The sequence below is a fragment of the Cryomorphaceae bacterium 1068 genome (assembly GCA_027214385.1).
In the GTDB taxonomy this organism is placed as follows: Bacteria; Bacteroidota; Bacteroidia; order Flavobacteriales_D; family Cryomorphaceae; genus JAKVAV01.
This window is the reverse complement of the sequence record JAPVXR010000009.1, coordinates 1-56,760: the sequence shown is the minus strand read 5'-3', so window position 1 is coordinate 56,760 and position 56,760 is coordinate 1. Positions and strand designations below refer to the sequence as shown.

At 41.6% G+C, this 56,760-nt stretch carries 64 protein-coding genes (1 of these 64 only partly in view); 12 read left to right on the top strand and 52 right to left on the bottom strand.

What is annotated here, in order from left to right; genetic code table 11:
* The 3 genes in view from O3Q51_11945 to O3Q51_11935 are tightly spaced (each overlapping or abutting the next) and all read right to left on the bottom strand, a layout consistent with a single transcriptional unit that may run on beyond the window.
* Positions 1-1,013, bottom strand: partial view of a TolC family protein gene (locus O3Q51_11945; GenBank protein ID MCZ4409526.1) — the 5' portion only. Its footprint begins 448 nt before the window's first position; 1,013 of the gene's 1,461 nt are visible here — the first part of the coding sequence; it begins with the start codon at positions 1,011-1,013; its stop codon lies off the left edge, out of view.
* Entirely contained in the window at positions 1,006-2,352 is a 1,347-nt protein-coding gene (locus O3Q51_11940) for an ABC transporter permease (protein MCZ4409525.1), read from the bottom strand. The genes O3Q51_11945 and O3Q51_11940 overlap by 8 nt, the downstream gene beginning before the upstream one ends.
* A complete protein-coding gene (locus tag O3Q51_11935) occupies positions 2,349-3,719 on the bottom strand; it encodes an efflux RND transporter periplasmic adaptor subunit (GenBank protein MCZ4409524.1) in 1,371 nt (456 codons plus the stop codon). Before O3Q51_11935 ends, O3Q51_11940 begins: the two co-directional genes overlap by 4 nt.
* Positions 3,720-3,836: 117 nt before the next feature.
* On the opposite strand from O3Q51_11935, the gene O3Q51_11930 reads away from it, so the two are divergent.
* Entirely contained in the window at positions 3,837-4,541 is a 705-nt protein-coding gene (locus O3Q51_11930; protein MCZ4409523.1) for a hypothetical protein, read from the top strand.
* A gap of 30 nt (positions 4,542-4,571) precedes the next feature.
* Here the strand turns inward: O3Q51_11930 and O3Q51_11925 are convergent, their stop codons facing one another.
* From O3Q51_11925 to O3Q51_11910, 4 genes are all read right to left on the bottom strand, one after another.
* A complete protein-coding gene (locus O3Q51_11925; GenBank protein ID MCZ4409522.1) occupies positions 4,572-4,730 on the bottom strand; it encodes a hypothetical protein in 159 nt (52 codons plus the stop codon).
* Positions 4,731-4,785: 55 nt separating this feature from the next.
* Positions 4,786-5,526, bottom strand: coding sequence for a C40 family peptidase (locus O3Q51_11920; GenBank protein MCZ4409521.1), 741 nt, complete (start codon positions 5,524-5,526; stop codon positions 4,786-4,788).
* A gap of 302 nt (positions 5,527-5,828) precedes the next feature.
* Positions 5,829-6,239, bottom strand: a complete 411-nt coding sequence (locus O3Q51_11915) for a hypothetical protein (protein ID MCZ4409520.1) — start codon at positions 6,237-6,239, stop codon at positions 5,829-5,831.
* 55 nt (positions 6,240-6,294) lie between these two features.
* Positions 6,295-6,747 (bottom strand): hypothetical protein, encoded by a 453-nt coding sequence (locus tag O3Q51_11910; protein MCZ4409519.1) that lies wholly within the window; start codon positions 6,745-6,747, stop codon positions 6,295-6,297.
* Here O3Q51_11910 and O3Q51_11905 point away from each other — a divergent pair.
* Positions 6,742-7,224, top strand: coding sequence for a YkgJ family cysteine cluster protein (locus tag O3Q51_11905; GenBank protein MCZ4409518.1), 483 nt, complete (start codon positions 6,742-6,744; stop codon positions 7,222-7,224). The genes O3Q51_11910 and O3Q51_11905 overlap by 6 nt on opposite strands.
* Here O3Q51_11905 and O3Q51_11900 read toward each other — a convergent pair whose 3' ends face one another.
* Entirely contained in the window at positions 7,225-7,608 is a 384-nt protein-coding gene (locus O3Q51_11900) for a nuclear transport factor 2 family protein (GenBank protein MCZ4409517.1), read from the bottom strand.
* An 87-nt stretch (positions 7,609-7,695) separates the two neighbouring features.
* Here O3Q51_11900 and O3Q51_11895 point away from each other — a divergent pair, with 87 nt between their 5' ends.
* The 4 genes from O3Q51_11895 (at position 7,696) to O3Q51_11880 (ending at position 10,097) form a co-directional block, all read left to right on the top strand.
* Positions 7,696-8,103, top strand: coding sequence for a hypothetical protein (locus O3Q51_11895; protein ID MCZ4409516.1), 408 nt, complete (start codon positions 7,696-7,698; stop codon positions 8,101-8,103).
* 70 nt (positions 8,104-8,173) lie between these two features.
* Positions 8,174-8,416, top strand: a complete 243-nt coding sequence (locus O3Q51_11890) for a hypothetical protein (GenBank protein MCZ4409515.1) — start codon at positions 8,174-8,176, stop codon at positions 8,414-8,416.
* Positions 8,417-8,579: 163 nt separating this feature from the next.
* The gene (locus tag O3Q51_11885; GenBank protein ID MCZ4409514.1) at positions 8,580-9,026 is read left to right on the top strand and encodes a KTSC domain-containing protein; all 447 of its coding nucleotides are present in this window, start codon (positions 8,580-8,582) and stop codon (positions 9,024-9,026) included.
* Between the two features lie 246 nt (positions 9,027-9,272).
* Entirely contained in the window at positions 9,273-10,097 is an 825-nt protein-coding gene (locus O3Q51_11880; GenBank protein ID MCZ4409513.1) for a mechanosensitive ion channel, read from the top strand.
* A gap of 69 nt (positions 10,098-10,166) precedes the next feature.
* Here the strand turns inward: O3Q51_11880 and O3Q51_11875 are convergent, their stop codons facing one another.
* Positions 10,167-10,565 (bottom strand): hypothetical protein, encoded by a 399-nt coding sequence (locus O3Q51_11875; protein MCZ4409512.1) that lies wholly within the window; start codon positions 10,563-10,565, stop codon positions 10,167-10,169.
* Between the two features lie 511 nt (positions 10,566-11,076).
* Positions 11,077-11,613: a hypothetical protein gene (locus O3Q51_11870; GenBank protein MCZ4409511.1), complete on the bottom strand. Its 537-nt coding sequence runs from the start codon at positions 11,611-11,613 to the stop codon at positions 11,077-11,079.
* Between the two features lie 93 nt (positions 11,614-11,706).
* Between O3Q51_11870 and O3Q51_11865 the strand changes: the two genes are divergently transcribed.
* Positions 11,707-13,920: a DUF5916 domain-containing protein gene (locus O3Q51_11865; GenBank protein MCZ4409510.1), complete on the top strand. Its 2,214-nt coding sequence runs from the start codon at positions 11,707-11,709 to the stop codon at positions 13,918-13,920.
* Between the two features lie 36 nt (positions 13,921-13,956).
* Here the strand turns inward: O3Q51_11865 and O3Q51_11860 are convergent, their stop codons facing one another.
* The 4 genes from O3Q51_11860 to O3Q51_11845 form a co-directional block, all read right to left on the bottom strand.
* Positions 13,957-14,874, bottom strand: a complete 918-nt coding sequence (locus tag O3Q51_11860) for a hypothetical protein (protein MCZ4409509.1) — start codon at positions 14,872-14,874, stop codon at positions 13,957-13,959.
* Positions 14,871-15,890 (bottom strand): c-type cytochrome, encoded by a 1,020-nt coding sequence (locus tag O3Q51_11855; protein MCZ4409508.1) that lies wholly within the window; start codon positions 15,888-15,890, stop codon positions 14,871-14,873. The genes O3Q51_11860 and O3Q51_11855 overlap by 4 nt, the downstream gene beginning before the upstream one ends.
* A 9-nt stretch (positions 15,891-15,899) precedes the next feature.
* Positions 15,900-16,682, bottom strand: coding sequence for a hypothetical protein (locus O3Q51_11850; protein ID MCZ4409507.1), 783 nt, complete (start codon positions 16,680-16,682; stop codon positions 15,900-15,902).
* A 79-nt stretch (positions 16,683-16,761) separates the two neighbouring features.
* Positions 16,762-17,130, bottom strand: a complete 369-nt coding sequence (locus O3Q51_11845) for a hypothetical protein (protein MCZ4409506.1) — start codon at positions 17,128-17,130, stop codon at positions 16,762-16,764.
* Between the two features lie 141 nt (positions 17,131-17,271).
* On the opposite strand from O3Q51_11845, the gene O3Q51_11840 reads away from it, so the two are divergent.
* A complete protein-coding gene (locus O3Q51_11840) occupies positions 17,272-18,204 on the top strand; it encodes an alpha/beta fold hydrolase (GenBank protein MCZ4409505.1) in 933 nt (310 codons plus the stop codon).
* On the opposite strand, the gene O3Q51_11835 is transcribed toward O3Q51_11840, so the two are convergent.
* The 13 genes from O3Q51_11835 to O3Q51_11775 form a co-directional block, all read right to left on the bottom strand.
* On the bottom strand, positions 18,190-18,543 hold the full coding sequence (locus O3Q51_11835; protein MCZ4409504.1) for a hypothetical protein: 354 nt from the start codon (positions 18,541-18,543) through the stop codon (positions 18,190-18,192). The two genes, O3Q51_11840 and O3Q51_11835, sit on opposite strands and share 15 nt — an antisense overlap.
* Before the next feature lie 246 nt (positions 18,544-18,789).
* The gene (locus tag O3Q51_11830) at positions 18,790-18,981 is read right to left on the bottom strand and encodes a cold shock domain-containing protein (GenBank protein ID MCZ4409503.1); all 192 of its coding nucleotides are present in this window, start codon (positions 18,979-18,981) and stop codon (positions 18,790-18,792) included.
* A 127-nt stretch (positions 18,982-19,108) separates the two neighbouring features.
* Entirely contained in the window at positions 19,109-19,729 is a 621-nt protein-coding gene (locus O3Q51_11825; GenBank protein MCZ4409502.1) for a hypothetical protein, read from the bottom strand.
* A gap of 46 nt (positions 19,730-19,775) precedes the next feature.
* Positions 19,776-20,369, bottom strand: a complete 594-nt coding sequence (locus O3Q51_11820; GenBank protein ID MCZ4409501.1) for a hypothetical protein — start codon at positions 20,367-20,369, stop codon at positions 19,776-19,778.
* Between the two features lie 25 nt (positions 20,370-20,394).
* Positions 20,395-20,730 (bottom strand): n-acetylglutamate synthase, encoded by a 336-nt coding sequence (locus O3Q51_11815; protein ID MCZ4409500.1) that lies wholly within the window; start codon positions 20,728-20,730, stop codon positions 20,395-20,397.
* A 210-nt stretch (positions 20,731-20,940) separates the two neighbouring features.
* Entirely contained in the window at positions 20,941-21,315 is a 375-nt protein-coding gene (locus O3Q51_11810) for a T9SS type A sorting domain-containing protein (GenBank protein ID MCZ4409499.1), read from the bottom strand.
* A 183-nt stretch (positions 21,316-21,498) separates the two neighbouring features.
* On the bottom strand, positions 21,499-22,029 hold the full coding sequence (locus O3Q51_11805; protein MCZ4409498.1) for a dihydrofolate reductase family protein: 531 nt from the start codon (positions 22,027-22,029) through the stop codon (positions 21,499-21,501).
* A 112-nt stretch (positions 22,030-22,141) separates the two neighbouring features.
* Positions 22,142-23,371, bottom strand: coding sequence for a DUF3999 family protein (locus O3Q51_11800; GenBank protein MCZ4409497.1), 1,230 nt, complete (start codon positions 23,369-23,371; stop codon positions 22,142-22,144).
* Entirely contained in the window at positions 23,355-25,718 is a 2,364-nt protein-coding gene (locus O3Q51_11795) for a DUF2339 domain-containing protein (GenBank protein ID MCZ4409496.1), read from the bottom strand. Before O3Q51_11795 ends, O3Q51_11800 begins: the two co-directional genes overlap by 17 nt.
* 207 nt (positions 25,719-25,925) lie before the next feature.
* Positions 25,926-26,402 carry a PA2169 family four-helix-bundle protein gene (locus O3Q51_11790; GenBank protein MCZ4409495.1) on the bottom strand — a complete coding sequence of 159 codons (477 nt, stop codon included), beginning with the start codon at positions 26,400-26,402 and terminating at the stop codon, positions 25,926-25,928.
* Between the two features lie 266 nt (positions 26,403-26,668).
* Entirely contained in the window at positions 26,669-27,382 is a 714-nt protein-coding gene (locus tag O3Q51_11785) for a L,D-transpeptidase family protein (protein ID MCZ4409494.1), read from the bottom strand.
* A gap of 37 nt (positions 27,383-27,419) precedes the next feature.
* Positions 27,420-28,385, bottom strand: coding sequence for a hypothetical protein (locus O3Q51_11780; GenBank protein ID MCZ4409493.1), 966 nt, complete (start codon positions 28,383-28,385; stop codon positions 27,420-27,422).
* Entirely contained in the window at positions 28,382-28,843 is a 462-nt protein-coding gene (locus O3Q51_11775; GenBank protein ID MCZ4409492.1) for a hypothetical protein, read from the bottom strand. The genes O3Q51_11780 and O3Q51_11775 overlap by 4 nt, the downstream gene beginning before the upstream one ends.
* A 108-nt stretch (positions 28,844-28,951) precedes the next feature.
* Here O3Q51_11775 and O3Q51_11770 point away from each other — a divergent pair, with 108 nt between their 5' ends.
* The 3 genes from O3Q51_11770 (at position 28,952) to O3Q51_11760 (ending at position 31,122) form a co-directional block, all read left to right on the top strand.
* Positions 28,952-29,467, top strand: coding sequence for a DUF1572 family protein (locus O3Q51_11770; GenBank protein MCZ4409491.1), 516 nt, complete (start codon positions 28,952-28,954; stop codon positions 29,465-29,467).
* Between the two features lie 388 nt (positions 29,468-29,855).
* Positions 29,856-30,125, top strand: coding sequence for a UBP-type zinc finger domain-containing protein (locus O3Q51_11765; protein ID MCZ4409490.1), 270 nt, complete (start codon positions 29,856-29,858; stop codon positions 30,123-30,125).
* 61 nt (positions 30,126-30,186) lie between these two features.
* Positions 30,187-31,122, top strand: coding sequence for a bestrophin family ion channel (locus O3Q51_11760; protein ID MCZ4409489.1), 936 nt, complete (start codon positions 30,187-30,189; stop codon positions 31,120-31,122).
* Between the two features lie 60 nt (positions 31,123-31,182).
* Here the strand turns inward: O3Q51_11760 and O3Q51_11755 are convergent, their stop codons facing one another.
* Complete coding sequence (locus O3Q51_11755) at positions 31,183-33,132, bottom strand: tetratricopeptide repeat protein (protein ID MCZ4409488.1); 1,950 nt, start codon at positions 33,130-33,132, stop codon at positions 31,183-31,185.
* A gap of 101 nt (positions 33,133-33,233) precedes the next feature.
* Positions 33,234-37,937: an MBG domain-containing protein gene (locus O3Q51_11750; protein MCZ4409487.1), complete on the bottom strand. Its 4,704-nt coding sequence runs from the start codon at positions 37,935-37,937 to the stop codon at positions 33,234-33,236.
* Positions 37,938-38,156: 219 nt separating this feature from the next.
* Here O3Q51_11750 and O3Q51_11745 point away from each other — a divergent pair, with 219 nt between their 5' ends.
* Entirely contained in the window at positions 38,157-38,675 is a 519-nt protein-coding gene (locus tag O3Q51_11745; protein ID MCZ4409486.1) for a fasciclin domain-containing protein, read from the top strand.
* Positions 38,676-38,806: 131 nt separating this feature from the next.
* On the opposite strand, the gene O3Q51_11740 is transcribed toward O3Q51_11745, so the two are convergent.
* The 23 genes from O3Q51_11740 to O3Q51_11630 form a co-directional block, all read right to left on the bottom strand.
* On the bottom strand, positions 38,807-39,220 hold the full coding sequence (locus O3Q51_11740; protein ID MCZ4409485.1) for a hypothetical protein: 414 nt from the start codon (positions 39,218-39,220) through the stop codon (positions 38,807-38,809).
* Between the two features lie 82 nt (positions 39,221-39,302).
* The gene (locus O3Q51_11735; GenBank protein MCZ4409484.1) at positions 39,303-40,067 is read right to left on the bottom strand and encodes a prolyl oligopeptidase family serine peptidase; all 765 of its coding nucleotides are present in this window, start codon (positions 40,065-40,067) and stop codon (positions 39,303-39,305) included.
* A gap of 4 nt (positions 40,068-40,071) precedes the next feature.
* Positions 40,072-40,626 (bottom strand): thioredoxin family protein, encoded by a 555-nt coding sequence (locus O3Q51_11730; GenBank protein ID MCZ4409483.1) that lies wholly within the window; start codon positions 40,624-40,626, stop codon positions 40,072-40,074.
* A gap of 60 nt (positions 40,627-40,686) precedes the next feature.
* Positions 40,687-42,333 carry a hypothetical protein gene (locus tag O3Q51_11725; GenBank protein MCZ4409482.1) on the bottom strand — a complete coding sequence of 549 codons (1,647 nt, stop codon included), beginning with the start codon at positions 42,331-42,333 and terminating at the stop codon, positions 40,687-40,689.
* A gap of 73 nt (positions 42,334-42,406) precedes the next feature.
* Positions 42,407-42,817, bottom strand: coding sequence for a hypothetical protein (locus O3Q51_11720; GenBank protein ID MCZ4409481.1), 411 nt, complete (start codon positions 42,815-42,817; stop codon positions 42,407-42,409).
* A gap of 104 nt (positions 42,818-42,921) precedes the next feature.
* Positions 42,922-43,638 (bottom strand): glycosyltransferase family 2 protein, encoded by a 717-nt coding sequence (locus tag O3Q51_11715; protein MCZ4409480.1) that lies wholly within the window; start codon positions 43,636-43,638, stop codon positions 42,922-42,924.
* A gap of 357 nt (positions 43,639-43,995) precedes the next feature.
* On the bottom strand, positions 43,996-45,549 hold the full coding sequence (locus O3Q51_11710; GenBank protein MCZ4409479.1) for a glycoside hydrolase family 30 protein: 1,554 nt from the start codon (positions 45,547-45,549) through the stop codon (positions 43,996-43,998).
* A 134-nt stretch (positions 45,550-45,683) separates the two neighbouring features.
* A complete protein-coding gene (locus tag O3Q51_11705; GenBank protein ID MCZ4409478.1) occupies positions 45,684-46,874 on the bottom strand; it encodes an MFS transporter in 1,191 nt (396 codons plus the stop codon).
* 86 nt (positions 46,875-46,960) lie between these two features.
* On the bottom strand, positions 46,961-47,380 hold the full coding sequence (locus tag O3Q51_11700) for a hypothetical protein (protein MCZ4409477.1): 420 nt from the start codon (positions 47,378-47,380) through the stop codon (positions 46,961-46,963).
* An 87-nt stretch (positions 47,381-47,467) separates the two neighbouring features.
* The gene (locus tag O3Q51_11695; GenBank protein MCZ4409476.1) at positions 47,468-48,361 is read right to left on the bottom strand and encodes a tetratricopeptide repeat protein; all 894 of its coding nucleotides are present in this window, start codon (positions 48,359-48,361) and stop codon (positions 47,468-47,470) included.
* 73 nt (positions 48,362-48,434) lie between these two features.
* Complete coding sequence (locus O3Q51_11690) at positions 48,435-48,818, bottom strand: hypothetical protein (GenBank protein ID MCZ4409475.1); 384 nt, start codon at positions 48,816-48,818, stop codon at positions 48,435-48,437.
* 70 nt (positions 48,819-48,888) lie between these two features.
* Positions 48,889-49,461, bottom strand: coding sequence for a hypothetical protein (locus O3Q51_11685; GenBank protein ID MCZ4409474.1), 573 nt, complete (start codon positions 49,459-49,461; stop codon positions 48,889-48,891).
* A 71-nt stretch (positions 49,462-49,532) separates the two neighbouring features.
* On the bottom strand, positions 49,533-50,009 hold the full coding sequence (locus O3Q51_11680) for a hypothetical protein (GenBank protein MCZ4409473.1): 477 nt from the start codon (positions 50,007-50,009) through the stop codon (positions 49,533-49,535).
* 208 nt (positions 50,010-50,217) lie between these two features.
* On the bottom strand, positions 50,218-50,889 hold the full coding sequence (locus tag O3Q51_11675) for a hypothetical protein (GenBank protein MCZ4409472.1): 672 nt from the start codon (positions 50,887-50,889) through the stop codon (positions 50,218-50,220).
* Positions 50,890-50,975: 86 nt separating this feature from the next.
* Positions 50,976-51,593 (bottom strand): DUF4386 domain-containing protein, encoded by a 618-nt coding sequence (locus O3Q51_11670; GenBank protein MCZ4409471.1) that lies wholly within the window; start codon positions 51,591-51,593, stop codon positions 50,976-50,978.
* Positions 51,594-51,745: 152 nt separating this feature from the next.
* On the bottom strand, positions 51,746-52,612 hold the full coding sequence (locus O3Q51_11665) for an alpha/beta hydrolase (protein ID MCZ4409470.1): 867 nt from the start codon (positions 52,610-52,612) through the stop codon (positions 51,746-51,748).
* A gap of 27 nt (positions 52,613-52,639) precedes the next feature.
* Positions 52,640-53,578: an NAD(P)-dependent alcohol dehydrogenase gene (locus O3Q51_11660; protein MCZ4409469.1), complete on the bottom strand. Its 939-nt coding sequence runs from the start codon at positions 53,576-53,578 to the stop codon at positions 52,640-52,642.
* Positions 53,579-53,630: 52 nt separating this feature from the next.
* The gene (locus tag O3Q51_11655) at positions 53,631-54,278 is read right to left on the bottom strand and encodes a hypothetical protein (protein ID MCZ4409468.1); all 648 of its coding nucleotides are present in this window, start codon (positions 54,276-54,278) and stop codon (positions 53,631-53,633) included.
* Positions 54,279-54,400: 122 nt separating this feature from the next.
* The gene (locus O3Q51_11650) at positions 54,401-54,529 is read right to left on the bottom strand and encodes a hypothetical protein (GenBank protein MCZ4409467.1); all 129 of its coding nucleotides are present in this window, start codon (positions 54,527-54,529) and stop codon (positions 54,401-54,403) included.
* Between the two features lie 39 nt (positions 54,530-54,568).
* Positions 54,569-54,925 carry a hypothetical protein gene (locus O3Q51_11645; GenBank protein ID MCZ4409466.1) on the bottom strand — a complete coding sequence of 119 codons (357 nt, stop codon included), beginning with the start codon at positions 54,923-54,925 and terminating at the stop codon, positions 54,569-54,571.
* A 109-nt stretch (positions 54,926-55,034) separates the two neighbouring features.
* On the bottom strand, positions 55,035-55,487 hold the full coding sequence (locus O3Q51_11640) for a hypothetical protein (GenBank protein MCZ4409465.1): 453 nt from the start codon (positions 55,485-55,487) through the stop codon (positions 55,035-55,037).
* A 73-nt stretch (positions 55,488-55,560) separates the two neighbouring features.
* Positions 55,561-56,040 carry an RDD family protein gene (locus O3Q51_11635; protein MCZ4409464.1) on the bottom strand — a complete coding sequence of 160 codons (480 nt, stop codon included), beginning with the start codon at positions 56,038-56,040 and terminating at the stop codon, positions 55,561-55,563.
* A 94-nt stretch (positions 56,041-56,134) separates the two neighbouring features.
* Positions 56,135-56,530: a hypothetical protein gene (locus O3Q51_11630; protein MCZ4409463.1), complete on the bottom strand. Its 396-nt coding sequence runs from the start codon at positions 56,528-56,530 to the stop codon at positions 56,135-56,137.
* Positions 56,531-56,760: the final 230 nt, after the last annotated feature.

The following is a 56,760-nucleotide window of genomic DNA, read 5'->3' as shown; positions in this document are numbered from 1 at the left end:
TCGTCTAACATGCTGGAGGCACTATTCAAACCGTATGAGGCAGACAAATTAACTTGAAACCGCTGCGCCCTCGCCTGAGCTACTTCGCGACTAGCCTCAATACGTTGTCTCTCAAAAGCAATGTAATCTGAGCGATTCATTTTGGCATAAACCAAGGCGTCTTGCAAAGAGATTTCAAATTCAGGTATTCCATCGGGAATATTCAAGAAGATCGTGTCCGCATTATTTAGGCCGAGATAAGATCTAAGTTGCAGACTTGAAGTCTCCAGATCCAACAATGCTTGCGATACATCTTGCTGAGATCGAAGCAGCTGCAATTCCACTTGCAGTAACTTATCCTTACTTGTGGTTCCGATATTGTAGCGGCCTTGCTCGATTTTATAGATGGTGTCGTTGTTGAGCAGGTTAAATTGAGCAATTTCATAGTTGATTTGCGCACTCAAGTAGTCAAAAAATCTACCAGAGGCTTCTCGGGAGATAAATTCCATTTCTTCAACATAGCCTCTTTGGCTTTCTTCGTAGCGAAGCGGTTCAGTACGTTTGTCCCATTTTAGATCGTTGAAACCAAAAATCGGTTGATCCAATTGGATATTGACCATTGTAGTATTGAATCTTGTCAAGTCTTGGTTGAGGTCATTGAAGTAATTCATACTCGAATTGACCGAGACATTACCGCCCGTAAGGGCAATGGGCTGGTTCAAGCCTAAATTGAGACTGGAGTTAAGCTGCTCTCTGTCTTGAAAGACAATGGTACCGTCGTCTAATCGGTTGCTTAGGAAGTCGCGGTTGTATCCGGGAATGTTTCCTCTAAGTGCAAGTTGTGGATTGTAATTTGACTTATAAAGCCGGTATTGCCAGTATCGATTTTCCAATCTGGTTTCAGCTTGTTTCGAGGATGGCGATTGACCTCTGGCCAAAAGAATAACATCGGTAAGACTGTAAGTATCCATTATTTGCGCCTGAGAGAAAGTGGCACTTACTAGAAAGAGACCGACCAATACATATTTATTCATAGCGCAATGAGTTGATAGGGTTTTGCATAGCTGCGCGACGGGCGGGGGCAATTCCAAAAACCAAACCTACACCTGCTGCAACACCAAAAGAAATAAGAATAGAGCTGAATGATATAACTGTATTTATGTCTGCTAATTCAGATACGAGAAAAGCCATGGTGACACCAAGTACCACTCCGATCAACCCCCCTGAAATACTAATGAGTACAGACTCAAACATAAATTGATGGATGATATCCTGCTTCTTTGCACCGAGTGCCAATCGAAGTCCGATTTCTTTAATCCGTTCCAATACGGACGCCAACATGATATTCATAATGCCAATCCCACCTACGAGCAGTGAAATCCCTGCAATCGCGCCGAGCACGTAATTGAAAAGTTCGTTGTTCCTTTTTTGCTGTTTTAAAAGAAGCTCGGGAATCTCAATTTGATAGTCAATTACATTGAAATGTTTTCGTTCCAAAAGGCGGCTGATAACATCTGCGATAGGGGAAAGGAGTTCAGTCTTTTCAACTTGGACCACCATGCGATCAATTTGATGGTAGTTTTTGGCCGAACTACTTTGATTGCTTTCACCTTCTTCTCCATTACCAGAAGCATTGGCTTGCTCAATCATCGCTTTGGTAACCATATCACGATTTTCATAGCGGATAAGCACTGTTTCCAGAGGGGTGTAAACATCCATATTGTAATCGCGAATCCCCAGACTACTCACACTGCTTTCGCTAATGAGTCTTTGCTCTAAGACTCCAATCACCTCAAGCCATCTCGGTCCAACTTTGAGTTTTTTTCCAATGGCATTCTCAGTAGGGAAAAATCTATTCTTAATTGATTTTCCGATGATGCAAACAGGTGCGCCAACTTCAACTTGAAATTCATTGAACATTTCGCCCTCAGAAACGTCAAAATTGAAAATCTCGAAATATACCGGCTCTACACCTACGAGCTTTGCAGATCGTCTTATTCCATTGCTGATTATATATGTCTCTAAAACTATTTCGGGACTTATTTTCTTCACGCTAGGAATAATCTCTTTGATAGACTTCGCATCAACAAGCCTTAAACCAGGAGAAAACTTCTCTTTTTCCTTCCCTCCAACATTTTCATCGAGATTCTCCTCTTTCTGCTCAATCACAGGCTCTATTACGATGTTGTTAACACCTACGAGTTTCATCTGCTCGTTAATCTCGGCTTGAGTTCCGTTTCCGATTGCCAGCATAGAAATTACCGCCGCTACCCCAAAAATGATTCCTAACGCGGTTAGTAAACTTCTGGTTTGGTTGCTGATCAGCGCCTCCAGCGCTATGCGAAAGTTCGCTTTGAGTCTTTCGTCGATCATTTACCTGATGGTCTTTTACCTCCCTTACCACGTTTGCCACCTCTGCCTTCCTTTTGGTCTTTGGCTGTAATCTCTTCTTCCTCTATTGTTTTCTTTTTCTCGTTTCTCTTGCCGTCCATTTCAGCGATTAAATTCACTTTGTCGTCATCCATATCGGGAATTCGATTCAAGAACACCTGATCTCCTTCGTTCAAGCCAGCCAAAATTACGACCTCATTCGTGTTCGTAGCACCTACCATCACTTCCTGTTTTTCAACGCTCAACCCTGACTTTTTAAATACATAGGTTATTGAGTCATCTTGATTGAACAATCCTTCAATAGGAATATGAAGCACTTCTTCTTGAGTATCTGTGATGATTTGATTACTGGTGGTCATAGAGGGTTTCAGTAAATCATCACGCTCATTCAGAACAATGTTAACTTGAAAAATCTTTGCGTCAGAATTGGGGCGCTGCTCTCCTACATTAGCCACCTTGATCACATCTCCACTTAGTTTCTTTTCAGGGAAAGCATCCAACCCGAGCTCTACCTGTTGACCTTCTTTTACTTTTCTGATATCGACTTCATTCACGTAAGTGATGGAAATCATAGTACTCAAGTCGGGTAGGGTAGCTACCACCGGATCCCAAGCACTGATTTGAGATCCTTTTCCAACGGATTGACCGTTCCAATCTTTCTTATAGATCAACATTCCATCTTCAGGAGCTGTGATGGTGAAAGACTGCATCAGTGCCATCATGCCGTCTAGGTTCCGCTGCTCCTTTTGTTTATTAAGGGTCACCTCCTGCATTTTGGCAATGTTCTGTTCTCGTTTGATCTTGTAATTTTCTTTGGCTTGTTCGTAGGCACGCTTGGCTTTTGTTAAATCGATTTCGGCTTGCCTAATGGTAGCGGGCGGTTCATACTGACTTTGATCCAATTTGAGCTGCATTTCGTCTACGGCATAATTCAAGTTGATCAACTCATCTCTTGATTTTCGCATCTCCAAAGTGGTGTCCAGTTTTGTCTGGATAAATTGTGATTCAATTTTTTCCATCTCTAACTGACTGTCTTTAATTTTATTGGTCAGTTCTGTTGGGTCGAGCTGGGCGACATAATCACCTTTTCTTACGAATGTACCTTCGTCGATAATATCCTGAATCGTCATGTTCCAAATACGATAGTTTCTCGTTCCCTGAGGTCCTAGAATTTGAACTGAATTTTTTGCCTCAAGCTCCCCTGTGGTTGTTATGTCCACTACGAATTTTCCTTTTTTCGCGGTAGCCATAACTCCAGTCGATTCAGAATCTGACGCGGAGGTAAGAAAGTAAATGAGAGCAATGACTGCCACTGCCCCTAATGCAATCGGGAGAATCTTATTTTTCATGATGATGCGAATATAGCTTCTTCCTTTGATGGGAAACCTATGTATGACATAACATAGGCAGTTAAGTATTGTTAACCATTCGGCACAATACTTGGGAGTCTTACAAAAACAACAGCTATGCTCCGCCGCTTATTCTTTTTATTTACTGCCATTATACTCATGGCTTCCTGCACGAATTACCAGTATGTTTACCTTAGTTCTGATTTGCCAAAAACCACTGATTCAGAACATTATTACGTGTCTGACTCACTTATTTATGTTGACTTTGATTTTAATGGAAATCGATTTCCCGTTAAACTGTATTTCCTGAACGAGAGTGAAATCCCCGTCTATTTTGATCTCACGGAGACTCTCTTCTTTGAAAATGGTTCACTTGTTCAAAGCGCATACAGATTAGCAGACGGAGCATTGGAAGAGAGGGTTCTTATCCCTGCAGGAAAAGGAGCCGCATTTCAATTTAGACCTTACCGCACGGAGCTAATGCCGGTAGTCAAGGCACAATCAGATTATATTGAGATAAGTGACGGGGTGAAAAAGGAATCAGCCCTTGGGAAGGAGTTAGAGTCAGTAGGCAGAGAATTTGAAATTCAAATCACATACCGTTTCGGCGAAAATGAAGAAGCCAAGACTTCCTTGAGTGCTAAATTTAAGGAGGACCACATCTATTTCACCACACGAGAACCTGCAAATTTCCCTGGGGGTAGTTCTCCTTATTGCTATTACTTAGCAAAAGAGAGCGAGAGCGGACAAATCGCAACTAGTCTTTTATTCGAAGTCGCCTCGGCTTCTCTTTATTACCTCATGTTGGAAAGCCTGGAATAGGGGATAACGACAGGTTAGTCGTCAAGACGATTATTTCTTTTTTCTGATCCAGAAAAACAGGATGATGGCTGCCAATAGCAATACGATGGGAATGAGATAAGCAGGGTTTTCCCATAGATAGATCGATTGGTCTCCTTGCCCGGGATCAATATGGGTGGGCGTTTGAGCACTAAGTAATATTGGAATCATTCTTTTCGGTCTAAAGTACAGTCCAAAAGGTACTAACTATTTTGGATGTATTTTACTACTGAATAACGCGCTTAACTATTCTTAGCCTGTGACTGTATGATTCAGTTTCGCTATTGTAGATTCCTTCGTGGTCAATTCGGTCGATTCTTACCGATCCACTTGCATGAATAATGTGCTCGCCATCCAACATGAGCCCGACGTGAGTGATGCGTCCTTCTTCGTTATCAAAGTAGGCCAAATCTCCTGCCCGAGCAGTTTCTACAAAATCTACAGTTTCTCCAACCTCTGCTTGCTGGTAGGCATCTCGAGGCAGTTGAATTCCACAGCAAGAGTAAACGACTTGGACAAACCCCGAGCAGTCGATACCGAGAATAGACTTACCTCCCCAGAGATATGGGGCTCCCAACAATTGATTGGCGTATAGAATGGGATCTTTTTTTATGGGATCATTTGGACCGTCAAATGAGAATTTCCGTTTACCTATTGAAAACATGCCATGGTTTACTTTGGATCCTGCCGGTAAAAACCATGTTTGATTTTCGCTGACTAGTGGAGCAATTGTGGATCGGATGGTCTGGCCCAAATTCAACTTTTCTGAAATAGCTGAGTGTTGCTTCCGATCTATCCAGCATTCATATTGATCGGCTTCGTTTCGAATCAATATCCACTTTTTTTGCTCTTCCAGAACTTGATAAACTTCACCAAAAAGAAGCTGTGTGATCATTTCACTCTTGTCGCTTGGCTCTCGTCGTCCAGGAGCCAGCGGTATAGCAATGCACCCTAATTGTTCGTTCATGTCAATGTTGTTCTGATTGGTTTTCAGCTCCTTGCTTCCTGTTCTTCGAGTACTCAGACCCGAATACAAAAACTAAACAGGAAACGGTAACTGTAGAAAGTACTGTGCTCTTGATATCCTTCCAGGTAAAACTGTCGATTTGGAACCACGCATAGATAACAATGCCAATAAGCACGATACTAATTCCAAGCATAATTTCATAAATGTACTTCACGAGCGAAAGATAAGGAGCGAGGGTAAAGAATACTTAATATCAGTACATTTTATACCACTTCTGAAAAGCAAAGTGCTATGAATTGACTCTACGGATTGAGGAGAAGACCATATGGGAATTGATCTTCTTGTTTACGTTTTGTGCCAGACCAAGTTCCTGAGAAGTCACCTTCTTCATCCGACCAAGAACCTGATAGATCTGTTTCTGTCAGAAACGCTTCATAGATCGCTACTCTTCCAAAAACAGTGGCACTCATTACTAATTCACCTTCTTCATTTACAGACCCCACGAAAACAAATGATTGATCACCTTCATTGCCTGAAGGGTAGGCTACACCTTCTGAAACACCATTATCTTGGATCCGTATTTTCCAGGTTCCTTCTTCGTCCCCTATGTAAGCCCCTTCCCAAATTCCCTCGTATTTCGCCAGTTTGTCTTCTTCACATGAAGTGAATACAAAGCAAGCAAACAGCAGAATAGATAAGTTGCGAAAAGACATAGCCGGTAATTTTGAATAGGTAAAGTTACTACAATGACAGCTCGAATGCCATTTTTCATTCTTCACCCGACTTGATAACCTTGATTACTTTACCCTTGTTTTCATCATATGTACACGTGAATTCTATTCCCGCCTGAATAGTTAGGGCAATCTTTTCTTTATCGGTACTTATATCAGAGAGTCTCACGTAATCCTCTATTCCGTAAAAGAATAGATCGGTATCATTTGATATTACTGCTTCTTTGCCAAATTGAGTCAACTTTATCTCCGAAGTGACATAATTAGTTTTCACTATTGCCAATACTTCTTCGTGATGGTCGAAAGACACCGCTTTAAGATGGGGTTGAATCTTCGGATGATCCAAACAAGATTGAAATGCCTTTTGAAGAAAGAAGGTATTCTGTGCCTTTAGTTTTCCGGAAATAATCAAAAGGATCAGTACTACGAGTATTGAGAATGTCTTAACTGGCGAGAACTTAACTTTGGTTATACCTTTGTTTTTATGCATTATCAGGAGATTTTAGAGGACGGTAGCAACAAAAAGAAGGCCAACAAAAAGCTGGTTCAAAAGCTGAAGCAGAAGAATCCGAGGCAGCTGGATTCCGAAGCGCATACCGCCCATGATGAAGTTTTTGAAGAGATTGATTGCCTGAAATGTGCAAATTGCTGTAAGACAACCAGTCCAGGCATGAAAGAGCGGGATGTGGAGCGCCTTGCCAAGCACCTCCGAATGCGCCCGTCAACTGTGATCGAGACATATATGTTTCTCGATTCGGATGGGGATTATGTTTTCAAGTCGGCACCTTGTCCCTTTTTGGGAAGCGATAATTATTGCTCGGTATATGAAAGCCGTCCTACCGCTTGTCGAGAATATCCTCATACCAATCGCAAGCGCTTTCAGCAGATTCTCAATCTCTCTTTGAAAAATACGGAAGTATGTCCCGCCGTAGTGCGGGTTTTTGACAAGCTTCGTGAAAAGCATTGATTACCTGGGAAACCAGCAACGGACTATCAAGCCATTCTCCACCTCATAAATTGCCATGATTTTTAGTGGCTTATCCCGACCGGTGATCCATTCATGGTCAAACACAAAGTTGCCTTGAGTCATCCTTCCAATCAAGGTGGACTTGTTGTTTGGATTAGCTCTGAACATTTCCCCATACCGCCTTTTGATTTCTTGACGACCTGAGATAGTTGGAACCGTATCGCCGAGGTTCATGTACAGTTTTGCGTCCTCTGCAAATACTGCTGCGAAGGATTCAATATCCTGACTGTTGTATGCGTCTAGCTGCGCTTGAACAACTTCAACAGGATTTTGAGCGAATAAGGTAGAAGCTGAAAAACAAAAAATGAAAAGGAGCTTTTTCATAAGGTTTTTTGCGAAAGGTAATTGAATATGATCAGTACGTAAATAGGTTACGACTCCGGATTTGACATTGCTCCAAAATCAAACGAAATGATAGATCTTGGATATTCGCTTTACCGCAAAAACTATTTCTTCCAACAGTTTCTTGTTCACCAATTATTGATCAATCCTAAGGTGAAAGGTTACCCGCCCATCTTTCTGATTTGTCGTGATAGGTTGGGGGAGAAGCGCTGTGAGTTCATTATTGGACTTACGTTTGAGCAATTCAATCAAATATTGATGGTGGCCGTAGATAATAAAGAGCGTAACTCAATAGCTGAGAAGATGGGTGATTTCTTAATGTCGACCAAAAAGTTCGCAGAGATCTCGATTCCTAAACTATTGGGGAAACCGCTCACACTTCAAGGACTTGATTTCAGTACTCGCATCAGGAAATTTCAAGTAGAACCAGGTCGAGAAGATCGAGCACTTTACTACTTCCAACTACTTGAAATATAAGTTTTTTCTGCAACGTAAATAGATTACGTCCTGCACCTTGACCTTTGGATCATCACAAAAAACAAACACCATGAAAAATTTATCTGATGCTTACCGATACATCAACTCTTTTCCTCGCCCCGGAGGATTGAATACCAACTCCTGGAATGCTCTCAAAAGACTGGCTTACCACGCTTGGGAATGTCACTTTTCGCAAAGCCGATTCCGTCATAATATCAACTTCCTTTGCAAAGAATTCTACCTGATGATTCGCACGCCTGACGGTCAATTTATTGTACCCGAAGAAAAGTTCTCTTACGACCCATCACTTTAAGAGGAAAGTGCACCAATACGGCCAAGTTCTTCTGTTTTGACAGTGAGGTGGTTGCGTAAACTACAGGCTCGTCAAATTAGCTGCTTTCACGAATTCCCTATTTAATCTGCATCAATCCAAATAATAGGAATAGCTTCGCGGACTATTTTGAAATCGGACGGGCATGAAGCGCATCAATGAATACAAGAAACTCTTTCAGATAGAAGGAGATTTGGAGTTGAAGGAACTTAAAAAGACGTACAGGAATCTCGTTAAAGAGTGGCATCCTGATAAATTTCAAGATGAAGCGAAAAAGGAAGAGGCCGGGCTTAAAAGTCAAGTTATCATAGACGGGTACCACTTTTTGGTGAGTATTGCTCCTGCAACAAAAGAAGCGCAGCTTGCTGAGTACACGAATACGATTACCAATTCTCGCATTGCCGATTTCAAGCACAAAGGATTGCTATTAGAAATTAGCTTCACGGACGGTACCGCATATGAGTACTTTGGCGTGAAGGGCAACGTGTTCCAGAAGTTCGTAAACAGTGACAAGCAGCACCGATTTGCCAAACGAAGCATTTTCCATTCGTACTTATATCGCAGAGTGAAGCGCGAACCGATCCTGGTGTAAATATAATAGCCGCTTTTCGCAAGAGCCTTCTATTTGGATCATTTCGTGTTTCCCGCTCGTTAATCAGAATTGGAAAGAAAGAGTCATAAGTTATCGTTACCGAGATCAATCAACCTGGATAGCATATGAGGAATAACTTAAGGCGCCCAATAACATGCTCAAGGTGAAAGCAATGTATTTCTCAAAATACAAGAGGCAATTTTGATTGCGATGATTACCTTCGCCGAAAATTTCAAAACAAAGAACATGGATTTATCAAGTTTAGAACCTTACATGGATCAGTTGACAGAATTGATCGTCACCTATGGAGGTACAGTGTTGTTGGCAATTATATTTCTAATTGTTGGCTTATGGGTGATCAAGAGAATTGTGAAAGTACTCGGTAAAACGATGAGCAAACGAGAGGTAGATGAATCACTTCAGCCTTTTCTAAAGTCGCTGGTAGGCGCACTTCTTAAGGTTATGTTGATCATCTCGGTAGTCAGTATGTTGGGAGTTCAAATGACATCATTTGTTGCCGTACTTGGAGCCGCTGGTTTAGCAGTTGGTTTGGCGCTTCAAGGGAGTTTGGCAAATTTTGCGGGCGGAGTATTGATTTTGCTTTTGAAGCCTTTTAAAGTAGGAGACTTTATCGATACCGGAAGCCACTCAGGTACTGTTCGCGAAATTCAAATTTTCTACACATACATCACGACTCCTACAAATCAGGAAATCATTGTTCCCAACGGAGATTTGAGTAACAATGCCGTGAAGAACTTCTCTTTTCACGATACACGTAGAATAGATTTCACTTTTGGAATCGGATACGATGATAATATCGACCAAGCGAAAGAAATCTTGATGAAGCTCATTACAGCCGAAGATAAAGTGCTGAAAGATCCTGCACCGATAGTTTTTATTGAGAATCTTAACGATAGCTCTGTTGATTTCCGCGTAAGAGCGTGGTCTCAAAGTTCTGACTACTGGGATATTGTAAACTCAATGTCAGAGAAGGTGAAGAAATCATTTGACTCTGCAGGTGTAAGTATTCCTTTCCCTCAGAGAGATATTCACGTCTACAACGAGAAATAAGTTTTACAATCAAAACAATTGCAAAAAAAATGCGCCCGATCTGAGCGCATTTTTTTTAACCAATATTTTTTAGAGTCTTCTAAGGTAAAGCTCTGCGTCGGAGTAACCGGTACGCATCTTAATTTTCCCGTCATCAATCTCATCAATATAATGAACAGGGTTTTTCTTTTTCTCTTCATCAACTATTTCGAACCTGTTGTCTCTGGTCCACTTGATTTCTGCTGAGCTGATCAGAGCATTGCTTTGGTAAACTTTCAGAGAGTCCTGACTCAACACCCAAACAGGATTTTTATCGGATTCTGTATTTAAAGCTTCCATATCTTCAGAAACCATAGCACTATTCTGTTCATCACGTTCCGTTACTGTAGACCAATCTAATGTCCAGCTTCCAAGATAATCCTGAGCTGAGCAAAAATGAGGTAAAGAGACAAGGACAAAAAGTGAAAAGAGGGTAAAATTCTTTTTCATACGGCTGTGAGCATTCTTGTGAGACCGCTTCTAATGTAACGGGATATTTTATCACACGCCAAAATATTCGACGAATCAGCAGTGTATTCCGATGAAAGAACCATGGTGTTTGATAAACACAATGCAAATGAAGATTTACTCGCCTATTACTTTTTCAGTCCACTTCCTTAAAGGCCTCCTCACTTCAGTTAAAATCCGCCTTTGGCATATTCAGAAAGGCTGAAAGTGGAAGTTTTATTGCTATTGTCTAGAATCCGGTCGAGTAATCGTCCTGATTTATCGTAGACCAATATTTTCATCCTCTGCCATTCTGAAGACCATTTACGCTTAGTGTCAATGCTCGTTGAGCAGCTTCATCTGTAAAGGCCTAAAAAAATTCTTCAGGAGAGTAGGGTACCCCTTGGTTTTCAGGACAATCAATTCTAAGGCGATAAGATTAGCGACAATCAGAATCAATAAGAGGATTCTTAAAATCAATATTGGGGATTCTAAAACTTTTTTACTGTCTTAACTACATTGTTTGCCGAATGGCCATGATTCTGTTTTCTACGAATGCCTTTTCTGCTTCGCTCAAACCAATATTCACTATTGTATTTTCACTGAAGTTTCCATCCAATTCATTTCCCAAAATTATAACATATGAATACTCAAGGGCGGGCATGACGAAAACGACGTCTCCTTTTAAATAGCTCAATAGGCGATCACCTTTACTCAGATTGAGTAACTCCTCTTTCAGGTCCAGGTCACTGTAATTTTTTCTCACTAATCCTTCAAAAGCAGTAGCTGCCACCTCACCTTCAGGATGATTGATCAGTAGAATCAGTTCATCCTCGGAAGCAATTGATAGTAGAGCTTCTCGATTGGCGTATGCCACTGAAGGTTCATTGGATCGACCAATTGATTGAGTACCGATATAGTCTGTCTCCACAAGGAGTTTGACCAACTCGGTCAACTCTGGACTCAGCTCAGCGTAACTGAAAGTTGATACATCTTTTCCAGACTTACAAGAAAACAGCAGAAAGAGGAATAAGATATAGAAGGCCTTCATAAACGGGAATTTTTCAAGAACTGCAAAGGTGAGAAAAACAGAAAGATTAATTTCAAGCCAAGAGATTCAAGTTCAGTTCATTCCCTTTTGAACGTGATTTTTTGGTCTGTCCTTTACGCACTCTTAGGTATCTTCGCGGCCATGTTTGGAAGAGCCACCCTTCTTTTCATATGTACTATCGTGCTGTCAAAGCTAGCCGTTTCGCAAGGCGTAACGGGCAGTTCTGTCAATGCATTACCTACTGCTGCGAGCATTGAGCTGGACGGAAAACTCGATGAAGCCGTTTGGCAAAATGCGGAAAAGGTTGATCAATTTACCCAGCGTGAGTTGATCCTGGGACAGCCGGCAACCGAAAGAACCGAGGTGGCCATTCTATATGATGAGCACAATCTCTATATCGGCGTTTGGGCATATGACTCTGAGCCTGATAAGATTGTCGCGAAGGAACTCCGTCGCGACTTTGACTACAATCTGGATGACAACTTTATCATCATCATTGACACCTACCTTGACAAGAGAAATGGCTTCATGTTTGTCACTAACCCCAATGCGGCCCGAGCTGATCTTCAGGTATTCAATAATGGTGGTTCGACCGATACCTATTGGAATGGAGTTTGGGACGTGCGTACCACTCGAACTGCTGAAGGGTGGTTTGCCGAATTCAAGATTCCATTTTTCGCATTAAAGTACAGGCCTGAACGGGGTGAACAGATATGGGGAATCAACTTTGAACGAAATATTCGCCGTAAGCGAGAACAGTCAAGATGGCAAGGGTGGGGGCGTAATTTTGATATTACCGACGTAAATCAAGCAGGTCAATTACGTGGATTGAAGCAGTTGAGAGATGAGCGATTTATCGAAGTGAAGCCTTATGTGCTGGGTGGAGCTGAGTCAGTAGATGGAGATGAAGACGGTGTGATCAATGCCGGGGGCGATATCAATGCTTTGCTCTCCCCATCGTATCGATTGAACCTAACTTTCAATACCGATTTTGCCCAAGTTGAGTCCGATCAGCAACAGATCAATCTTACGAGATTTCCACTTTTTTTTCCAGAGCTACGCGAGTTTTTCTTGGAAGGAAACGACTTCTTTGATTTCGGTTTTGGGGGAAACCGGATTGTCCCGTTTTACACACGAAGGATTGGGTTGAGTGATAATTTTGAAACGGTACCCATTATAGCGGGTGGTCGACTTTTAGGAAAAGAGCAGAATAGCACCTTAGGCTTGATGAGTATCCAGACTGCTGCTGCTGATAATACTCCCTCTACCAACTTTACTACTGCCAGTTGGCGGCAAGATGTGGGAGAGCAAAGTGTTATAGGGGCCATGACGGTGAACAAAATCAATGAGGGCCGTTGGCACACCACTACAGGGGTTAATGGTCGCTTCAGCACTCCACGATTTTTGGGAAACCGAAATCTCGATGTTGGTGGAGCCTTTATTCAAACTTACAATACAGATGAAGGTTTTGATAATAAGGCATGGGCATATAGGGTATTCGCTCAATATCCCAATGACAAGCTCAATATTTTTACGAGTATGCAGCGCAGCCCGATACCCTTTGAGCCCGAAGTAGGACTTGAGCGAAGATCAAATTTCAGAGAGTACTTCGCTACAATAGGTTTGCGGCCAAGGCCGACAAAGAGTTTTACATGGATCAGACAATTTGATTTCTCACCGGGTACAATTACCTACACGCAGTATGACGACACGGAGGAGCTTCAATCGTTTGAGTATGAGGTGCGCTTTCTGGCATTCGATACCCGAAAGGGGGAATCAGTCTCTTTCAGTTACCTCAATCGTGCTGAAGGGTTGATTGAAGATTTTGAAATCTTTCCCGGGGTGATTATTCCCAAAGAGACCTACTGGTGGAATGCATGGAGTGCCAGATTTCAGACTTTCAAAGGGAGGGAGTTAAGCTTGGATACTCGTTTTCAATTCGGTGAGTTTTTTACCGGTACCACTTTTCAAAGTACTTCCTCAATACTCTGGCGAGCATCGAATAATTTCAATATTAATCTACGGTATGAAAAGAACATTATCGATTTACCTGACGGTAATTTTGAAACGGATTTAGTAGGATCCAGAATTGAATATGCCTTCTCGCCAAATGTATTCGGCTCCTTATTGAATCAGTGGAATACTGCCAATGATGAGCTGAACGTGAACTTCCGGTTGCAGGTGATACCCAAAATTGGAACAGACTTTTTCTTGATTGTCAATCAAATTTACGATACCCAATCGGGTAAACTTGATCCCGAACGCGGAACGATCTTGGCTAAGTTGATTTGGCGATTCGTGCTCTAAGCGATTGAGCAGCCTTTGCTTTAGAAAAACCTCAATTCAAAAAAGGTAAGCCACACCGAGATTGAATCGGTTTGCACTGGCTGGTTGAGAATAGGGGAGACTTTGCATAACCGGTATTTGAGCGGAAGCGCTAAAAAAAAGACGATCCAAATAGACATCCAGGCCAAGGTTGACCAAGGCGACATCACCACCTGTGTCATCTTTTGAGACATCGAACTCAGTGTCCTGTTCGTAGTATTCGTATGACATACCGATGTTGGGTAAAAATGCTGTACCCGAGCCATTCATTTTATAAAACACAGAACCCGTAGCCGCGTACTGATTTCCAAACTCGTAAGTGCGTTCATTCACTTCATTAAACTTGGCGAAGAGGTCTGTGTTGAGACCGAACTTGCCATATCGGAGGGTGTAGTTCGCATTGAGGCTGTACGCGAATGCTCCTGAGCCTACCTGAAATTGAGCAGGCAGAGTTATTTTGAGCTCATCTTTTTGCATGTATTTCCCCGTGGGCAATTGTATGCCTCCACCGATCAATAAAGCATGACTGATTTTTGCTTTGGCACTGTCAGCAGTATTAAATAGGGTGTAATTGGCCGAAAGGGTAATGTCTCCTATTCCTGAAATAGTTGTGGTTCGCTCAGTTTCTTCTCGCGTATGATTGCGAAACGGCACGAAAGCAAAAACCTGAATTCGAGGGTGGGGGTAAAATCTCCCCCAAACTTCCATCGAGTTGAACTCATCGCGCAGAACACGGCTTGAACCGTTGAAATTGAAATCGGTATTGGGGTGGTCAAAACTTCGATTGCCATACCGCACTCCGAAGATGTTCTTCGTAAACTGTGGGTATATCCCTCCGTAATTACCAGTCATGGCACAGCCACAAGCATCGCATGCCTTTGTGCTTTGAGCGTAGAGCATTATGAATAAAATCAGAATGATGTTGCGTAAACTCATTTTGCAGGTTCTGAAAAGCGATGATCTCCCAAGAGCTCGAAATCGCTAAGAGTGTATAAAAATTCAATGATGTCTTCCTTCTCGTCTTCCGATAATGGGATACCATTAGCCAAAACGGGATCGAGTGTTTCGGATGCCACAATTCCCTCACTGTAATGGTCGAGGACTTGCTCTAAGGTGAAAAGCCTTCCGTCGTGCATATAGGGATTGGTGAGTGCCACATTGCGCAGACTTGGCACGCGGAACTTTCCATTATCAGCAAGATTCTGTGTAACCCTTCCTCGACCCAAGTCGGTGAAATCAGAATCTAGTCCATTATTTCTATAAGAGAAATCGGTCTGTAAAACGCCTGCATGGCATCCTGAGCAATTGGCTTCGAAAAGGTCCATTCCCCGCATTTGTTGTTCAGTAGGGATGTATAGGCCCTTGAGGTATTGATCGTATCGACTTCCGTCAGAAACGATCGAGCCCTGAAATTGAGCCAATGCTTTGAGAAGGTTGGTCGTGGTGATTTCGTTTGAACCGAAAGCAGTCTCAAACTCCTCGGGGTATTCGGTTTCGTTCTGAAGGTAATCCAACAGGTCGGCCAGAGAAATATCCATTTCTACAGAATCGGTAATGGGAGCAACCGGCATCACTTCAATGTGGTTGATACCACCATCCCACATGAAAGCTTCCGTCCAAGCCAGGTTGTATAAACCAGGTGAATTTCGCTTCCCCTCTTTGCCATCTACTCCGAAACTCAACGGAACTCCATGGTCGGCAAAAGCGTGAACTTGTGCATGACAACTACCGCAGGAAACTTGTGATCCTCTTGAGAGTCTCTTGTCGTAAAAGAGCTTTCGCCCGAGCTTAAAGCCTTCTTCGGTTATCGGATTTCCATCGAAATCGTAAACCGGATCGGGAAAATGAGCAGGAACCTCGAAGACAGAAAATTCTGAAGTCGGAGGTTCCTGTTTATCATTCTGACAAGATACTAAGAGCGCCACCAGTGCAAGTGCTAAGGTGATTCTCATCGAGATCAATTAATTGTGAATGTGATCGTAAACAAATCCTCCGGTAAAATTTGAGGCTAGTATAGAGGCCATTTCTCCGGGCATATGTACCATAGGTGTCTGCTCAGTAGAATATCCTCCGTGCCAAAAACGGGCTGGGTTAACAATCAAATGAACTGAAGGATTATCGTTCGGCGATATCTCTAAAGTAGCGCCTTGAAAATCGTGAAACATCGAATTGTTCGCCTTAAACGGACCTTCAAATCCTCCTAAGTGGTAAGTGAAAGCTCCATTAGCAGACGCATCGCTTTGTCCTTCGGCTTTAATAAAGATATAACCCGTGTTCCAAGACCAAAACATGTTCTCAGCGATATCAAGCGCACCTTCCTGCACACCTGACACGTTTCGTAAAGAGTCAACACCGACCATATAAGATATGCTTGTGTATGAACCACTCGGTACATCCGTAAGGTTTAGTTGAACCTCTCCTCCTGCCATATTTTCGGCGTCTACGATGTGATAGCTTTCTTCTTCCATCCAAGTATCCCCATTGGCATTTTGCAATTGGACATTCGAAACATAGTAGCGCAGTTTTGTGAATCGCAATTCTTCGCCCGAGCCCGGGTGAACTAGATCAGTATTTAAGGTAAAGTCCTCTTGGGCCGGACCCCATACATGCTGAAACTTGATGAACATGCTTCCCTTTGCCGCGGGAGCGGGATTAGAATCAGTGTTATCATCGTCGTCATTACAGCTTGATAGAAAGGCTATAGCAATGGCCATAGCGGCTAGCTTGATTGTTTTAATCGTCATTTTTTGATGTGTTGATGTAAATACAAGAAGTACACAACAGTAGTTTACTGTCGTGAATAATTTGATATTGGTAATTACATCACACTCGTGGAGGAGGCAAGCTGGCTTTTAGGAAAGGGGAAATGTAGTGGCTTGCAGAAGACTCGGGATAGGTGATTTGCTCATTGATCACCGATATCAACACTTCTTCCACCTCTTGGTAGAAAAGAGGTGGCTCCACTTTAACTTGCGCAGGAAGTTCAGGGCTTGACTCTTTTTCTTCTACTACTTTTAGCTCTTGGGCGAGGTGACAAGTTCCGTTGCATTTCAGCTCGGGCTTTTCCTTATTCTCGCAAAGCACGTTTACGTAGTAATCGTACTGGTAGAGGTAATTTGTCACCAAGAACAACTTCGAAAGCATTGGTGCAATAAGAAGTATCAGAAGCGATATGGCCGCAACCTTTTTCACAATGCAAAGGTCGGCATTTTTACTGAAGCATTGTTAATCACTCATTCATTTTTGACAAAAAATGTGAAGTAAATGTGGTTCGGATAGAATCCCTACACATCAAACAAAACCCTAGATTTATCGGAAATAAAAATTTCTTCTATGCGCACTCAACTTGCAATCATACTACTATTTACTTCAATCACCGTTTTATCTCAAAAAGAAGTCGAACTCATTGTTGAGTCGGATTCCGCGACGCTTTCAGGTACTCTGCTTTTGCCTGAAGAAAATCCAACTAAGGGTGTCGTCCTTTTCTTTTCCGGTTCAGGTCCGACTGATCGAAATGGGAATACAGGCGTGCAGTATACCAATAACTCATTAAAAATGGTGGCCGAAGGTTTGGCTGAGAACGGCATAGCAAGTTTAAGATTTGACAAGCGAGGAATAGGCAAAAGCGAGTTTAATGGAAGCGAGGAAGACTTGCTCTTTGATGACTTCGTGGCGGATGGAAAGGCTTGGCTTGAACGATTAAAATCCGATGCTCGTTTCGAGCAGATATACACGCTTGGCCATAGCCAAGGTTCGTTGGTTGCTGCGCTTGTATCAAGTGACGACAAGGTGAATAAGTTCATTTCTGTAGCTGGTATCAGTGTTTCGGCAAGTGATGTGATCTACACGCAGTTAGAGGCCCAATCACCATTTATGGCCGCCGCCGCGGCGCCAAAACTGGATTCCTTGAAAGCAGGATTTATGGTGTCAGATCCAGGCCCGCCTTTGAACACTATATTCAGAAAAGAGACTCAACCCTTTTTGATTTCCTGGTTTGCTTATGATCCCAGAGAAGTATTCTCTAAGCTCAAAAAGCCTATCTTGATTGTGAACGGCACTACAGACATCCAAGTGGCAGTGGGAGAGGCAGAGAAGTTGCACGAATCCACAAGGAAATCAGAACTTTATATAGTTGAAGGAATGAATCACGTCCTCAAAGATGCACCTGAAGAGAGAATGGCAAATATTGCAGTTTACTCAGAGCCTGAAAAGCCACTGAGCGATGGGCTTGTTGAACATATCGTTTCGTTTTTATCGACCGAATAAGACATCTAACAGTCTAAAACCTTGCCCCTTCGAGCCCTCGATAAACCCGCAAATCAAACAGTGTATTTTTTTCTTTGCACTATCAGAGTTGTGCATATAGACCTTATAGCTACCACATCTAACACAAGTTCCTAAAGGGTGGGTCTTTTTGAAGAGCTGTGATGAGGTTAGTGTCTCTATTTTCTCCTTATCCAACCCTTTGGATGCCAAATACAAGAGCAATTCTTTTTTCATCTCTCTTGAATGCTGAGGGAGTTTGTACTTTGCGTAGAAAGCCATTTCAATTTCGCTCATCCCGGCAAATACAATTTCAGCGCTGTTTCCATCTTCTTTGCTCATGAAAATCTCTCAATTTTCAGCAAGCTATGAAGTAATCAAACCAATTCATAAAAACAGAGGGGGGGTAAATCCCTATTTTTTTTCAGGAAATTTCCTATTTATTACATATCTGCTTGAAAAATAGGTATTTAAATTTTGCTCTGAAGTAGCTCAATTACAGCGTCAAGGCAGAATGGAATCATTTGAGTACAAAAAAAGCCCGTTTCCAAAAGGAAACGGGCTTCATACTAAAAGGATATTTATGACTTAAACAACTTTTACGTTGACTGCATTCAAACCTTTTTTGCCCTCTTTGAGGTCAAATTCTACTTCGTCACCTTCACGGACCTCATCGATCAAACCTGATACGTGCACGAAGTGCTCTTTTTTACTGTCGTCTTCAATGATAAATCCAAATCCTTTGGTTTCGTTGAAGAACTTTACTGTTCCTTTATTCATGATAAATATTAATTATAGACCCCAAAGGTAGTACAAATTCTATCTGATGCTATCTTTTGATAAAATTATTTTTTTCTGATAATCAGTCAAATAGGAGAGATGCTTGCTAATTATTCCCAATTCACGGTTAAGGCTTTCGCTGTAGAATCCCTTCCCATCTCAGTGTTAATTCCTCAAGATCTTCAGGATTATAGCCTTTTTGAAGTAAGGTATTCAGCCGATTATCAGCTTCATCGCATCCTCGCTGTTCCGCCTCGCATAAACGCATTAGAGAAAAGGTAAGGCGGTAAAGCGCTACTTCACTTTCGGGATTGAACTTCAAAGATGTGCGGTATTCAAAGGCGGCATTGTACCATTGACTTTTATTTAGGTACTCATCACCATAGGAGAGATATCGTGCATATTCCTGTTTTTGATATTCGACGTTATCCTCTTCGGCAATCTGTTCAGTGAGGCTTGAAGCCTGAATTGTCTGAATGAGCCAGCCTATCGCTAAAGCTAAAAATACGCTGCCGATTAACAGAGCGGTGATTATTCGTATTCTCTGTCTGCGACTTCGCTCTTCAATGGCGCGTCGGAGTTTTTCCCTTTCTTGGAATGAGAGTTCCGGTACGTTGAGGTTGCCGGTAAAGGACTTATAGGAATTGGGTTTGGCGAATTTACCGCTGTTTTTCTTATTGTATCTACTCGAGCGGAGCTTTTGCATGTTCTCTCGATACAATTGATTCATATGTGAAATTGCTCCCATCGCAGAAATTTTCGTAAATCAAGATAGAAAAAAATGAGCTCTTTAGTTATGGAAATGAACTTCCTGATTCTAATGTTTTGATAACAGCCTTCAAAGAATCGGTATATGTCAAGTCCCAATCGAAATCGCCGATGGTAGGGTTCATAGAAGCCTTTCCAATGGGGTTTTGAGTGAGCAACTCATTCACTAATTCGTTTTCGTTTTTCTGCAAGCTCATATCGGTAGGCATTAAGTAGCCTGCGCCTATGAGTGAGTCAGGTATTCCTCGCGAATCTATTATCAGAAACTTGGAGTAATGATCGGGCGATTCAAATCGAATTTCGTATTGATTCTCTATGCCCATTCCAATAAGGTAATTTCCGTGCTCATCGAATTCGATATCCTCAGCCTGTCCATTCATGTCTACAAGTGTAATCTTCCCTTCAGAATAAAACATGGTATCTCCATCATTGTGCGACTCAAAAAAAACACCGTAAAGTTTGATTAGAATCAACTCATCGTTTAACGGCTCAATCAGATCCTGTGGCTCCTCAGCTCGATTTTGATCTGCAGATTTTAGATCGTCAGATCTGATGCCGGGCCCGTCACAGGAGGCGAGGAGTACTATTAATATTAAGAGGAAGAACAGATTATAATGCATTGCTCGTTTTTGGATTCTAATGATTTCATATTTCCTCTAATATCGATTCACCTGCGGTGCCGTCTCCTGAAGTCCATCTCCATCTTTCGTGTAGGCGTATTTTTCCATTTTCTAACGTCTCGGGAGTCGACTGACAAATTCCTGTCATCAACTCTCCATTTCGATTTACTTGATGGTAACGCATTTCTATTCTTCCTTCAGTATCTACCAAACCGATGAGTTGACCTTTGATAATATTTGCACCATTGTAAATGCAAGTCAGCACATTTCCTTCCTGGGAATAGAAAAAGATCATATCATCTGAGACCTCCCCGTTTTCAGAATTAGAAATCGGACGGAACTTTTTTTTGTGGTAGTTCAAAGTTTTCAGTTTTAATCAGAAGTCAATATGCTGTATTAGCACTTAATAGACTTAAGGTTCTATACAATATTCGGTATTTAATCGGCATCGAGAGGTATTACAAGATCTAGAATACCCTCTGGTTTTAATTGATAATGCCTGATTGAAAATGACCGTACATTTCTCTACTAAAAATTTTAATCAAGTTAATCGGGACTCTTGGTTGGAAGCTTACTTAATCATCACCTTTTGGTTGACCTTAAGCTTTTTATTCTGATCGCGCACAATTACGAGGTAAATCCCTTTTTCAAGGTGAGTTAGGTCAATCTTCACCTTTGATTCTTCTCCTCTTGTGTTGAACACCATCCTTCCTGTACCGTCAAATACACTTATATCGTCTCCTTCTGTTACAGAAGTAAGATTGAAGATTCCCTCGGATGGATTGGGGTGGATGAGATCTTCTTTTGCTGAAACCGGATTAGTAAACACACCGCTGCTTTGATGTCGGATGCTATCAATGGGATTAGAGCTCACATCAGCCTCCTGACCAACAGCCGTGAGGCTCCAAGCAAACAAGAAAATGAGCAGAAAATATATTCGGCGCATAAGGCAGTTATGGTTGAATTAGCTTGACTCAAAGATAGGGATCAATAAGTTCCTATGCGTGCTAAAAACACGATAAAACATAAACTTCACAAAGTTTAAAACTTGTCTTGCGAAATCTTCAAATTTCACATGGTTTGGTCCGCTATCAATTGAATTATTTGGAAATAATCGGCTCCAAAAAGATCACTTCATTTTATAGTGAAGTTGTACCAAGCCTGTTTTGAAAGACTCACTTGATACCAATTCCAGCTCTTTTTCAGGAATGCCTTTTTCGAAAAGGGGAGTGCCATTGCCAAGAATAACGGGGATAATAGATAGTATGATTTCATCAAAAAGCTTCTCCCTAAATAGCATATTGGCTACTCTCGATCCTCCATCGCAAAAGATGTTCTTCCCTGGTACTGACTTTAGTTTTTCCACCAAGCTCATCAGATCACCATTGTAAAAAGTCACATTTCCCTCCTTAGCTTTTACCTCACGGGTAATGATGTAAGATTCTTTGTCCTTGTGCGGAAATTCATACCCTTGACCAATCACCCAATCGTAGGTTTTACGACCCACTATCACGGCATCGACTGTTGACATAAAGTCATAATATCCGTAGTCTTCACCTTCTACTTGGACTTTTTCCAAAAAGCTCAAATCATCGTTTGGCTTAGCTATGAAGCCATCAACTGAGCAGGAGATATATAGTATGAGCTTTCGGTTGTTCATTGAAGTTCAGGGGTTGATGTGATTAGTTTAATCCAATTTCTTCGGCTTTAGAGAGGATTCTGATTCAATTTAATTGAATTAAAAGTTTGGTTCCATAACATTTAGCGACTGATCAATCCGCTTTGAGCATTTTCAGCGAAAACCATCCGAGTATTCCAATCAAGCTAATTATGGTGACCCAGAGCCAAATGTTGTTTTTAAACAAAGGTTCTTGAATCAATTCTGCCTCTGATGAGATTTCCTTTTCGGCTCCTAATTTTAAAGACTCTAATTCTTGAGGGATTTTATCTTTAAAGCGCGCTATATCGTAGTTTGGGCGTGCGGCATTTGCATTCCCGTAGACTAAATAATAATCGGCTTCGGCAGTAAATCTGCAGATTAATTCATGCACAAATCCACTCGCCGGCAGCTCATCAATTTTGAGTGGCTCATTGTCTTGATTGTCGATTAAGATTCTTATTTTTTTTAGCGTAGTCTCGCGGAAGCTGAATTTGTTTAGCTCCATTGAGTTGAGAACTCCGTTTGTCAATTTTTTGTATCGATAAACCCATCCTTTTTCGGTTTTCACGCTATCGCTTAAATACTCTATTTGAATCGGACGGTAATAATCGAAGCTATCAGCCACATTCACTTCGATAGTATTCAATCTGACACGCTGATCAAAGGAAAGGTCGATTTGAGTTTGATTCGTCTTATCCAATTCTTCTATGTTCATCTTTCTAATGGTATACTCTGTCGACTCGCCGGGTATAATATTGATTGAAGAAATGCTCGCAGATTCAAGTTCGAGGCGTTGCGGTGATGTTATTCGAAGTCGGTAGTATGTGTAATTTGAAGATGGAAATTTGAGTTTGGTAAATTGATAATCGGCAAGGTCATTATCGATTGAAAGAATTCGATAGTCATCCAATACCGTGTACCATTCATTCTGGCTATGACTGCCTTCCAGTTTTACCCTTTGATCAAAATTGCGCTGCTTGAAATCAAGGCTGATTTCATTGATCGCTTTCAAAGAAGGGATCTCAAAAGTGAAATAATGGTTCTGGCCTTCTGAGGAAACATTAATTTGATTGAAAGTAACAGCCTTCCGCTCTCTTTTCTCTGCCTTCACTTGCAAGAAGAATGGTGCTTCAACTGTGTCAGACTCGGCAGTGATCCCGTAAATCCTTATATCATTTAAGTTCTGAGTAGTATGATCAAAGATTTTATCATCCAGCACTATGCTGTGCCATTGATCATTTATGCCGTTCAAAGCACGGGAATACTTGTACTGTCTCAGTTGAGCAGAAGTAGCCAGTGAGAGCAAGAGTCCGAAAAGGAGAAGATTATTCTTTAGGCTCATTTGAAATGGTTTGCTTGTATTTATTGTACAAGAATGAAATGACCAAAAGCAGAATTCCTACAGAGACAAATACAATTGTTTTGGCAATCGTATTCAGATCCGATGTATCGTAAAAGAAGAGCTTTAAGATGGTTATACCAAGGATGATAAAAGCTGCAATACGTAGATATCTTTTGGATCTTGATATTCCTACAACTATCATGAAAAGGGCATATGCGCTCCAAAGAATCGTAAGGCCCAATTTGTAAGAATTAGAAGTACCCGCCATTTCGAGGAGATGGATAAGTTCACTACTCAAAATCCATAAGGTTGCCGCATGGAGTAAAATATTAAACACGGTTTTTAGCTCAATCTTGATGAAATCTTGCCTTACATAGTTGTAACCCGTGTAAAGCATTAGTGCAAAAAACCCGATGGAAATGTATCGGATGACGATATGGAACAATCCGACAGTGTAAAAGTCTTCTGCGCTTTGGGAAAGATAACTGTCTCTTAGTAAGCTTAGCGAGTAAAGACCTGAGCTTAAAAAAAGAAACAGGGCAAAGGCCATACAGATCAAATTTACTATTCCCAGCGCTTTGCTCTTGAACCTTTTGAAATTGACAAGTGCCAAGGCGGTAAAAAAGAGCATGGTATAATTTATAATCCAGATTGACCTGAAGCGATTCAAGTCGGTATTCCCCGGGCGGTATCCATACTCAGGGCTTACTTGATTAAGGTCAAACTCTGATAAGGCGTATTGCTGAGTCCAGTAATTCGATATCTCCATGTAAATGCTGAAATACAAAGCATACAAGAGTATGGCGGGAAGGCTTGATTGAATGATTTTCTGAAGATTGCTTTTGAATAGAGCAGGAGTAGAATCGTATTTGCTGTTTATAAAGTTGATGATTGAGAATGCACCAATGAACAGCATCGAGGTTAGAAAGTGAACATTGAAAATCGGCGTAATCCACAATTCTTCTGCACCACCGTAGTAGTTGTGATAAGAGACAGACCAGTCTTGATTTAAACTGATAAAAGCCAAGAGCATCAGAGGGTAGGAGAGGCGCTCGTATAACGGTGCTTTTTTGGCTCTTCCAATCCAAAACAATAGACAGGCCTGCCCAGCCCAAAGTAGTGTAACCCATCCGTCATCCAGCTGAACGGGAATGGTAACGGTAATAAAGACCAGTACCAAACCAATAATCAGATTTGACAGTTTTTGATCTTTCTTTTTTTGGCGGAAGATGAGAACCGCCACACTGAAGTGAATAAGCGCATTACCCAGTGTGAATGCTCCCAATAAGTGTTGCCCTGTCTCGTGATCTGATAAGATGGAATAACCTATACCATAAAATATAAATGAGTTGATCAGGAGAAGGACTACGTCACTTATCTTGAACTCTTCTTTTCTGAGAAGCTTATATGCTAAAAACACAGCATAGAAAATGACAAAGAAAGCAGCAACAAAAAATAAGGCGACTTTGAAATGAGCGCTGTAGTAGCTGATTGCAAACCAGCCAAGGAATATGAGCCATGTAAGTCCGAATGCAGCGTAATACATAGACTTCCAATACCGCTTAAAAGAGATAGCCAGAATCCCAATATTGATTATGGCTATATAAGCAAATAGAGTTGAAGCCTCTCCCGTACCGTCACTTAATAAGAAAGGAACTGCATAAGCGCCGACTAAACCGATATGAGCAATGACTTGACGATTGTATTTGATTGCGGCTATTACGCCGAAGGCGGTGAAAATCACCATTAGCGCAAATGCAAGAAGTTTAGGAATCAGGGAGTAAAAATCGAATGCCGCAAAAGTGATAAAATACAAGATGGCAATCGCCCCACTCACCAATACGGCACTAAAGTTTGTGTATTTCTGCTTTAGCTTGATCCCAAAACCCATGAGGCCTATTCCCGCCAAATATCCCAAAATGATACGTGTTAACGGACTGATCAATTCATGCTCTATAGAGTATTTAGCTCCAATAGCCACACCAATTATCGTAATGGCAATTCCTATTTTACTGATTAGATTTTCGCCTATGAACTTCTCGAGATCAGATTTACGTTTTGTCTTTTTTTGAAATGCAGGACGTCCTGTTTTTCTTAAAGGTTTAGATCTATCCGCTATTATCTCTTGAGCGGGCCCCATACTCATTGGTTTGGGTGCATTTATGGGCTTTGGTTCATCGGGAATAGTCTCGGTCTTAACTTCCGATTTCAGATCTTCGGAACCATAGGTCAATTCTTCGATCTCCTTTTTTATAGCCTTAATCTCTTGAGCAAAGCTTGCCTGTCGCTCTATGAGCTTTTCGAGCTTTGCATGAAGCGCCTTGTTGCTCTCTGATTCGTCCTTCATAGATCTATGTCTAAAAGTGAAAGGTACTAAGGCTTTTTGTTTCTATTAATTCAGAGACAAATTCATTTCTTGAATAATTGATGAATAGCAGATACTTGTACTTATCAGACTCTAATCGTGAGTGGCGTGCTAATTGACTCTCACAAAAAAAAGATCCACACTCAGATGGAGTGCGGATCTTCTGTTGCTTCATAGTGTTATGAGTACTTACCCGGCTTGAATGGCTTCTTTCATTACCTGCAAGTCTTCGATTGCTTTGTTGGCTGCATTCAGTTGCCTCGATAGCATAGCCCGCAAAGATTCAGGAAGACTGTCGTCCTTGAGCATTTCTTCATATTTTTCAATAAAGTATCTCTCACCACGAATGCATTCTTCATAGATGGCTACATCACCTGATGTAATAGAGTCTTTAAAGGACATCCACATCCTATGAACATCACCTTCAAAACTGGTTCCTTTATAAATCTTTCCATCCAATCCGCTGATAATTTTTTTGAGCTCATGACCGAAATCATAGCGATTCTGTGCCCTGGCCATCATGTAATTTTTCAACCCTTCGTGCTTCACTTTTTCAGCGGCGTTCAGGTACCCTTTCTCTGCATCGTAGTTTCGGGTTAATAAATCGTTTAAATCGTGTACTATATCTAGTGTTTCTTGCATATCCTTTTTTTTGATGGTAGTCATTGGTCGAAGTATTTCAACTAATGTTTACCTTATTTGAGTTGTATCGCCCAAACGGTATGCCTTGAATGAAAATAGAATTTTATACTTCAAGATCAGGCGAATTGAAATGGCAAGAAGTCAAGTAGTTGCAAGGATGAGTGGCTAATCCTATTTCGCCCGCTAAAAAATGAGGATGTTACGGTAATGCATTTTTGGTGCGGAATAAGTTCTACGGTATGTTGAGCGTATTCGCAATACCACTTCTATTCAATCAGAATCTCATTGAATCAATTGGAAAATGAAGTTTTCAATTCGAGTTCTATCGATTCGTACAACTCATCCGACCAAGAAACTGATTCAATATTCGGGTAAGGCTCAGCTTTTCTAAAGTCGACGGGACTGATAACCACTTTGATTTCGTTTTTGAGGGTTTTTGAAGCAAGAAGAAAGACCTCTTCGATCGGTTCATCGCCAATGGGAATGCAGCCAATAGTTTTGTCCTTTCCATGTATGAAAATATCTCCGCCTAAATTGGTTCGCCCGTCGGTGGCAGCTTTGGCTCTGTCAAAGTCATTGGGATAACTCACCTTCATAGACAAGTAGAAAAGGCTATTCGGGTTGAGGTACTCGATTTTGTAAATCCCTTCAGGAATTTGCTTGTCGCCTTCTTTGAGCTTTGGCCCCGGTTTTCCGCTAAAAGCCGTGAAGGGATAAGTCTTTATCAGGACCCATTTAGAGCTCTGCTTTCCCCAGATTTCAAGCACCTGATCTTCTTTAATGGCAACAAGTGCCATTTCATTTGGAAGTTCTGAAAATCCCGCTGCTCTCAGACTGGACCAGAGTCGTTCTAAAGAGTCAGTCTCAATTTTTTCTTCAATCGACTTTATGGTTTCTTTTCCTTTCACCTTGATGTAAACAGGTACCCAAACTGATCTTCCGAAATTAGCAAAGACCACAATTGCAACTGCAGCGATAAATAAAAAAATGACGCGTTTTTTCAAAGGGAGTGTTTTCTCTCAAACGCTTCGAGAGACCCACTTATTCCAATATCCAATCGATTAAATTATCTACATCTACAATGGACCAACTGTGTGGATGTCTGTCACCATTGGCTCGGTAGCCTTTTCCTTTGGTTTCTACCAACTCGACATGCTCCCAACCCGCACTATTGAGCTGATCTGTTATTTGCAGGATGACAAAGGAGTTGGTATTTTCAAAGTCCGTGTCTCGATTTTCTCGCCACCATAGTGAGTCAGGCTCTGTGTAAAACCTCAGTTTCGTTTCTTTCAGCTTTGATACACTATTTCTATTGAGTTTGTAAATGAATGGAGAAACGTTTTCTATGTTACTAACGAGAGAATCCATCTTACCAAACTCCTCTTCAAAGTAGCGGATAATAAATCGTGGCTCGGCCAGTCTCTCTTCCGAAAAGTCATCTCTAAGCAGATCTTTTTGAGCACTTTCGTAAAGTGCATACAAATCGATCGGAGAGTCGACTATGAATACTCCTTTGGGAGAGAGTGTTGAAGACGTGCCAATGAGATGATCTGATAGGCTTAAAGCTATCGTTCCACCCACTGACATTCCGCCGATATAAATATTGTCTCTTTTGAGCTCGTGCTCGGTAAAAGCCTTCTCAAGCTCCTCTGTCAGAGCTTTTCGTTCTATCTTGTCAATCCAAAGGTGATTGGTGAAATTCATCAAAAGGACAGAGATGTTCTTGGCTTTTGCCTTTTTCAAAATATCAAATTCTTGCTTAGTTTCAACTGAGGTGGTACCGGCACCCGGATAAAGGATGAGCACAGCTTCTTCATTATCCGACTTGTGCAATTCATAAAAATCTGTAGAGAATATGCTCGCGGAATTGCTGAGTTTCGAATTGATCGATTCTTTATCGGCATGATCCTTACAGCTACTGAAAAGGACAATTGTTATGAGTAGTAGACCAACTTGCCTTATTTCTTTCGAAAAGGGAGAAATTGAATTACTAAAGATCACTTTCATGACTGAATTTGATTTCGGTACACTTCAAATTCATTTTTAATCTCTTTTTTATCTTTCACTTGGGCATAGTCATCCAGATTGATGGAGTACTCTGACCCATCGCTCGCAGATAATTCAATAGACTTGAGTTTTATTTCAATATCTGATAGATCAGTTAAGGATAGTTTCTTTTCAATTTGGTTTGATTTGAATGAGAAATCTTTATTTCCAAATTCAATAAAAGACCCTTTTATTCTTTTTTCTTGTTTTATGCTGTTTAAATAGGTCAAAACACCCAGTGAGATAAAAACAGCACTATCGAGAAAGCCTCCGATAAAAGCACCATCAGCTCTTATCTGATCATAGTCCTTGAAGGCGAGAATCAATATTCCAAAACCTATGATGGCAATGGCGTATTTCTTCAACGTTTTTATTCTGTTTTCTACTTTTTCCGTGCTGTATCGCCTGATATCACTCATGATAATTAATTAGACTGTCTATTTTATTTGAGTCTGTGCAATATAAATTTAATGAATGGACTGCGAAACCTTTCTTTCAGAATGAGTAGTTTTAGAAAAACGAAAATTATGAGTTCATATCTTTCCTCAGCTTATAAAGAATTTCAACGGTATGAAACCTTAGGGCGTAGAACCATGGAGCAACTTCGCGATGAGGATTTATTTTACCAATCTGGTGAAGGGGTGAATTCGATAGCTGTTATCGTCAAGCATCTTCATGGAAATATGATGTCGCGCTGGACGGATTTTATGAATGAGGATGGGGAGAAGGAGTGGCGCGATCGGGATGGAGAGTTCGAAGACACTTTAAAATCAAGGGAGGAGATATATAAGCTTTGGACAGATGGTTGGAATATGGTTTTCGACGCACTGGAGGCATTGCGAGAATCTGAACTGGAAGCAAAGGTGCTGATAAGAGGAGAAGAGCATACGGTTATTGAGGCCACCAACCGACAGCTTTGCCATTATGCTTATCACGTAGGACAAATGGTACAAATCGGGAGGATGCTAAAGGGGGAGGGCTGGGAAAGTTTATCCATTCCGCGAGGAAAGAGCGCTGAGTACAACCAAATGATGAAACAGTGATAATTAATTGCTACAAAAAGAGCTGAAAAGGACAGGTAAAACGAAACCCCGCTCAACATGAGCGGGGTTTTGCATCTTCACAGTAGTGATTGATAAGAATAATTGGTTAACGATTCAGGGGGTTATTCCTGAAAGGGTCACCAAGGTAGCATTCTTTTGCATAAAGTGCTAGTATTAAGAGGGGTAAATAAGGTTTTTTCGAAATGAATCCCACGCTAAAAACGTTGTTTATTGGCCAGGTCTCATTAGAATTGAGGATTTTGTCAAATTGACACTTTAGTATTTTTTTCTTCCAATGAGCTCCTCACGGGTATGGCAGATATTCCTATTTTGCATGGAACTTATGATCGAGTGTCAAAAGTGAAAATCAACCCTAATACCTTCCTCAATGAAAATGAAATCTTGTAAGCACCTCGATAATTGGGGTGAGGTAATCAAGCCATCTGAATATGCTTGTGATGAATGTAAAAAGACCAATTCCACATGGGCGCACCTTCGCTGCTGCCAATCTTGCGGAGCAGTGCTTTGCTGCGACTCATCACCCAATAAACACGCTTCTAAACATGCGGCAGAGACAGGCCACCCCATTATCATAAGTGCAGAACCCGGTGAAAGATGGGCATGGTGCTACACCGATGAGTTGATTAAACGATATTGATTTATAAAGGATGTACATAAAAAGAAAGTACGGTTTTTGGCTTACCTTCAATTGGTCACGAATGCCTTTTATTCTCGGCACGATCTATTCAGCCATTGTTTGTTTAATCGCATACTATTTTGAAGTTAAGGCGATGCTTCCTTGGCAGCCCATCACTTTGATCGGTATAGCCGTTGCGTTTTATTTGGGTTTCAAAAACAATAGCTCTTACGATAGGACTTGGGAAGCACGAAAGATTTGGGGCAGTATCGTAAATAACAGCCGTACTTTTGGAGCCGCTGTGGTTAGCTTTACGCAGGGGAAAGGCTCCGATGTTGTAAAGAAGGAGTTGATTTATCGTCATATCGCATGGCTAACTGCCAGTAGGTTTCAGCTACGCAAGCCTAAACCATGGGAGCACGAACAATCTCAGGATCACTTCAGCCCTGCTCCGGAAATCACTGACAACTATGAAGAATCACTTAGGACAGAACTCTCAAGATACTTGAGCGCAGCAGAAGTTGGTCAAGTGATGGAATGCTCAAATGCGGCTACCCAGATTCTGAAGAATCAATCGGTTCGTCTTCAGGAACTTCGAGACGAAGACTTCTTTGAAGATTTCCGCCATATGGAATTTCACCATCTGATTGCAGCATTCTATGCCGATCAGGGAAAAGCAGAACGTATTAAGGGCTTTCCATTTCCAAGGCAATATGCCAGCACCGCACTTTGGTTTACCATGGTTTTTGCAGTGTTCCTGCCTTTCGGAATGGTAGATATATTCGAAAGAGACTTCGTCAAGATGTGTGTTCTGACTCCACTGCTCTCCGGACTGGTGATCTGGGTGTTTTTCCTTATGGAGAAAATAGGGGACTATTCAGAAAATCCTTTTGAAGGATCATACAACGATGTGCCGATTACCAATATCGCCAGAACCATAGAAATAGATATGCGTGAGATGATCCGCGATTCGGATATTCCTCAACCAACAAAGGAATCGAATGGGTTCTTGGTATAAAAATCTTTCAGGGAAAATTTGTTAATAGGGAAGGAGACATGGTCTTGAATGGGTTAAAACCTACTTATACCCCTCCACCAGGTACATGTCAACTTCACCCTTATTTTTGGCTTGAACTTTTCCGCGGTGTGTACAATTAAAAAAGTCTTTGACTTGTTCGTAGGTAGTTCCTGAAATATTGACTTGCCCAATTACTCCGCTTGTCTCCATTCGGCTGGCTGTATTGACCGTATCTCCCCATATGTCATAGGCGAATTTGTTTTTGCCAACTACTCCTGATACAACAGCACCTGTATGAACGCCAATTCTCAAATCCCATGTTTTGTGACCTCCTTTGATACGCTCCTTGTGATGGGCAGCCATATAATCTCTGATTTCCAGAGCAGCTTTTACCATTTCCAGAGAGCTATTGGGCAGCTTTGTAGGAATTCCACCTGCACACATGTATGAGTCACCAATGGTCTTGATCTTCTCAAGTTTATACTTGTTTATAATCATGTCAAAGGCGCTGAAACATTCATTTAGCTCTTCCACTAAGTCCTGCGGTGATAACTCTTCCGCGATTTTTGTGAACCCTTGAAAATCCGTAAAAAGAACGGATACGTTTTCGTAGTACTTCGGTGTGGCTTTTCCGTTTTTCTTCAACTCTTCAGCTGTCTCATGAGGAAGAATATTGAGCAGCAATTCATCCGACCGCTCTTTCTCCTTCTCGATGATTTTATTTGTCTTATGCGTATAGCGGTATCTATTGAAAAATCCACCTGCTAAAATTAAAAGTAAAAGCCCCAATAGGGCAGTACCATTTCGAATCGTCTTTTGACGGTCGAGCTCAGCTTCTTTAAGTTCTTGGTCTTTTTGCAAGAGAGAAATCTCACCTTGCTTCTTTTCTATCTCGTAAGCCAGAGTTTGCGCTTGGAGCTTTTTATCGATCTCCGAATTATATAGGGTGTCCTTGTAGTTCTTTGCCAGAGTCTGATATTGGTATGCCTGCTCGTAATTTTTAATACCCGAATAAGACTCAGCCAAACCTGCAAATGCGGTCTCCACTTCATAAAGAGAGCCTATATCCTTGGCTAGTTCGTAGGCATCGCTGTAGGCGGAAATAGCATTTTGTAAATCACCTTTAAGTTTATAGGTATTTGCCAAACTCAGCAGAGACTGGGCCATTTCAAGTCGGCCGTCACCCGATTTGGCAAGATTGAATGCATTGGTTTGATACTCAATTGCCTTTTCAAATTCTCCCCGCAAAGCATAAACAGCACCTATATTTTTCAAGGCAAACGCTACATTTCCGGTAGCTGATTCCTGATACGTTTCGAGTGCTATTTCAAAATAGTGAAGGGCGGAGTCCAATCCTGCTTCGTTGCCTCTTCCTTTAAAAAGTTCACCCATGTTCACGGCACACGTTCCAATTGCATCCAAGTCGCCGAGCTTCACACTCAAAGGATAAGCCCGCTGATAATATTCAAAAGCTAAGTCGTATGTAGATGGTTTATTGAGGTAAACCGTACCGATATTAATCAAGGCCGTTACCGTTCGCAGGCTGTCGTTGGATTTTTCAGCTACTTTTAAAGACTCCAGGTAATATTTAAGGGCTTGCTCGTCATCTCCACCATTAAAGTTCACAGCTCCCAGATTATTGAGCATGTTTGAAACTCCGCTCAAATCTCCAATTGAATCGAACACTTCGAGTGCTAGTTCCCACTGAATTAAGGCATCAATCCAATTGTTCTGGAAATAGTAGCTCATTCCCGCAGCTTTGTGGGCTTGCGCCAATCCGGGTTTGTAGTCTATCTCTTTAGCAAGCTTTATAGCTTTTAAGGCCAACTCTTTTGCCTTTTCGGGATTTGTCCGTGCGTAGTTTCCACTTAATTCTACTAAACTCTGTACTCTCGAGCTATCAGGTTGAGGCGTGCTAAGAACTTGATTTAAGCTGTCAATCTCACTGCTCTGGCTAAAGCCATACAGCACAAGGAAACAACCAATAATTAGTAAAAACGCCCTTCTCATTTAATTCTATGCTTTCACGAAGTACTTGCTGCTATTTCAATTTCCATTAACATGGGTTGACTTGACATACTACACAGCAAACGTCCACAATAATACATTTTCTACTGCTGTTTGATCAATAAATTAAGTGATTCAAAAGACCCATCCGTCTTCTTTATTCTTACAATGTAGATTCCCTCGGCAAAACCATCGAGATTTAGCTCCATGAAGTGAACTGATGTGGCTGTAACATCGAAGGAGTGTTTTCTGCCTATAAGATCGTAAATTTCCACTGATTCTATTCCCGCATAATTTGCATCCAAGCTGATCATCACTTTTCCGGCTGACGGGTTGGGGAATAAGCTGGCGGCTTTTGAATCCTCGAAATCATCTTTAACACTCATTCCATTGTTTGAGTTTGACTTCGCGTCATCATCGCAAGGAATGTTGGTCACGCTGGCAAAACGAAGTTCGACTCCTTCAGGTCTATTGGATGTCAACGCCCAAGTGAGCGGTGTTTCCGTAGTATTTAAACTAGCCTCAAATGGCACGGTAAAGAGATTTGTTCCCGGTTGGAATACTTCAGGTAGGTTGCTATCATCAAAGTTCTCACCCAAGAGCTGATTGTTTGTACCTGCAGGAATCAAAATTGGTGAATCATTCAAGTTTCGGTATCCAAAGGTGGCGATGAGATTATAACCACCTTCAAGTGGCTCTTCGAGCAATTCATAGCAAAGGAATTTTATCTGAATGACATTCGTGCCTGGCCCGGCAGGATTGACAAATAGCGTTCCGCTCACTGATTCGAAGGAGTAGTTCACTGCTTCTGCCATCGGGATGACCTCATACTCTCCGGCCAAGCCGATGTAGTCAACCACATCGAATGACAAAGAAGTCACCACTGACTCGTCTTCGTCATTCACAAATCCATCAAATTCTGCAGTAAAAGCGGGTAAAGGGTCTCCTTGGTCAATGACATAAATGCCTGTAGAAACAGTGGCTGAGACTTGTTCTATATCCAAAGTGGTCGTGATCACCGAACCCACATAATTTGTGTCCAAAACGTTTATGGAAACCTCATAACTGCCTGCATTAATAGGTAGATCGGTTTCACCATTGTAAGTTATTTCAATAGGAATCGTGTCTGGCATAATGGTGACATCAATCGACTTCGGGTTGCCGTCATAAACCTGACTTAGTCCTTCTTCGTCTATCGTGATTTCCAAAGTGTCAGGTAGGATCGTTACCAGACCCACACCATATTGCACGTTGAAATTATTGGTGAGAAATGCCCCCGGCAGAGAAAAGTGTGTGCCAACTGTTGTTCCCGTAACAAGGTTAATCGGAATTGTTTCTACTGTTCCGGTTGAATCTCCTGAAAGAATAGAAATATCACTGTCTCCCATAATAGTGATCGTTTCAGAGTTACTGTTTTCAGTTATGAAAGAAGGGCTCAGGAATCCGCTTGAATTCGTAAGCGAGCTTGGATCAGAAAGCAGGGTGCTGTCAACTACAGCTCCCGTTGAGTCAACCGTATTCACCAATGCTGTTCCTCGAACCAACCTAAAGGTATTTACCAGTGCTGTACCTCGAGACCTTCTGGCTGTAGCCTCAGTGCCGGATTGTACAGCTACGGCTTCGAAGAATATTTCGGGATCGATCAATTCACCATTTACCAAGGCAGTTCCTCGTGACTGTCTAACTTTTGTAGTTACGAAGAAACCATGGTTGGTCAACAAAGCTGCATTGAGGAGCGGCTCTCCAAATTCATTTACCAAGGCAGTTCCTCGCACAATGGCTGATCTTTCAGGAATGGTAGCTGTATGCAGCTGTTGAATGGCCGATACAATCACCAAACTATCCTCATCGCTAATGATTAGGCCCGACTCAGGATCTGCATTGAAATCGTAATCGAAAGAAAGGTTTATGATAGAGTCATTGTAAATGTATGTGGTGTCGCGCGGTGTGATGATCAGGTCAATCGGGTCAATTGTCAAAATCCCATTGGAAAAGACAAAATCATAACGCTCCAGAAGTGAAACATCCAAAGTGTCAATTGCCACTGCATCACTTTCAGGATTAAGTGGATCATTAGCACTTGGCTCAATTCCCCATATACCCGCATTGCTTAGGGTATTAGCAATGGTGGTAAGCTCAATGGATAGAATTCTAGCTATTTCTGCTTCTGTCAGGTCAGTAGAGTCTAGAGGCAGATTGATGCCATCGGTCGTTACCAAACTATAGTCGGCAGTAAATTCGGGAAAGCTTGCTCCAAAAGGCTTAAGGGTGTCGTTGATATTCACTAAAATGGTCTCCTTTGTGACGAAGGAAATAGGATTGGATAATCCACCATCTTGCCCATTCGTTCCTTCTTTTGGCTGATTGAAAACTTGTACAAGAGGAAATGGAGTATCAGTAGGAGGGATGGTTACAGTGACTTCAGTACTTCCCATGAGGCTGAGTTCAGCATCTACAGGACTTCCATTTAGGTAGAGCACGGCTCCACTTTTCAAGTACTCACCTGTTATAATGGCCTCTAAAGTATCTACACCCGGCACCAATGTGGTATCGTAAGAAAGCCCGGTAAGAAAAGGGGCGGGATTTGCCAATTGGCTCAAGGCCGAATCAGCTAAGATAAATCCTGCACCTGATGCTCTGTCATAGCCCGGAGTTCCCATGTCAATAGCTGAGAGCTGTAAAATGTTTTTAACCTCCTCGGGTAGTAAAGAAGTGTCGTAAAACTTCTGCTGTGCTTCAAGGACTAGAGCTGCCAAGGCTGCTGCATGTGGTGCTGCTGCTGAAGTACCGACAAAGTTGAAGAAAATATCACCATCTTGAAATGAGCCACTACCCAAGTCCACTGAAGTGTTTACTCTATTGGGCCCTGCAAAGTCGGGCTTCAATCTATCTTCACCATTTACGAGAGTCCCTCCCCATGATGAGAAAAGCTCTATATCAGGACTGCCTCCATACTCGGGAGTGTTCAAATAGTTTACCGCACCTACGGATATGGCTCCCGCTGCATTGGGCTGACCTACGATCGTTGAGGCATTTGGAGTGGCGTATTCATTGATCTGAACATCCCCCCTGTACACGATGTACTTGAGGAAAGCCGGAGCTGTTCCCGATTCGCGTACGATCAAAAAGTTGGCCGAGGTATTGTCTGCTTGGACCGTGAAAGGGAGTACCTCAACAGGATTACCTCCGGTGTTTACTCGGTTGAAACCAAAAAGAATTTCCCCTTCATCGTTTACCAGATAGATATCAAAGTCAGAGGCTGTATTGTCGTATTCGGGTGTACCGTCATCCCATTGAAGCACCAGGGTATAGTCGCCGCTGTCCACAGTAATGTTTTGGTAGATGTCGTTTCCTTCTGAATCACCGGCAAAGTTGTGTGCTTCAGCTCCCTCAAAATCTGCTGGAGCATCCGTTGGGCTGAAGGTTCCTTCCCAAGATTTTGTGCCGAAGTTTCCGGCAGCCGAGAAATATGCAGTACCTGATGCATTTACTTCATCAACAGCTTGAGATATAATGCCATCTCTAAAGAAGGGCTCGCTGATATAGGTAATGTCATCAACGATGACGTCACAGCCGGCGTCATCTAAAGCCAAGATTCCTGCGGCAAAATCTACGGGACCAATAAACCCCGTTCGGAAAGCGAGGCTAGCTCCGGGAGCCACATCGTGAATGATCTGAAGCATCGCCCTTCCCTCGTCGCTTCGTATACCTAGTGGATAATCAGCCAGCACTTCTACAGGTTGAGGGTAATCGGGATTTAATGTACCGGGTAAGTCACCTCTTTCCACATCGTCTGAAGCAGGATCATCCAGAATTGTATTGTAACTATCTGACAGGACACCTACTTTGAATCCGTCGCCATCGAGACCAAAGACATCTCGTGCACGGAAACTTCGCATCGCCGAATCTCCTTGACTGGTAATTAAGCCCGCATTATTCAATGGAGCGTAAATCGGACTGGCAGAGATGAGCAGGTCAGGAAGTTCGTTGAGAAGCAACAAATTTGAAATAGGATACAAGCCACTAAGTACATTGTTGGCTTGGCTTCCGATGTTATTCATCAATCCATATTCTTCAGTAGTGAGGATTTCCAATGCATCTAAGTACATACCCGGTTGAGTTTGGATAGAGATGATCACATTGGAGTCGACTATTTGAAAGATATCATCAGAGATGTATGTCCCCGTGGCTATGAACGTATTGTACAGGGATGTGAGTTCTGAACCGATTATGTCAAATGACTTTCCTCCTTCAAGAGGTGGATAGTAAGGAACAATAGGATCTTCGGGTGTATTGCAATCCAAAACCGATTGAAAATCATCTGCTGTAAATAGCAGGGGCATTGGAGAAAAAGGAGCTCTGGGTTGAACCACTTGATCTTGAAGACCACCGGAAAGTGTATAGGTGACTGAAAAGCTTCCTTCATTTCCGTTTCCAAGTCCGTTTATGCCTACCAAGCCAAAACCATCCAATTGAAAACACCGAATATTGGGACCCAGGTCCAAGCTAAAGAAAGAGAAGTCCCCGTCAAGGGCTTCCACTGTGATGTCTGAATATGTTCCGGGCTCGGCTTGTATCGAATATCGATTGATAGACTTGCATCCGATGCACCCATCGTTTGCCACCGTCAAGGTGATGGTAAACGAATCATCACCATTATCTACAACGGATGAGATGGTGGAGGTATACCCTTCTTCGTGGTTTAGAGATACTTCGCATGCTGCTTGAGCAAAAAGGGTTGAAAATGAAAACACCGAAACGATTAGGCCAAGAGTGGCCCATACTCTGGGGGTAAGTAAGTTCTTCATGGTTTTATAATTGGTTAGCTGTCTTGAATACCCTTGCTCGTGTAGCCAAAACATTGCTAAATGTAAGAATTTAGTAATGATTCGAGTCTCTGTATTTGAGATCTATCATAAAAATTCGTATGGGTGTTCTCACAGTACACGGCTCTAGAGAAAAGACCAATTATCTGAACATCCTTTTTATCTTGGTGTTCTAATTCAAATCAATACAAAAAAACAATCATGAAAAAAGTATTCTTACTCAGTGCCTTAATGCTCATCATGGGATTGGTATCCGCTCAAGACAATAATCTGGTGGAAATAGCCAAAAATTCAGGAAACCACACCATATTGGTAAGGGCGATAGTGGCTGCTGACCTGGCCACAACTCTAGAAGACAAAGGACCATTCACCGTATTCGCTCCTACAAATGATGCTTTCTCCAAACTACCTAAGGGTGTTTTGAGCAAGTTGCTCGAAGAAGAAAACAAGAACAAATTACGTGCACTTTTGAAGTACCATGTAATAGCGGGGAAAATCGATGCAGCCGCAGTCATGGCAGCGATTAAAGAAGGAAAAGACAAAGCAGTTTTGACAACTGTACAAGGAGAAACTTTGACTATAATGCTGGAAGACGGGAAGGTTGTGATTGTGGACGCTACGGGAAACAAAGCTACCGTTACGGCTACGGATCTCAATGGAAGCAACGGGGTGATCCATGTAATCGACACCGTATTGATGCCCAAAGAGAAAAAGAAGTAAACAGAACTTTCATGCTAATAAAAAACCCTGCCGAAAGCAGGGTTTTTTATGCAATTTAAAATTAGCAGAATACAGTCTCTGTGCTTTTCAACCATCCTTTCAGGCAACAGGAATGCTTGCTCAACTTATGTCTAGTTCTTGTACTTGATTAACGTGGCCTCGATTTTCACGTCTTTTTTTACCTCTGTACTCGAAGTGGAAACACCTACAGACCCTCCTTTTTTGCCTGATTTTCCACCCCCAACTCCCGCAGACCTGAAGCCGCCTGTGACAAGGTCAAAATTCTCAATCAAAACAGCATCAGCTCCTTTTTGGGCAGCTTCATTCATCAATTTTCTTTGAACTTTTTCCATGTTCATAGTAGAAGGCATCTCAGCTTGAAGTTTTCCCATGATCTCGTATTCCCTATTCACATCTTGTTCGCGGAAAAACATTTCAGGGTTAAGGGTAGGAGGATATGATTTACCAAGATAGCTATATGGATTGTTGCAAGAGGTTAAGCCAAGTATGATTAGCAGTCCGAAAAGTAGAATAGGGCGTTTCATTTAGTCAGGTTTTGTGTTTTCAAATATAAGTAAGGAATGCTTTCATCAGACGCTCAATTATGAAGGGTGCCAATCATAATATCTATTTGTGTTGACTGAACAACCATTCCATCATCATAGCATCGCTGTAAGCAGCTACCCACGCAAAATGGCCTGTTTCCGGGTATTGAGTATAACCAGGGTGAGCACCTGCTTTGGTAAGTGCATCAACCATTTTTTGCGAAAGTACAGGGTTGACAACACCATCGCGTGCCCCATGAAAAATCCAAATGGGAATATGGGCTATATCCGCGGCCTTTGAAAGGTCGCCATCGCCACAGACCGGAACAGCAGCGGCGAATACCTCAGGATAGCGCATCATGGCGTCATAAGTACCATATCCTCCCATTGAAAGCCCTGTAATGTAAATCCGATTGGAATCTACAGGCAATTTTTCCAGAGTTTCTGAAATTAATCCTCTCAGGAGTTTCATCGGCAGGCTTGGCTCAGGTTTCATGGTTGAGTCTTCTTCATTAGAATTGTCCCAACTCATTCCTGACGGACACTGAGGTGCAATAACGATGGGGCGATGGCTTTTCATGATGTCATCGTTCGCGAAATTTGAAACACCCCATTTCAATTGGACCTCGTTGTCGCTGCCGCGCTCTCCTGACCCGTGTAAAAAGATGACCAGCGGATATTGAGAGATTCCATCGTAATCCGAAATTAAACGGCGGTACTTCAAGGTATCACCATCCTCACTGATGTACGCTTCATAGCTGAACAGGGATGTTTGAGAAAACGCTTCAGCGCTTAAGCACAGAAACAGAAGTGCAGCAATGAGGTGAGGTAATTTTGATATTTTCATCCTTTTAGTTTTTCCATTTTATTCCGCAGCCCATGCTCGGGTATTGATCAGTAGGAGGTGCCTGTCCGGCAATGAGTGCATCAAGAGCATTTGCAATATCTTTTCCCGTGGCTTGTCCCATATTTGGACGAGTATCATCAAATCGGCCTCGATAGGCACATTTCAGACTTCCGTCGAAGATGAAAAAGTCGGGTGTACACTCCGCGCGGAAAGCTTTTGCTACTTCCTGCGACTCGTCATACAGGTAGGGGAAGGGGTAGCCTTCGCGTTTGGCTACTTCGGTCATTAAGTGCGGAGCGTCCTGCGGGTGTGTCAAGACATTGTTGCTACTAATGGCCACAAAGCGAACACCCTCAGTTTGATAGCGCTTGGCTAACTCCACTAAAGAGGTATTGATATGATGCACATAGGGGCAGTGGTTGCAAATAAACGTCACGACAGTAGCCACCTCGGATTTAAGACTATCCAGCGAAAGCTCTTTTCCTGAAACGGTATCGGGAAGAGTAAATTCGGGAGCTACTGTGCCGAGCTCCATCATATTTGATTCGGTAAGTGCCATGGATACGCGAAAGGTTTTTTAGTATGACTTTTTGCTTCTGATCCTTTTACGGAACAGGGCTCAAAGGCAGTAGGTGTGAGCATTGCTCAAAGCTAAAATAAATTTATCAGGCACCTTGTCGGCTCTTGAGGTAGAAGAGTTGGACGAAACTCTTTTATATACCTTGATGTTCTTTCTGCCACTTGTAAAGGTTAATCGATAGTACTGATCCAAAATATCCTTTATCCCTGTTTCGCTCTTTTTTCTATTCTCGGAAACATCGGTGCCGGACATTATAAAGATGTAGTCAATCTGTGATTGAGTATTGGCTTTGTTGGTTGGGAAATCTAAAGGAGATCGGTCTGTATCACCCAAATGAAGATGCGGTAAGCTGCTGTAGTTCCATATCAATGGAAAATAGTCTGTTTTAGCTTCATAATTCTCTAGTATAACCAAAGGTTTATTTACACCTAAGTAATTCGAAGAGTGGCTCAAGAGCCAATGACCACTGTCATCGATCGGAAGCACTGTTGAATATGGTTCAATGTGTTGTGAAGCCTCAATAATCTCTGCGGTTATAGCGTTGGCACTTTTTGTCGATTCTATATAAATCTTTAAAAGAGCGATATTGACATAATTGATCAGTACAAATGATATAACTCTAACCCAAACATTAACTTTTTGGGTACTGATAAATAGGATCAGAAATAGGAAAAAGAAGACGAGCAATCTGGACTTAATAAATGTCGGTCCATTCGGAACAAGAAAGAAGACAATCAACAGCCCGAGGCTGATTCCACCCCACACCATACTGTTTTGTCTTAGTGAAGCTTTGAAATGCTTCAATCGGACAAAAAACAGATTACCAAGGATGACAACCAATAGAATGAAAATCCATTTGGTGAAAACCCCCTCTTTCCCATATTCAATTGCTCGAGCCGGCTCTACGCTCTGAATCATTGACCAGGATTCTAAAAGGTTTGCCACGTTTCCTGAATTCTCAGGGGATATGGTGGTATTGATAAGATAAAAGATGGTGAGAATACAGCCTGGTGCAATTAGGAGAAACCTACTTTTCAGTGATTTTAGAAAGTCAAGTCTTGGTGATTTTAAAAAATCAATCAGCGAGATGAAACCAATCACCCCGACGAAAATGGCGAAGACAAAGACATGAGAGAAATAGATGAGCAATGTTAGCAGTATCAGAAAGGCCAATTGCTTACTCTCTATTTGGCTTGATTTGGAATACTTAATCCAAAAGCCAACGGTGAAAAACAGAAGGACCATTCCCAAGTGGAAATTGTAGAATCCATAATAAAAGAGAAAAGAATAGCTGAAAGGAAAGACGAAGTATAGAGCAAAAGAACCCGTCAGGCCGTCTATAGAGAGTCCCTTCCACAAGAATCTGAATGATATGGGGAATAGAATAATGTAAATGGCTAGAAGAACTTTCTCAGCCATTAATGCGGGAAGAAAGAACAGTAGTGAGCTCAAAATAAGATGACCTAGCCAGTTAGGAACAAGGCTTCTGTTGAATTCGAAAAATGTGGGTAGATAATCGGTGTTGTCTATTAGAAGTTCGTGAATCAGCCGGGCATTGTAAAGGTGTGCAGGGCCATCAACCGTCGGAAAGGTTTTATACAGCAATACGGGAAGGAGAGTAGCAAGGGTAATCGCGTAAAAGAAGTACACCTCATATTTTGACAATGCGCGTAAGTACTTTTTCATCGTAGTGTTTCTAAGTCCAAAATAGTAGCAGCATTAACCCGATTTTTTATTTCAAATTTGAGGTATTGGGTTTCTACATGTCCTTCCATTTCTCTTCCTTCTTTCGCTTTTGACCATGATAAATTGCCGCGCCTCCCAGTATGGCCAATATGAAGGGATAAAAGAAAATGCGCTCAACGTAGACGACGCCCAATACTAACCAAAGAATAGCAGCCACAATGGCAATGATTCCCGCTACGGTGCCATTGCGAATTCCAATTGCCGATAGGCCGAGCGACTCATTTTCTATTTCACTCTCTTCACTTAGTCTTCTTTTCTCATCGCGTTCCCGCTTAGCTACTTCGTCTTCAGCATAGTCAGGGCAGGTGTCTTTAAATTTCGCATAATCATCCGTTAGTGAGCAGATGATTCCTCGCTGAGGCGAAAAGAGTCGATTGGAACATACTGCACAATATTCCAAGTGGTGTTTTCTGTCTTTATTCATATCGTCAATCCGTTTTCATGGTTTGGGTGTAGTACCAGGTGAAAAATCGACCTCATTGCGCTTCAACCGCATCCGTGCATCTGAGTTCATACTTCATAGGAGAATCAACCTTTTAAGTTATATTTCAGAATACAGTAAATAGCCCTTAATCCATCTTTCCAACCGATCTTCTTTCCTTCTTCATATGTTCTGCCATAGTAAGAAATTCCAACTTCATAGATCCTGATTTTAGGGATGCGCGATATTTTGGCGGTAACCTCCGGTTCAAACCCAAATCTCTTTTCTTTCAGATTGATTCCTTGAATGATGTCAGTCCTGAACAACTTATAGCAGGTTTCCACATCGCTTAGGTTCAGGTTAGAAAGCATATTCGATAGAAAGGTTAAGAACTTGTTTCCAAGGGTGTGCCAGAAGAAAAGAATTCTATGAGGATTGTTGCCCATAAACCTTGACCCGTAGACTACATCTGCGAATCCCAGTATGATGGGCTTTAGCAGATCATTGTATTCACTTGGGTCATATTCCAAATCAGCGTCTTGAATTACCAGATATTCCCCCGATGCATTTTTAATACCGGTATGAAGGGCTGCACCCTTTCCTTGATTGACAGAATGTTCAAAATACCGAATGTTTAGACCGGCATTCTTCGAAATATAGTTTTGGATAGCTCCTTTTGTGTCATCGCTAGAGCAATCATTGATAATCAGAATCTCCTTTTCTATCTCATTCACTAATTGGACATCTTTTATTTTCTCCAATATGAAATGAATGGTTGCTTCTTCATTGTAAACGGGGATAACTATCGAAAGCTTTGTAATCATAGATTTCACTTTGTTGACTTATGACAAGCGTGTACAGATCAGTGCGTTGGACATTTTATATATTCATCCTTCGACTTACGTAAATGTAAATTAAACGGGTAAATATAGCTCAATGGATTTACGGTATGGCTTACCATAAAATGAACAATCCATTTACCATTAAATGTATATTCCGATAACATGTTAGCAAACTCTCATATCATCACTCTTTTGATCCTTACATGACCAAAAACTAAGAATTGAGAATGAATTTAGAATGTAACGGGGTATGTCTAATCAAAAACCTATGTCTCCTTCTTCTGAAAAAAACCGTGAGAAAAATAAGAGTATATTCAGTTAGAGAAGATTTCGCTGGTATCAACCCTTTCGAAAAACAATCGTTTGAAGCGCCCTGGGTGTCAAGTGTATTTGGTGGGTTTCAGATTCTAAAGTGAGCTGCAGCTCAAGGGGTCCTGCCGTTTTGTTGAAGACGATCAAGGCAATAGATCCATCGGGATTAATGGCAGCGGTGTGAATGACGCCTTCCACAGGCTCACCTTCTAGTCCGATTCTTTGTGCTCCCGGTCGGATAAACTTGCTGAAGTGACTCAATAGGTAATACAGCGGCGTGTAAATCACCTCGTGAGTAATCGGGTTAATGAGTACCGGTGCACTATTGAAGTTGTCGTAAGGATTCGGTTGACCTTCATTGCTTAGAATCATACACCATTCAATATACCCTTGGACGCCGTGATTCAGATCTGCAATGATATCATAAGCATAAGTGTCAAATGGAACAAATGTTCCGGCGTAATCCGTGCTTTCTCTCCAATATTGACCGATCGGGTCTTGAGCATCAATATCAATACTGGACTCTGTATGAATCATCCCTTTTTCAGGCCATGTTGTTCTCAAAGTATCGAGTGCGGCTGTATGCCAATCGTTTTCTTCGAGTTCGGAAGAGGCATACCAGTGAAAGCCCGTTCCCCATGCATATTTAGCTGCTTCAGCATCAGAATAGGTAGGCTCAACATACTTGTTCATCGCAGACTTATTGTGATCATAAATAAGCACTCGCAGTCCCGTATTTAAATCGTCGGGATTCAAATGGCCGTCCTTGACCAGTTGAGGACCTAAATGATCCCTTAGAAAATCTCGCCCTTGCTCAGGTGTTAATCCATTGCTGTCCCATCGCGCATCATGCGCGTGCAGAGGTTCGTTCTGCGGGGTTATTCCCCAAAGGTTTATTCCTTTTGCCGCGTAAGCACTTACAAATCTTGACAGGTATTGAGCCCATAGTCCATAGTATTGAGGCTGAAGGGTGCCATTGGTCATTTCTGATGTTTCTCCCGTTTTCATCCATGAAGGAGGACTCCAGGGAGAGGCGATGATGCCGAAGTCAGCGCCTTTAACTCGCTGCGCTTCTTGTATCATCGGGATAATGTCATAATCGGGTGTGGCCAATTCAATACCTCTCACCTGATCATTTTCTTGGCCTGTAAAGCCTTTCATATCTTCGGCTATGCTAAACGTGGAAAGGCTTACGTCGCCTGAATCAATGTACGTGTAATGGTTATTTGAATAATCGCTGCTGTTGATGTGGGTTCGCGTAAGCGAAAACCCTGCGCCTTCCGAAGGGCTGAATAGACGCGTCAATACTTCTTTGCGAAGTGTTTCGGGAATGGTCGCCAAATTCCATGCGGAGGATTCGGTAAAGGAAGCACCGAAACCAATGTACTCCTGAAATTTTTGGTCGGGCTTAATCTCCAACATCACCTCTCGGTTGGAGACTTTTTTCGATGGTTTTGTTGAAACCAATTTGAGATTGTCACCCGAAACTGATGTTCGGTAAATCTCAACCACGTGTTCTTGTTTACTCGCAGAGCAGCCTCCTAGAGCAAATGCCAGAAATAGAATTTGTAGCTGCTTCATACTTCGTTTTGATCCTGTTCCCATTTATTATCAGGTGTTGTTTCTATCAATTGTCTTCTATTCGCAATAACTTGAATAAGGCATAGATCGTTTAATGGTCTGCAAAAGCCTATGCATAATAGAGCAGCGATAAGTTATGATACACGAGCACCAATAGCACTTCTCTTTCCCATCAAGGACAGCAATCCCAATATCGGGCCCAAAGCCAATAGGGTGTAAATATATGTTGGATTAATGGTAGCCTTCATCACACTTAGAAGCTGAATGCTCATGATAGTTAGCGAGAATCCGATGCAATTGACAATGGTGAGTGCGGTGGCTTTGATTTCTGCCGTGGCATTTTGAGCTACAAGAGTCGAGAAAAGAGGGGAGTCGGCGATTACGACCATTCCCCAAAACAGAAGGAAACCGATAAAGAGGCTTTCAAAATCAGTTGAAAAGACGAAGGGAGAAACGAGGCAGCAGACACCTGACATGAATAGGGCAGCAACTGCTATTCGTTTGGTGCCAAACGACCGGGCAAGATATCCACCGAGCACGCAGGCTACACCACCGGCACCAATGATCACGAATGACCACAAGGGAATATTGAATCCTGACGTGGGGTGCTCAATGCTGTAGGTCTTTAGAATGATCGGTACGAAGGCCCAAAAAGCATACAGCTCCCACATATGACCGAAATACCCAAAGGCGGCAGCGCGAAATTCACGGTTTCGGAAGACACTGAAAGAAGCAGAGAAATCCAACTTTTTTCCTTGTCGTCGGTAGGGGCCATCGGGAACTAGCACCAGCATGGCACTACCGCCGAGTAAGGCCAGTAGTGAAGTTAATACCATCACGGATTGCCACGGAAATGTATGGGTTAAATCTTTTGCCAAGTGAGGAAACGCCGTACCCACCACCAAGGCACCAACCAAGAAACCAAGAGACTTGCCCAATCCTTTGTCGTAATAGTCGGCCGCTATTTTCATTCCTACGGGGTATATACCGGCAAGAAAGAATCCCGTCATAAAACGAAGCGCAAGAATACTTGCCAAACCATTTCCTTCCCGAATCATCCCCACATTGAAAAGGGCGCCGAGAACCGCACAAACGAAAAATACTTTTGACGGCGAAAAACGATCGGCAATACTAAATAGGGCAAAGATCAGCGTACCCAGAATAAACCCGAATTGCACGGCCGATGTTAAGTGTCCCAAGGCACTGCCATCAAGGTGAAAGTTGAGGATAAGATCGCTCATCACTCCATTGCCTGCAAACCAAAGTGAGGTACAGCAGAATTGTGAGATGACGATGATCGGGAGTATGATCTTAGTCGGTTTCAATCACGGTATTATTCATTGTGCAGCAGATCGTGAATATGTACAATTCCGCGATGGACATCGCACATAGGCATTGATATAAACGGTGCTCAATCAATTAATCTGTCATAAGTGGTATATACAAAATCGGTTTTTAAAGAGTCTTGAATGATCTGAAATTCTAAGTCAGTAAATTCCGCGCCTCGGCGCCCAACTCCTTTTCTTTCCCTGACCTCTTCAAGCTTGCTCCAATCGTTTACCGTCAAATGCAGGATAGCACACAATCCATCCCCTTGAATATTGAAGTACAGGGTTTCTTCTCCATTTTGATCATCATACCTAAGCAGCCAATACGTTAGTTTGGATTGGTCAACTTTATTGAGCTGATTCACCAATTCATCCTTATAAATTTTAGAATCGGGTTCATTCGATTCGAATATCATATTGTCATTATCGCACTCAGGCCTGTCGCAAGAGATGAAGCACATCAATGAGAAGAGGAAGAGGGTATAGGTTGATTTGAGATTCATGTGTTGTGATTTTTAACGATCAGTATTAATTTTCCCAGATGATGGCAGGAAGCTATGCATTCTATTATAATGTTGTTTGAAGTGTTTTTATTTTTCCAACTCTTCAATTTGTTGCTTGGCATGAGCTTTAGTGCTTTCGTCACCGTATTGAATTACTTTGCGGTAATACTCAATAGCGGTGGCGGAGTCGCCTTTCAAACTATAGCCATGAGCAATGTTTGCCAGTACGATTATATCTTCAGGGTCTATCTTTTCTGCCTTTAGCAAAGGTGCTATGCCTTTGTCATACTCGCCAGTCAATAAATAGGTAATAGACAGGTTGGACAAGCTTTCAATGTGATTTGGATAATACATCAAGATCTCCTGTGCGATAGTTCTCATATTGATAAGTAGGTCGTCACTTCCCGTGTTGTACAGGTTCAACTGGTAAGTTTGGATAGAGGAGAGGAGGAAGTCCTTGCCGTTCTCTTTCTTTTCATTGTTGGTCCATGTCCATTGGTTGTCATTTTCATTCGAGTATTGGATGGTTCTTAGAATTTCGTCCGTAAACGAACTCCAATCCCGGGCTTGTCCCAGCGCATAGATTTTGCCAAACCTCATGTCCAATCGATTTGGGTAGAGCTCTATTCCTTTATCAATCTTGTCAAGGCCTTTCTTGAAAGTCTCAGGATCAAAATACAGATCGCTTCCAATATATCCCGCTGTTTTTCCCGTGCTATCTTGTATAGCAAGACTATTGCCTTGCGGAGCCTCCATCATCATGGAAACAATGTCCTGTCTCGATTTCTGAAAATAGTAATTGAAATAGCTTGTATACAACTCAGGATTATTCGGTTCTTCCGACTCCCACTTTTTAAGGACTTCAATCTGCTTAACGGTATCGCCTTCTTGGCAATACTTTTCAAAGTCTGATTTGTATTCCTGTCCGTAAGCTGTGGTAGAGATAAGTAGCACTACCAAAAGGTTAACTAAGTGATTCATGTTCTGTTTTAGATGGTTGCAAACACCACGGTTATGCTTCGTATCCGGCATAGGTGATCTTGGCGCCGTTTCTTTATTTTTTCCATTCGTCAACTCTGATATTCGTAACCACTGTATTAGAATCAATCAAGGTGTCAGCAGGGTTCAGTTCAAATACCAAATACTTCGTATGAATCGGTGCACTGTCTGAACCGTAACCTACCAAAATTTGGTATTTCAATTCGTACATAGTGTGGTCGCACCAATCATCGTGTGTGCCGAGAATCTCGAAAACTTCTTTGAGACTTTTTCCTTTAAATTCTTCTGACTCAAGCAAGTCTTCAACCATTAAATTTCTATAAGGATAAAACCTATCAGCGTGTTCAACCCATTTGTTTTTTTCAAATGGAATGTCTCTATCACAAGATAAAAGCACAAGCCCCATTAGCATGGCAAGTATATGAATTAGTCGATTCATTTTTTTTATGCCACCCAAAGGCAAGCGAATGGGGGCGTATCCCTCAGCGTATGTACTACACAGAATGCTGTCATACGTCTTTCTTTTTTGGTTCTTTTAAATACTTGGAGTAAGTTCTGATATAGCGAGTATTAAAATTCACAATCGTAATATTCTCATAGTATACCCTCGTTGTTTCAGAGTCTAATTGACCTAAACCGTCAAAATATTGGATTGAAACAGATTTCTTATTCACCCTTACTATTCGTCCAATCACGAAGTCAGTTTCTTCGGCTTCTTCATCTTCTATGGAAACTATGTGTCCAATAGCCTTCAGAGACTTGAAAACGGAAGGCCAATCAGTTAAATCAATCGAAGAGTCACATCCATAATCACGCTCAAATATCCCTTCTTTTTTAAGTACTTCCTTATGAAATCTATCCGTTTTGTTACATCTCAATTTGGACACAGTAAAGGCTGGAATGATTGCATACCCATCTAATTGAAAATCATAATCAACTTGAACAAATAGCAATTGCGATGAAGCACCCAATAAAAAACCATATATACCTAAATCCTCTCCTTCAAACTCGCGCTCAACTTTCACAACGTCCTTCTGAACGATGTGCTTTTCCGCTTTATTTATAAACTCTATTTCTCCCATTCTCTATTGTTTGCCAAGCCTAATCTAAGAACCACTACCCGAAGAGCATGTTTCCAAAGGTATCGTCGTGTCTAGTTTTTTTTCCATTCTATATCCAATACATCGCGCAGTCTGTTCAGGCTTGACTTAGATAGAAATCTAAACGCAAGTCCTATGAAAACAAATCTGATGAATAATATCTGTAGAACCACGCCGACCATGAATAATGGAGAAAAATCTTCTGTTCCATTTGCCAACGTTATGGTGAGTCCAATTACAGGAAATAGCAAGATAATGCTCAAAAGAACTTTAAACACCTTGTGAATTTCAACTTTTACCTTTCCGGTGTCAGAAGAAATTTCACCGGTCAATACGCAGAAGGCGCCACGTCCGATATCGGAGGAGATGATTTGAAATCTTGTCCCAACAATTTTCCCGCGAAATGACTTGTCGGTGTATTGAGACGTCAGATTTGCAGAGTAGTCTGTTCTTCGCTTTAGTCTATCCAATGTTTCGTCCTGACCGTCGTTCAGTTTAAAATTCAATTCTGTTTCCGGAAATATCTTCATTCTATAATCAGGCGCAAAAATGCCACTTCCTTATATGCGGCTGTAGCCATTTCCAAAAATAGGAAAAACCGCTTTGCGCAATCGCAGTGTTGTATAAGAACGGAAAAGTAGGGTAGGGAATGGAATGAAGAACAGGAGGGAACTGACCCTCAGTCTATGTTTATCCCGGCTGACGGCGGGAAGCTATGCCTTCCGATACAATGTTGAGTTAGTACTTTTTCGTTCTTTCATCAATCATTCCTCCATCCGGGTATCCATAAGGAAAGCGCAATACCTGCAGTCGAATTCCCACTAGACTATCGATAAGGTAAGACTCCCGCTCAGCAAGCTCTTCCGATTCTTTTTCAAACCAAACATTTCCCAGATTTTCTTTGTAATCATCAATTGCCTTTGAAACTTCGATCAAAACGGCTTGGACATTGTCGTACATTATTGGATCACCCTCAACTGAGATATGAATAAGGCCTCTTGTATAGTACAGATTTTCACTGCTTAAATGAGATTCAAATTTATGCTCAATGGATTTATGCTCTTTCCATGGCCCTTGAAATGTGAGGTACTCGAAACACTTTAATCTTACTGAATCCAAGTGGTATCTTGAACCATAAAGTATCACGGAGTCATTCTCAAGAATCCTGATATCCAAGCTTTTGTGAAAAGGGACGTGACTATAATCATCACTATTTGTCATGATGAAGTATTTGTCGAGAGCTTCTCTAAACCCAAGGGAAGAGGGATTGTCCTGAATGATCTTGAGTAAGTCTCGAATACCGGCATTTTCAATGTTCAACTCTTCAGTAGGCTCAGTCTCCATTTCCACAGGTACTGAGCACCCCATTAGAGAAATAACCGCAGCTGTTAACAAGACAAACTTTTTCATTTTTTGAATTAACCCAATGGTTTGCACATAAATCGTAGCGACTGAACGCGAGCTACAGCACCTACACGATATCAGCCTATCGTTTTTTATTCCTTCGTCTTTCCACCTCTTATCAGCAGCCATAGTGCGAATGACATTTCTCCAAAAATACTCGGAATGGCAACCAATAGTAAAAATACAGTGGCAAAGTCAGAATAATTTGAAAGTAAAAAATGAGCTGCAGTATCGGCAACATAAATAACTCCTGCAATGGCCAGAAAAACTTTGATAACCTTTGGAACAGGAGCTATTTTACTCAAAAGAGTCAGGTGTATGCCAAAAAAGAAAAGCCCGATTAACCAGATGTAATTGAACGTGTCAACTTGTGAGAGGATACCCTGCCGGGTGGTTTCTTTGAGTGCAAGTGGCAAGGCAAAAATGGCAACACCCATTATTGCAGCGTGCATCATCCTCAAATAGGTGCTTAAAACAGTCAAAGAATGGCTCTTGTAGAGTTCCTTAAGTGCCCAAGCAACGACAACATCAAATACTACGGTAATGAGGAATGCTATGATCCCTATCCTTACAATCAAATCATTGTTCTCTACAGTTTCAATCGGGGCTTGAATAATGGATTCAAGTGCAAAGAAATTTGCGAAAATTGCTGCAAAAAATATAATCAGATAACTTATTCCGGCGATTCTTGATAAGGTTTGGTTGTTCATATGGTTTATCTTTTAATGGGTAATGACTGTTATTGTATGGTCTACGCGTATTTCATGGGAGTATGACTTACGGTGTCCCTTCACAGCACGGGGCTTTTGTTGATTCATCGTTAGATACAAGGCAAATTGAAAAATGGCATATTTGCGCTGTATCAATCATCGTTTTTTTTCAAAATGGCCTCTTCGATAATTTTATTCTGTGCTTTATTTTGAACGTGCTTGGAGTCTTCAATCAAGTGACTCTCCTTTAACGAGGGGAATATGCTTGACGCACGTTTGATCATCTTTCTCCCCGGAAATAAAACGTCTTCTTTGGCAGCAAAAATGGTAATCGGTGTGGTGATTTTTTTCGCCTTAACGGAATCGATAGTTGGTACGGGTGTAAAATCCATTTCAAACTCCGCGATAACTTTTTGAAGAAACGCCAATGCAAACTCATCTCGCTCGGTGAAAAGGTTGGACAAGAATTTCTCTACATGCCGCGTTTTTTTCGATTTCATAAATCTTCTCATTGGGATAAAGACTTTGAACAAAGCTGCTAACGGATTTCCATTAACGATGTAAGCAGGTGCAGACAAGTACACTTCTTTTATCCTGCTTTCATCATGCTCCAACGTTTTTAGAATGATTAATCCACCAAATGAAAATCCGGCAAGCGTTACATCCGTAATGTTGAGTTGGTCTATGACTTCATTCATCCATTTGCCGTACGAGTCATCGTTCATACTCGGTCTGGTTTCTGCGCTTTTATTGGGCTGCGCAATCACATCAACCGCAAACACTCTGAATGATTTGCTTAGGTTCGGATACGTTTCTAATGCAATGGGCGCACAACCATTGGAACCATGAATGATCACCATGGACGGGTTTGATACATCTCCCGTGGCTATGATGTTTGTTTTTCCAAAGCTCGTTTCAACTTGAATGTACTCAGAGTCAATATTGAGTTTATCCAGTTTTTGGTCGTACAGACTTAAGATTTCGTTCTTACCTTCCTCTGTTTTAAATAGTGATTTCATGATAGTTTGATTGAAGTGATAGATCGGTCAATGAGAAACGGTTATGATGACATTCCCTCGCTTATGACCACGCTCCACATAATTGTGAGCCTCCGCCATTTTTTCCAATGGAAACATCTTATCGATTACAGGTTTAAGCCTGCCACTTTCTACCAATTCCCTGAGTCTGAAAAATGCTCTTTTCGGAGTTTTAGGAATCCCGTTGTCGATAGACAGATATTGGCCACCATCACTAAGTGCTCCTTTGCTCTTTTTCTTTAGCGTAGATGTTTTACTGTTTCCGACTGCGTCTATTACATACTTGTAAGTACCCAATTCGTCTTCTGCATTTGCAGCGGTGTAATCAATTGCCTTATCTGAGCCCAATGAATAAACCAATTCAAAATTTCTTTTGCTGCATACACTGGTGACTTGAGCTCCGGCATTTTTGGCAAGTTGAACAGCTGCCGTTCCAATACTTCCTGACGCTCCATAAATAAGCACTTCATCTCCTTTTCGGATACGGGTCTGATTTATAAGATGAGAGGCCAATAATCCGCCATAAGGAATGGCAGCGGCTTCTTCAAAGCTTACGTTCTCAGGCTTTCGTGCGATGTTCCAATCTTGTGGTAAACAGATGAACTCCGCATAAGATCCAAAGCGATGATTCAGGGATGAAATAGAACCGTACGCAAAAACTTCATCTCCAATATTAAATGAAGTAACCTGTGCACCTTTCTCAACAACCACTCCCGATGTCACCATTCCTAAAATCGGGTTTCTTGGTTTTCCGAAACCAAAGATGAGCTGAAGGATAAATTTGGGCATAAGAGGCTCGTTTAATCTCCGTATAAGGACATCACTTGCCGTAACTGAGGTAGCTTTTATTCCTATCAGCACTTCATTGGCTTTGGGTGATGGTTTTTCAAACTCATCCATCACAAGGTTTTCAGAACCTCCGTAATTTAAGCATCTTATCCCCTTCATGATTCTATTTTTTCCGGTTTCTCTTCTTGAATCCTGACTCATATGCAGGAGTTTAAAATTTAAACCCTAAATAAAGGTTCGGCTCAAACAGAAATACATTTCCGTATTTATCGTCAAACTCTTTAAACCCTTCAGGAGAATTGTTGTCAAACATCCACTGGTTAATATGAACCTGAGGTTCTACAAAAAACCTTTTCTTCTCGCCAATTGAAATATGGTAGCCTAAGTGATACGAATTATAAATTTTGAAACCATTTTTAATTTTATTACCGTCTAAATCCGTGTAGGTTTGAATCTGCGGAAGCACTTCTATGGATGCAAACAACCCTTTCCAAAGCATGCGTTGGTAAGTGATACCTATTCCTGTTTCCCTTAAATACCCATCGTAATATTCAGTCCCGGACTCCATTTTGTCGACTACGCCATCCCACCAGGTGATTCCCATGGGTTGAAATAATCTCCAAGTGGCGAACTTCACTCCAATGATGTTCTTGTTATCCAGGTTGCGTTTTACATGAAGCTCTACCATTTGAGTACTTGTTCGATTGTCCCAACCAAGGATAAGCTCCTCAGGAACAAGATAAGGTATGCTTACCCTCCACTTGTAATCAACTTTAGTTTCTTTAATCAAAGTTGAATCAGTTTGAGCAAAAGCACTTAGCGTGAAAGACAATAATAGAATTGCTAATAAATTTTTCATAATAATCGTGGTTTTAAGATTACGAGAGCAAAGGTGGAGGTAGAAGGCTCTGTAAAGGTTCGTATTCCCACGCGTATGTTCGGAATTACATATCCGAACCGAAAAGTAAGGGTGAAGATGACTTAGCTATTCAAATACTGCTTTGGTGTAAGCCCCGTTTCCTTCTTGAAATAGGTATTGAAAACGGTTTTTTCAAATGCACCGCAACGCTCAGTATAGGATGTCGTAGCTGACGATAGGAAGCTATGCATTCTTATACAATCTTACTAGCCGTATTTATTTTTTTTCATTCAAGGTTCACGGACTATCCAAACTGTTTCTTCTTCTTGTTTGTATCCGCCATTTTCGTACAACACAACATAGTGTTGTAAGTAGATGCATCGATCTACTTCCCAGTCTTTCGCGATGTTTTCAATGGTTTCGAAAAATGGATCAACGCTATCTTTAACATTCAAAAATCTTTGAGAATCCTTTACTTTCAATAACAGACATCCTTCTTTTTCAGATAGACTCCAAGTACCACCAAACTCATTTTTAAGTTGTTCTAATTCTTCTATTTGTCTAGGTTCGCTACACGCGCTTAGCGAGAGAACAGCCCAAGCCAGAAAGATAAGTTTGATGTGGTTTCTCATTAGTGTTTCAGTCATTAATGTTACTTTATCTACGTGTCTCATTTTTATGCCGCACAACGGTCTCAGCTAAGAAAATTGTCCCGTAGAGCATGTTTTTATAGCGATTGTTGGCAGTAGTGTTTTTTTATTCTACGCTATTTAATTCTATTCTATTTTCTCGTGTCAAGCTGTCCAATTTCATATTGAAATCAGACTCATTTTTAAATTTATATTCATCGATTTCGTCTAAATAGGAGTTGAAGAACTTTTTAAACCATGACACTTTATTGTATTCTTCCAAGTCAATAATAAAGTAAGTAGTATCCTGATGCTCTTTAGTCCAATTACAGCAACTGACTGCTGCAATAAATCTATCGTTGTTTCCAATTTTCACCACTTTACTTGGAACTATTACTGTTCCTCCGTTGTCGCCTTCGTCTTCTTTCAAAACTAGAATATGACCGTCATCATTCATACTCTCTAAATAGAAGTCGGAAACGATATGCTCTGTTTTAAAGTCGTCCCAACCGATAGTGAAAATGCAAGAAGTCGAGGTCAGAGAAAGAAGTAGTAGAATATGGAAAACAGGGTTCTTCATTTCTTCATTTACTGCCAACGCCTAAGCTAAGAAACGTATGCCGGAGGCTATGTTTTCTTAGGTTTTGTTGGCATTAGTTTTTCTTTTCTTTTTGTGTTCTACCTTGCTCTGGATCAGTCACATCAAGCACTATCGTCTTTGCCCAAAGGTCACCGAGGCGTTGATTATGTTCAGTGTTCTTAATAGTCAAAATCCCTATTAGGCCAAATGGCCAGAGGTCAATCATATCCAGCAAGTGCCGTTTAAAAGATTGTCCGAACGTCAGGTTTTTATGAAGGCCCATTTTAGGTTTGACTATCAATCGTTGACTCTTATTTCCCAAAGTTGAACCAGTAAATTGTTCGAGTCCAACGGTAAGTAGGAACCAAACTACTAAAATTGAAAATGCAGGCCATCCATTTACCGAATGTCCGCCATCATCATTTGGTTCGCCAAACAGATAAATCATTAAAATGAAATACAGCACTATCAGTCCATAGTCAATTAGACCCGCCACAAACCGCTTTCCTAAATTAGGTTTAGTCAGCAAATTATAGTCGTTATCGAATTTCATTTTTGTTCTCTTCAAAATCAGGTAATTCTCCCTGATTCGTTTATAATGCTTTGTCAGCTATCGTTTGTGCTTCCATTTTTTTCTAATCGACTTATCAGCCGTTGCCTAGCCCTTTCAGCTTATGCCTGTTAAATGAACTAACTCTCATTCTATCGTCTTTTAAAATCAAGCCATAAATGGTCACGGGAACAAGAAGCAAACCTGCCAGTACCAATATTGCATAAATCCACTTAATCTTCCAAAGAGTTTCCCAAAGCAAAAGGAGTATTAGCGGAGTGCCTATGACAAAAACAGTGAAGGCCGTGATTTGAGTAAATCGACTTGGTTGAGCATATAAACTATCAACGTGATACTTGTCAGTCGAGCTACACTTCTTGCAGGTCAAGTCGAGATATTCACCCTTCGTCCGTGCAAGTTCCACACGGTCGGCAATCCATGTTCTTGTTCTAACATCTTCGCCGCAAGTTTTACAGGTTGCTCTAAGGTTCATGCTTTTAATTAATGCCAACAATTCAATAACACACACTAGTGTGAGTTATTCAGCTTATGGGGGTATATATTTTCGTGTCTACACGTTCTTCCCCAAATTTAATGGATTTCTCGGTTGGTGGAAATCGGGGAACCTGTATTGGGGTGGCAAACGCTGAGGAACGGGTACTTGGGGGTGGTTTATTGTCTGCTCCGCTGGGTTTGCAACCCTGCGGTTTTTTTTAAGTTCCG

Bases quoted from the DNA above. Each gene is read 5' to 3' on its own strand.
- O3Q51_11810 (MCZ4409499.1), bottom strand. From the start codon at position 21,315: ATGCGCCGAATATATTTTCTGCTCATTTTCTTGTTTGCTTGGAGCCTC.
- O3Q51_11940 (MCZ4409525.1), bottom strand. From the start codon at position 2,352: ATGATCGACGAAAGACTCAAAGCGAACTTTCGCATAGCGCTGGAGGCG.
- O3Q51_11840 (MCZ4409505.1), top strand. From the start codon at position 17,272: ATGCGCACTCAACTTGCAATCATACTACTATTTACTTCAATCACCGTT.
- O3Q51_11680 (MCZ4409473.1), bottom strand. From the start codon at position 50,009: ATGAAGATATTTCCGGAAACAGAATTGAATTTTAAACTGAACGACGGT.
- O3Q51_11895 (MCZ4409516.1), top strand. From the start codon at position 7,696: ATGATAGATCTTGGATATTCGCTTTACCGCAAAAACTATTTCTTCCAA.
- O3Q51_11910 (MCZ4409519.1), bottom strand. From the start codon at position 6,747: ATGCATAAAAACAAAGGTATAACCAAAGTTAAGTTCTCGCCAGTTAAG.
- O3Q51_11825 (MCZ4409502.1), bottom strand. From the start codon at position 19,729: ATGGGAGCAATTTCACATATGAATCAATTGTATCGAGAGAACATGCAA.
- O3Q51_11660 (MCZ4409469.1), bottom strand. From the start codon at position 53,578: ATGAAGGGGATAAGATGCTTAAATTACGGAGGTTCTGAAAACCTTGTG.
- O3Q51_11875 (MCZ4409512.1), bottom strand. From the start codon at position 10,565: ATGAAAAAGAATTTTACCCTCTTTTCACTTTTTGTCCTTGTCTCTTTA.
- O3Q51_11765 (MCZ4409490.1), top strand. From the start codon at position 29,856: ATGAAAATGAAATCTTGTAAGCACCTCGATAATTGGGGTGAGGTAATC.
- O3Q51_11930 (MCZ4409523.1), top strand. From the start codon at position 3,837: ATGCTCCGCCGCTTATTCTTTTTATTTACTGCCATTATACTCATGGCT.
- O3Q51_11725 (MCZ4409482.1), bottom strand. From the start codon at position 42,333: ATGAAAAAGTACTTACGCGCATTGTCAAAATATGAGGTGTACTTCTTT.
- O3Q51_11740 (MCZ4409485.1), bottom strand. From the start codon at position 39,220: ATGAAACGCCCTATTCTACTTTTCGGACTGCTAATCATACTTGGCTTA.
- O3Q51_11855 (MCZ4409508.1), bottom strand. From the start codon at position 15,890: ATGAGAATCACCTTAGCACTTGCACTGGTGGCGCTCTTAGTATCTTGT.
- O3Q51_11835 (MCZ4409504.1), bottom strand. From the start codon at position 18,543: ATGAGCAAAGAAGATGGAAACAGCGCTGAAATTGTATTTGCCGGGATG.
- O3Q51_11790 (MCZ4409495.1), bottom strand. From the start codon at position 26,402: ATGACTACCATCAAAAAAAAGGATATGCAAGAAACACTAGATATAGTA.
- O3Q51_11935 (MCZ4409524.1), bottom strand. From the start codon at position 3,719: ATGAAAAATAAGATTCTCCCGATTGCATTAGGGGCAGTGGCAGTCATT.
- O3Q51_11730 (MCZ4409483.1), bottom strand. From the start codon at position 40,626: ATGGCACTTACCGAATCAAATATGATGGAGCTCGGCACAGTAGCTCCC.
- O3Q51_11630 (MCZ4409463.1), bottom strand. From the start codon at position 56,530: ATGAACCTTAGAGCAACCTGTAAAACTTGCGGCGAAGATGTTAGAACA.
- O3Q51_11880 (MCZ4409513.1), top strand. From the start codon at position 9,273: ATGGATTTATCAAGTTTAGAACCTTACATGGATCAGTTGACAGAATTG.
- O3Q51_11670 (MCZ4409471.1), bottom strand. From the start codon at position 51,593: ATGAACAACCAAACCTTATCAAGAATCGCCGGAATAAGTTATCTGATT.
- O3Q51_11650 (MCZ4409467.1), bottom strand. From the start codon at position 54,529: ATGCATAGCTTCCTATCGTCAGCTACGACATCCTATACTGAGCGTTGC.
- O3Q51_11750 (MCZ4409487.1), bottom strand. From the start codon at position 37,937: ATGAAGAACTTACTTACCCCCAGAGTATGGGCCACTCTTGGCCTAATC.
- O3Q51_11915 (MCZ4409520.1), bottom strand. From the start codon at position 6,239: ATGTCTTTTCGCAACTTATCTATTCTGCTGTTTGCTTGCTTTGTATTC.
- O3Q51_11710 (MCZ4409479.1), bottom strand. From the start codon at position 45,549: ATGAAGCAGCTACAAATTCTATTTCTGGCATTTGCTCTAGGAGGCTGC.
- O3Q51_11920 (MCZ4409521.1), bottom strand. From the start codon at position 5,526: ATGAACGAACAATTAGGGTGCATTGCTATACCGCTGGCTCCTGGACGA.
- O3Q51_11800 (MCZ4409497.1), bottom strand. From the start codon at position 23,371: ATGAGCCTAAAGAATAATCTTCTCCTTTTCGGACTCTTGCTCTCACTG.
- O3Q51_11870 (MCZ4409511.1), bottom strand. From the start codon at position 11,613: ATGAAGGCCTTCTATATCTTATTCCTCTTTCTGCTGTTTTCTTGTAAG.
- O3Q51_11830 (MCZ4409503.1), bottom strand. From the start codon at position 18,981: ATGAATAAAGGAACAGTAAAGTTCTTCAACGAAACCAAAGGATTTGGA.
- O3Q51_11685 (MCZ4409474.1), bottom strand. From the start codon at position 49,461: ATGGGAGAAATAGAGTTTATAAATAAAGCGGAAAAGCACATCGTTCAG.
- O3Q51_11780 (MCZ4409493.1), bottom strand. From the start codon at position 28,385: ATGAAAGTGATCTTTAGTAATTCAATTTCTCCCTTTTCGAAAGAAATA.
- O3Q51_11675 (MCZ4409472.1), bottom strand. From the start codon at position 50,889: ATGAAAAAGTTTGTCTTGTTAACAGCTGCGGTTATTTCTCTAATGGGG.
- O3Q51_11695 (MCZ4409476.1), bottom strand. From the start codon at position 48,361: ATGAATCACTTAGTTAACCTTTTGGTAGTGCTACTTATCTCTACCACA.
- O3Q51_11700 (MCZ4409477.1), bottom strand. From the start codon at position 47,380: ATGAATCTCAAATCAACCTATACCCTCTTCCTCTTCTCATTGATGTGC.
- O3Q51_11885 (MCZ4409514.1), top strand. From the start codon at position 8,580: ATGAAGCGCATCAATGAATACAAGAAACTCTTTCAGATAGAAGGAGAT.
- O3Q51_11850 (MCZ4409507.1), bottom strand. From the start codon at position 16,682: ATGACGATTAAAACAATCAAGCTAGCCGCTATGGCCATTGCTATAGCC.
- O3Q51_11905 (MCZ4409518.1), top strand. From the start codon at position 6,742: ATGCATTATCAGGAGATTTTAGAGGACGGTAGCAACAAAAAGAAGGCC.
- O3Q51_11745 (MCZ4409486.1), top strand. From the start codon at position 38,157: ATGAAAAAAGTATTCTTACTCAGTGCCTTAATGCTCATCATGGGATTG.
- O3Q51_11900 (MCZ4409517.1), bottom strand. From the start codon at position 7,608: ATGAAAAAGCTCCTTTTCATTTTTTGTTTTTCAGCTTCTACCTTATTC.
- O3Q51_11720 (MCZ4409481.1), bottom strand. From the start codon at position 42,817: ATGAATAAAGACAGAAAACACCACTTGGAATATTGTGCAGTATGTTCC.
- O3Q51_11925 (MCZ4409522.1), bottom strand. From the start codon at position 4,730: ATGATTCCAATATTACTTAGTGCTCAAACGCCCACCCATATTGATCCC.
- O3Q51_11770 (MCZ4409491.1), top strand. From the start codon at position 28,952: ATGAGTTCATATCTTTCCTCAGCTTATAAAGAATTTCAACGGTATGAA.
- O3Q51_11820 (MCZ4409501.1), bottom strand. From the start codon at position 20,369: ATGCATTATAATCTGTTCTTCCTCTTAATATTAATAGTACTCCTCGCC.
- O3Q51_11640 (MCZ4409465.1), bottom strand. From the start codon at position 55,487: ATGAAGAACCCTGTTTTCCATATTCTACTACTTCTTTCTCTGACCTCG.
- O3Q51_11775 (MCZ4409492.1), bottom strand. From the start codon at position 28,843: ATGAGTGATATCAGGCGATACAGCACGGAAAAAGTAGAAAACAGAATA.
- O3Q51_11665 (MCZ4409470.1), bottom strand. From the start codon at position 52,612: ATGAAATCACTATTTAAAACAGAGGAAGGTAAGAACGAAATCTTAAGT.
- O3Q51_11635 (MCZ4409464.1), bottom strand. From the start codon at position 56,040: ATGAAATTCGATAACGACTATAATTTGCTGACTAAACCTAATTTAGGA.
- O3Q51_11735 (MCZ4409484.1), bottom strand. From the start codon at position 40,067: ATGAAAATATCAAAATTACCTCACCTCATTGCTGCACTTCTGTTTCTG.
- O3Q51_11805 (MCZ4409498.1), bottom strand. From the start codon at position 22,029: ATGAACAACCGAAAGCTCATACTATATATCTCCTGCTCAGTTGATGGC.
- O3Q51_11655 (MCZ4409468.1), bottom strand. From the start codon at position 54,278: ATGAAAAATTTATTAGCAATTCTATTATTGTCTTTCACGCTAAGTGCT.
- O3Q51_11795 (MCZ4409496.1), bottom strand. From the start codon at position 25,718: ATGAAGGACGAATCAGAGAGCAACAAGGCGCTTCATGCAAAGCTCGAA.
- O3Q51_11690 (MCZ4409475.1), bottom strand. From the start codon at position 48,818: ATGAATCGACTAATTCATATACTTGCCATGCTAATGGGGCTTGTGCTT.
- O3Q51_11715 (MCZ4409480.1), bottom strand. From the start codon at position 43,638: ATGATTACAAAGCTTTCGATAGTTATCCCCGTTTACAATGAAGAAGCA.
- O3Q51_11760 (MCZ4409489.1), top strand. From the start codon at position 30,187: ATGCCTTTTATTCTCGGCACGATCTATTCAGCCATTGTTTGTTTAATC.
- O3Q51_11755 (MCZ4409488.1), bottom strand. From the start codon at position 33,132: ATGAGAAGGGCGTTTTTACTAATTATTGGTTGTTTCCTTGTGCTGTAT.
- O3Q51_11645 (MCZ4409466.1), bottom strand. From the start codon at position 54,925: ATGACTGAAACACTAATGAGAAACCACATCAAACTTATCTTTCTGGCT.
- O3Q51_11860 (MCZ4409509.1), bottom strand. From the start codon at position 14,874: ATGAGTTTACGCAACATCATTCTGATTTTATTCATAATGCTCTACGCT.
- O3Q51_11890 (MCZ4409515.1), top strand. From the start codon at position 8,174: ATGAAAAATTTATCTGATGCTTACCGATACATCAACTCTTTTCCTCGC.